This window comes from Meiothermus ruber DSM 1279, assembly GCF_000024425.1.
Lineage (GTDB): Bacteria > Deinococcota > Deinococci > Deinococcales > Thermaceae > Meiothermus > Meiothermus ruber.
On record NC_013946.1, the window covers coordinates 990636 to 1046990 of the forward strand.

At 64.0% G+C, this 56355-nt stretch carries 50 protein-coding genes, 1 tRNA gene and 1 pseudogene (2 of these 52 running past the window's edge); 30 read left to right on the forward strand and 22 right to left on the reverse strand.

The features are described from left to right. The 3 genes from mtnA to glgP form a co-directional block, all read right to left on the reverse strand. Positions 1–881, reverse strand: partial view of an S-methyl-5-thioribose-1-phosphate isomerase gene (gene mtnA, locus MRUB_RS05060; RefSeq protein ID WP_013013283.1) — the 5' portion only. It extends 103 nt beyond the left edge of the window; the window shows 881 of its 984 coding nt (coding positions 1–881); its start codon is at positions 879–881; its stop codon lies off the left edge, out of view. A 9-nt stretch (positions 882–890) separates the two neighbouring features. Beyond that, positions 891–2063, reverse strand: a complete 1173-nt coding sequence (locus MRUB_RS05065; RefSeq protein WP_013013284.1) for a serine hydrolase — start codon at positions 2061–2063, stop codon at positions 891–893. A 134-nt stretch (positions 2064–2197) separates the two neighbouring features. After that, positions 2198–4714, reverse strand: coding sequence for an alpha-glucan family phosphorylase (glgP, locus tag MRUB_RS05070; protein WP_013013285.1), 2517 nt, complete (start codon positions 4712–4714; stop codon positions 2198–2200). Positions 4715–4817: 103 nt separating this feature from the next. Between glgP and MRUB_RS05075 the strand changes: the two genes are divergently transcribed. Further along, a complete protein-coding gene (locus tag MRUB_RS05075; RefSeq protein WP_013013286.1) occupies positions 4818–5522 on the forward strand; it encodes a YkgJ family cysteine cluster protein in 705 nt (234 codons plus the stop codon). A 6-nt stretch (positions 5523–5528) separates the two neighbouring features. Here MRUB_RS05075 and MRUB_RS05080 read toward each other — a convergent pair whose 3' ends face one another. From MRUB_RS05080 to tilS, 3 genes are all read right to left on the reverse strand, one after another. After that, complete coding sequence (locus MRUB_RS05080) at positions 5529–5936, reverse strand: YbjN domain-containing protein (RefSeq protein WP_013013287.1); 408 nt, start codon at positions 5934–5936, stop codon at positions 5529–5531. A gap of 89 nt (positions 5937–6025) precedes the next feature. Beyond that, positions 6026–6117, reverse strand: a tRNA-Ser gene (locus tag MRUB_RS05085). Positions 6118–6188: 71 nt separating this feature from the next. Next, positions 6189–7697: a tRNA lysidine(34) synthetase TilS gene (gene tilS / locus MRUB_RS05090; RefSeq protein ID WP_043956621.1), complete on the reverse strand. Its 1509-nt coding sequence runs from the start codon at positions 7695–7697 to the stop codon at positions 6189–6191. 75 nt (positions 7698–7772) lie between these two features. Here tilS and truD point away from each other — a divergent pair, with 75 nt between their 5' ends. From truD to rplS, 7 genes are all read left to right on the forward strand, one after another. Continuing rightward, positions 7773–8852: a tRNA pseudouridine(13) synthase TruD gene (truD, locus tag MRUB_RS05095; RefSeq protein WP_013013289.1), complete on the forward strand. Its 1080-nt coding sequence runs from the start codon at positions 7773–7775 to the stop codon at positions 8850–8852. A 125-nt stretch (positions 8853–8977) separates the two neighbouring features. Next, the gene (ffh, locus tag MRUB_RS05100) at positions 8978–10282 is read left to right on the forward strand and encodes a signal recognition particle protein (protein ID WP_013013290.1); all 1305 of its coding nucleotides are present in this window, start codon (positions 8978–8980) and stop codon (positions 10280–10282) included. 84 nt (positions 10283–10366) lie between these two features. Further along, positions 10367–10612: a 30S ribosomal protein S16 gene (gene rpsP / locus MRUB_RS05105; protein ID WP_013013291.1), complete on the forward strand. Its 246-nt coding sequence runs from the start codon at positions 10367–10369 to the stop codon at positions 10610–10612. Positions 10613–10687: 75 nt separating this feature from the next. Further along, positions 10688–10906, forward strand: a complete 219-nt coding sequence (locus MRUB_RS05110) for a KH domain-containing protein (RefSeq protein ID WP_015586465.1) — start codon at positions 10688–10690, stop codon at positions 10904–10906. Between the two features lie 15 nt (positions 10907–10921). After that, positions 10922–11410: a ribosome maturation factor RimM gene (gene rimM / locus MRUB_RS05115; RefSeq protein ID WP_013013293.1), complete on the forward strand. Its 489-nt coding sequence runs from the start codon at positions 10922–10924 to the stop codon at positions 11408–11410. Between the two features lie 9 nt (positions 11411–11419). Further along, positions 11420–12139 (forward strand): tRNA (guanosine(37)-N1)-methyltransferase TrmD, encoded by a 720-nt coding sequence (gene trmD, locus MRUB_RS05120; protein ID WP_013013294.1) that lies wholly within the window; start codon positions 11420–11422, stop codon positions 12137–12139. Positions 12140–12287: 148 nt separating this feature from the next. Then, positions 12288–12731 (forward strand): 50S ribosomal protein L19, encoded by a 444-nt coding sequence (rplS, locus tag MRUB_RS05125; protein ID WP_013013295.1) that lies wholly within the window; start codon positions 12288–12290, stop codon positions 12729–12731. Positions 12732–12936: 205 nt separating this feature from the next. On the opposite strand, the gene MRUB_RS05130 is transcribed toward rplS, so the two are convergent. The 3 genes from MRUB_RS05130 to MRUB_RS05140 form a co-directional block, all read right to left on the reverse strand. Then, entirely contained in the window at positions 12937–13560 is a 624-nt protein-coding gene (locus tag MRUB_RS05130) for a hypothetical protein (protein WP_013013296.1), read from the reverse strand. A gap of 96 nt (positions 13561–13656) precedes the next feature. Beyond that, positions 13657–16185, reverse strand: coding sequence for a S8 family peptidase (locus MRUB_RS05135; RefSeq protein WP_013013297.1), 2529 nt, complete (start codon positions 16183–16185; stop codon positions 13657–13659). 208 nt (positions 16186–16393) lie between these two features. Continuing rightward, on the reverse strand, positions 16394–17728 hold the full coding sequence (locus tag MRUB_RS05140) for a Vgb family protein (protein WP_013013298.1): 1335 nt from the start codon (positions 17726–17728) through the stop codon (positions 16394–16396). Positions 17729–18138: 410 nt separating this feature from the next. Between MRUB_RS05140 and MRUB_RS05145 the strand changes: the two genes are divergently transcribed. Continuing rightward, complete coding sequence (locus MRUB_RS05145) at positions 18139–20436, forward strand: hypothetical protein (RefSeq protein WP_013013299.1); 2298 nt, start codon at positions 18139–18141, stop codon at positions 20434–20436. A gap of 157 nt (positions 20437–20593) precedes the next feature. On the opposite strand, the pseudogene MRUB_RS15540 reads toward MRUB_RS05145, so the two are convergent. Together MRUB_RS15540 and MRUB_RS05155 are read right to left on the reverse strand one after the other, a co-directional pair. Next, a pseudogene (locus MRUB_RS15540) lies at positions 20594–21361 on the reverse strand (transposase). A 146-nt stretch (positions 21362–21507) separates the two neighbouring features. Then, a complete protein-coding gene (locus MRUB_RS05155) occupies positions 21508–22617 on the reverse strand; it encodes a hypothetical protein (protein WP_015586471.1) in 1110 nt (369 codons plus the stop codon). Between the two features lie 91 nt (positions 22618–22708). Between MRUB_RS05155 and MRUB_RS05160 the strand changes: the two genes are divergently transcribed. Continuing rightward, positions 22709–23221 carry a winged helix-turn-helix domain-containing protein gene (locus MRUB_RS05160; RefSeq protein WP_013013301.1) on the forward strand — a complete coding sequence of 171 codons (513 nt, stop codon included), beginning with the start codon at positions 22709–22711 and terminating at the stop codon, positions 23219–23221. After that, the gene (locus MRUB_RS05165; protein WP_013013302.1) at positions 23221–23781 is read left to right on the forward strand and encodes an IS630 family transposase; all 561 of its coding nucleotides are present in this window, start codon (positions 23221–23223) and stop codon (positions 23779–23781) included. The genes MRUB_RS05160 and MRUB_RS05165 overlap by 1 nt, the downstream gene beginning before the upstream one ends. A gap of 113 nt (positions 23782–23894) precedes the next feature. Here MRUB_RS05165 and MRUB_RS05170 read toward each other — a convergent pair whose 3' ends face one another. The 8 genes from MRUB_RS05170 to MRUB_RS05205 all read right to left on the reverse strand — a co-directional run bounded on the left by MRUB_RS05170 (position 23895) and on the right by MRUB_RS05205 (position 33454). Continuing rightward, positions 23895–25208: an ABC transporter ATP-binding protein gene (locus MRUB_RS05170; protein WP_013013303.1), complete on the reverse strand. Its 1314-nt coding sequence runs from the start codon at positions 25206–25208 to the stop codon at positions 23895–23897. A gap of 14 nt (positions 25209–25222) precedes the next feature. Then, positions 25223–27238, reverse strand: coding sequence for an ABC transporter permease (locus MRUB_RS05175; protein ID WP_013013304.1), 2016 nt, complete (start codon positions 27236–27238; stop codon positions 25223–25225). Next, positions 27235–27906, reverse strand: coding sequence for an AAA family ATPase (locus tag MRUB_RS05180; protein ID WP_013013305.1), 672 nt, complete (start codon positions 27904–27906; stop codon positions 27235–27237). Before MRUB_RS05180 ends, MRUB_RS05175 begins: the two co-directional genes overlap by 4 nt. Positions 27907–28140: 234 nt before the next feature. Further along, a complete protein-coding gene (locus tag MRUB_RS05185) occupies positions 28141–31455 on the reverse strand; it encodes a diguanylate cyclase domain-containing protein (protein WP_013013306.1) in 3315 nt (1104 codons plus the stop codon). A gap of 209 nt (positions 31456–31664) precedes the next feature. After that, the gene (gene tatA / locus MRUB_RS05190) at positions 31665–31850 is read right to left on the reverse strand and encodes a twin-arginine translocase TatA/TatE family subunit (protein WP_013013307.1); all 186 of its coding nucleotides are present in this window, start codon (positions 31848–31850) and stop codon (positions 31665–31667) included. Between the two features lie 45 nt (positions 31851–31895). Continuing rightward, positions 31896–32207, reverse strand: coding sequence for a ComEA family DNA-binding protein (locus MRUB_RS05195; protein WP_013013308.1), 312 nt, complete (start codon positions 32205–32207; stop codon positions 31896–31898). Between the two features lie 105 nt (positions 32208–32312). Next, the gene (locus MRUB_RS05200) at positions 32313–32831 is read right to left on the reverse strand and encodes a DUF421 domain-containing protein (RefSeq protein ID WP_013013309.1); all 519 of its coding nucleotides are present in this window, start codon (positions 32829–32831) and stop codon (positions 32313–32315) included. Then, positions 32828–33454, reverse strand: coding sequence for a GNAT family N-acetyltransferase (locus tag MRUB_RS05205; RefSeq protein WP_013013310.1), 627 nt, complete (start codon positions 33452–33454; stop codon positions 32828–32830). The genes MRUB_RS05200 and MRUB_RS05205 overlap by 4 nt, the downstream gene beginning before the upstream one ends. A 10-nt stretch (positions 33455–33464) precedes the next feature. Here MRUB_RS05205 and MRUB_RS05210 point away from each other — a divergent pair, with 10 nt between their 5' ends. Next, a complete protein-coding gene (locus MRUB_RS05210; RefSeq protein ID WP_015586473.1) occupies positions 33465–34394 on the forward strand; it encodes a PIG-L deacetylase family protein in 930 nt (309 codons plus the stop codon). 11 nt (positions 34395–34405) lie between these two features. On the opposite strand, the gene MRUB_RS05215 is transcribed toward MRUB_RS05210, so the two are convergent. Together MRUB_RS05215 and MRUB_RS05220 are read right to left on the reverse strand one after the other, a co-directional pair. Continuing rightward, entirely contained in the window at positions 34406–35410 is a 1005-nt protein-coding gene (locus MRUB_RS05215) for a tetratricopeptide repeat protein (protein WP_013013312.1), read from the reverse strand. Between the two features lie 5 nt (positions 35411–35415). Next, entirely contained in the window at positions 35416–36663 is a 1248-nt protein-coding gene (locus MRUB_RS05220; RefSeq protein WP_013013313.1) for a sensor histidine kinase, read from the reverse strand. Between the two features lie 201 nt (positions 36664–36864). Between MRUB_RS05220 and MRUB_RS05225 the strand changes: the two genes are divergently transcribed. Beyond that, entirely contained in the window at positions 36865–38091 is a 1227-nt protein-coding gene (locus tag MRUB_RS05225) for a polysaccharide deacetylase family protein (RefSeq protein WP_036199017.1), read from the forward strand. Positions 38092–38148: 57 nt separating this feature from the next. Further along, complete coding sequence (locus MRUB_RS05230; protein ID WP_241476914.1) at positions 38149–39345, forward strand: acyltransferase family protein; 1197 nt, start codon at positions 38149–38151, stop codon at positions 39343–39345. A 28-nt stretch (positions 39346–39373) separates the two neighbouring features. Here MRUB_RS05230 and MRUB_RS05235 read toward each other — a convergent pair whose 3' ends face one another. Beyond that, entirely contained in the window at positions 39374–39733 is a 360-nt protein-coding gene (locus MRUB_RS05235) for a TSUP family transporter (protein ID WP_013013316.1), read from the reverse strand. Between the two features lie 240 nt (positions 39734–39973). Between MRUB_RS05235 and MRUB_RS05240 the strand changes: the two genes are divergently transcribed. The 16 genes from MRUB_RS05240 to MRUB_RS05315 all read left to right on the forward strand — a co-directional run. Further along, positions 39974–40678 (forward strand): response regulator transcription factor, encoded by a 705-nt coding sequence (locus MRUB_RS05240; RefSeq protein ID WP_015586477.1) that lies wholly within the window; start codon positions 39974–39976, stop codon positions 40676–40678. Between the two features lie 136 nt (positions 40679–40814). Next, positions 40815–42968, forward strand: a complete 2154-nt coding sequence (locus MRUB_RS05245) for an APC family permease (RefSeq protein WP_013013318.1) — start codon at positions 40815–40817, stop codon at positions 42966–42968. Positions 42969–43149: 181 nt separating this feature from the next. Beyond that, positions 43150–43545 carry a type II secretion system protein gene (locus MRUB_RS05250; RefSeq protein WP_013013319.1) on the forward strand — a complete coding sequence of 132 codons (396 nt, stop codon included), beginning with the start codon at positions 43150–43152 and terminating at the stop codon, positions 43543–43545. Positions 43546–44001: 456 nt separating this feature from the next. Then, a complete protein-coding gene (locus MRUB_RS05255; RefSeq protein WP_157413573.1) occupies positions 44002–44331 on the forward strand; it encodes a prepilin-type N-terminal cleavage/methylation domain-containing protein in 330 nt (109 codons plus the stop codon). An 11-nt stretch (positions 44332–44342) separates the two neighbouring features. Next, positions 44343–44831, forward strand: coding sequence for a hypothetical protein (locus MRUB_RS05260; RefSeq protein ID WP_013013322.1), 489 nt, complete (start codon positions 44343–44345; stop codon positions 44829–44831). 2 nt (positions 44832–44833) lie between these two features. Next, positions 44834–46009 (forward strand): hypothetical protein, encoded by a 1176-nt coding sequence (locus MRUB_RS05265; RefSeq protein ID WP_013013323.1) that lies wholly within the window; start codon positions 44834–44836, stop codon positions 46007–46009. Next, positions 45987–47630 carry a GspE/PulE family protein gene (locus MRUB_RS05270; RefSeq protein ID WP_013013324.1) on the forward strand — a complete coding sequence of 548 codons (1644 nt, stop codon included), beginning with the start codon at positions 45987–45989 and terminating at the stop codon, positions 47628–47630. Before MRUB_RS05265 ends, MRUB_RS05270 begins: the two co-directional genes overlap by 23 nt. After that, positions 47631–48830 (forward strand): type II secretion system F family protein, encoded by a 1200-nt coding sequence (locus tag MRUB_RS05275; protein ID WP_013013325.1) that lies wholly within the window; start codon positions 47631–47633, stop codon positions 48828–48830. Further along, the gene (locus MRUB_RS05280; protein ID WP_013013326.1) at positions 48827–49258 is read left to right on the forward strand and encodes a hypothetical protein; all 432 of its coding nucleotides are present in this window, start codon (positions 48827–48829) and stop codon (positions 49256–49258) included. Before MRUB_RS05275 ends, MRUB_RS05280 begins: the two co-directional genes overlap by 4 nt. 275 nt (positions 49259–49533) lie before the next feature. Beyond that, positions 49534–50277 carry a basic amino acid ABC transporter substrate-binding protein gene (locus MRUB_RS05285; RefSeq protein ID WP_013013327.1) on the forward strand — a complete coding sequence of 248 codons (744 nt, stop codon included), beginning with the start codon at positions 49534–49536 and terminating at the stop codon, positions 50275–50277. A 22-nt stretch (positions 50278–50299) separates the two neighbouring features. Continuing rightward, positions 50300–50950, forward strand: coding sequence for an amino acid ABC transporter permease (locus MRUB_RS05290; protein ID WP_013013328.1), 651 nt, complete (start codon positions 50300–50302; stop codon positions 50948–50950). Position 50951: 1 nt separating this feature from the next. After that, a complete protein-coding gene (locus tag MRUB_RS05295) occupies positions 50952–51512 on the forward strand; it encodes a helix-turn-helix domain-containing protein (RefSeq protein WP_013013329.1) in 561 nt (186 codons plus the stop codon). An 11-nt stretch (positions 51513–51523) separates the two neighbouring features. After that, entirely contained in the window at positions 51524–52471 is a 948-nt protein-coding gene (gene speB / locus MRUB_RS05300; RefSeq protein ID WP_013013330.1) for an agmatinase, read from the forward strand. Further along, entirely contained in the window at positions 52468–53205 is a 738-nt protein-coding gene (locus tag MRUB_RS05305) for an amino acid ABC transporter ATP-binding protein (protein WP_013013331.1), read from the forward strand. The genes speB and MRUB_RS05305 overlap by 4 nt, the downstream gene beginning before the upstream one ends. Positions 53206–53212: 7 nt before the next feature. Next, complete coding sequence (locus MRUB_RS05310) at positions 53213–54382, forward strand: aminotransferase-like domain-containing protein (RefSeq protein WP_013013332.1); 1170 nt, start codon at positions 53213–53215, stop codon at positions 54380–54382. A gap of 172 nt (positions 54383–54554) precedes the next feature. Next, positions 54555–56355, forward strand: partial view of a GAF domain-containing protein gene (locus tag MRUB_RS05315; protein ID WP_013013333.1) — the 5' end (the start) only. It continues 2141 nt past the right edge of the window; the window shows 1801 of its 3942 coding nt (coding positions 1–1801); its start codon is at positions 54555–54557; its stop codon lies beyond the right edge, outside the window.

Sequence of the window (56355 nt, forward strand, 5' to 3'; positions counted from 1 at the left end):
AAGCCGGGGTGGGCTGCCGGAAAGCCCTCGGGTGCGATGGGCTGGCCCCGAATCACCGTTACTTCCCTCGCCGAACGTTGCTCGATGGGGATGCTGTTGCCGTTTTCCAGCCGGGGGTCTACCGAGGAGAGCGGCAGGGCCGGGTAGAACGGAATGCCGTGGTACCGGGCCAGAATAGCCAGGCCGTAGGTGCCGATCTTGTTGGCAAAGTCGCCGTTCAGGGCCATGCGGTCGGTGCCCAGAATGACCGCGTCCACCTGGCCCTGGCCCATCAGGTAGGCGGCCATGTTATCGGTGATGAGGGTGGCGGGCACCCCGGCTTTTTGCAGCTCGTAGGCGGTCAGGCGGGCCCCCTGCAGGTAGGGGCGGGTCTCGTCTACCCAGACGTGGGTCACCCGGCCCTGCCGATGCGCCTCGACAATGGCTCCCAGGGCAGTGCCGTAGCCCCCGGTAGCCAGCGGGCCGGTATTGCAGTGGGTGAGCACCTGGCCCCTCAGCACCTTTGCCCCATGCCGGCTGATGGCTAGCTCGGTCTCCTGCACCTCGTCCCAGATGGCCTGGGCTTCCCTGAGCGAGGCCTCGAGGCTGCCCCAGTGCGGTTTCATGCGATCCAGGGCGTAAAACAGGTTGACCGCGGTGGGGCGGCTCTGGCGCAGCAGGGCGTCGGCTTCGGCCAGGTCTTCGCCCGAGAGGTGGGCCAGCACCATTCCATAGGCCGCGGTCACCCCAATGGCCGGGGCCCCGCGCACCACCATCTCGCGGATGCCGGCGGCAATATCCCGGGCGGTTTGGCAGGGCACCCAGACCTCCTCGAAGGGCAGCCTGCGCTGATCCAGGAGCCAGAAGGTGTTGTTCTCAAAGCGAAAGGGCACTGCGCGCATGGGGTCAGTCTACTTCAAGCTGTTTAGCAGGCTGGTGTAGAGCAAGAAGAACTGGTTTTCGTCGAGCCGGGCCTGGGGGTTGTTCCAGGTGGCCGAGACGCAGTACTGCCTGCCATCCTTGGCGGTAAGCCAGGTGGTCAGGTTCAGGACGCCCGGCTCGGAGCCCCCTTTGTAGGCCACGCGCTGCCAGTCGGCGGGGTTGGCAAGGCCGGGGTTGAGCGACATCAGGGGTAGGGCCTGTACCCGGCCCATCAGCGCGCACAGCTCGCGGGTGCTGAAAAACCACTCCACGTCAAGGGCCACCGGCCCCCCGGCAAACACGCTCACGTCGGGCAGGGGCAGGCGGGCCAGTTGGGGGAGCAGGGCGGCCCGCTCCGCGGGGTTGGCCCGGTAGCGCTCGAGCCACTCCCGGTTTTGCGGGTTCTTGAGCACAAAAGCCTCGCGGGTCGTCAGGAAGGGCCGGTTGCGGGGGGCGAGCTTTTCCACCTCGGCCCGCCCGACAATGCTTATTAGTGCGTCGGTGGCGGTGTTGTCGGAGATGGAGATCATCTGGGTGGCGTACTGCTCGAGGCTCAGGGGGGTTCCGTCGGGCAGGTTTTGCAGGGTGCCGCTGGGCAGGCTTTTCCACTCCGGGCGCAGCGGCACGGTATCGCTCCAGCGGCGCTGCCCGGCTTCGATCTGCTGGCGCAGGGCTTCCAGCACGGCTAGTTTGAAGCTCGAGCCCACCGCCAGCGCGCGGTCGGCGTTCAGGCTCAGGCGCTCCTGGGGGCCTTCCAGCACCAGCACGCTGACCTCTCCCGGTAGCTTGCGGTACTCGGCCAGGAGCTGCTCGGGGGTCAGGGCGGCCTTGGGCTGGGGCGGCCTAAAGAACAGCCCCTGGATGCGCCCCTCGCTGTCCAGCGCGATCTGTGCGGGCACCACGCCGCGCTCGAAGTTCACCCGAAAGTTGGGGCCGTCCGGCTCCACGCCCTCGTAGCGCCCCAGCCCGCCCAGCAGTTGCTGGAGAATGGCTTCCACCTGGGCCAGCGGCACCTGCTGCAAGAAGGCCGGGGCAAACCACTCGGCCCTGGCCGGGCGCTCGGTGAAGAGGCGCTCGAGAGCCGCTTTGGGGCTGAGGGGGGCCTGCGCTACCGCGAGTAGCAAACCAAACAGCAGCAGGGCCATAAAGCGAACCGGTTTCATGCCCTTACCATAGCAGGTCGGGAAGATAAAAGCCCATGAACGAAGGGCTCCCGCTCGGCTGTACCTCGCCTGGCCAGCTCCCACAGCTTAAAGGCTGACCGATGGTTTGCTGCGCTCAAGTGCTCAAAGCCGTGCTATACCTTCACCGGCTCTTCCACTACAGCTCCGGCCCACTTTACGAAAGTGACCTCGCGGGGGCTCGAGAGTTCCGGGTGCGTCGCCACCACCCGCACCCCGTACTCGTAGCTGCCGGGGCGGGCCGGGTGGTAGCTGCCGGTGTAGAGCAGGGCGTCGTTCTCCTGGCCGGCGTGCTGGAGGGCCACCACTTCCAGATCGCCGCTGTTGCGCCGCACCACCAGTTCGACCCGTAGGGTCTTGGTAGGGACGCCGTAGGCCTGCACAAAGGCCCGCAGTTGCAGGGGCTGGTTGATGGTGGTGGAGGGGGCCTCCACCCAGACTTTTACGTTGTCCCAGGCGCTTTGCACCTGTTTTTTCCAGTCTGCTACTTCTTTGAGTGCTGCGGCGTTTTTCTCCAGAAGGTGCGCCGAGCGCTGGGCCAGCGGGGTATAGAACTTGCGGTGATACTCGTCCACCATGCGCTGGGCCGAGTAGGTGGGGCCACAGGTGCGGATGCTGTCGCGCACCATAGCCAGCCAGCCGCTGGGGGTGCCCACCGCGCCCCGGGCGTAGAACAGCGGGATGATCTTGTACTGCAGGGTATCGTAGAAGCTCTGGGCGTCGGCGTAATCCTGGGCTTCTTCGGTGGCGTAGGTGCGACCGTCGCCAATGGCCCAGCCGTTGGTGGTGTTGAAAGCCTCGGCCCACCAGCCGTCCAGAACCGAGAAGTTCAAAGCGCCGTTCAGGGCCGCCTTCATGCCCGAGGTGCCCGAGGCCTCCATGGGGCGGCGGGGGGTGTTGAGCCAGACGTCCACCCCCTGCACCAGGGTGCGGGCCAGGCCTATGTCGTAATCCTCGAGCAGAATCATCTTGTCCTCGAGGCCCAGTCCCTTGATTTTCTCGGCCAGCTTCTTGATGAACTCCTTGCCGGGCTCGTCCTTGGGGTGGGCTTTACCGGCGAACACAAACTGCACCGGCAGGGGGCCATTCAAAATGGAGACCAGCCGATCGGGGTCGGTGAACATCAGGATGGCCCGCTTGTAGGTGGCAAAGCGGCGGGCAAAACCGATGGTCAGCACGGTTGGGTCGAGCACCTTTTCTGCCGCCCGCAGGCTGGCCGGGAGGTCGCCGTTGCGGCGGCGCTGCTCGAAGAGCCGGGCCCGCACCTCCTCGACCAGGTGTGCCCGCAGCTTGTTCCGAATATGCCAAAGCTCGCTCTCCTCGAGCCGTTCCACCGTCCACTGGCTGGGGTCGTGGAGCTGCTCGGCCCAGGTTTTGGGGAAGCTGCGCTCGTAGAGGGCGTGCATCTCGGGGTGCAGGAAGCTAAAGGTGTGAATGCCGTTGGTGATGTGCCCGATGGGAACTTCCTCGGGCTCGAGGCCCTTCCACAGGTGCTTGAACATCTCGCGCGAGACCTCGCCGTGCAGGGCCGAGACCCCCCCGGCGGCGCGGGAGGTGTGGAGGGCCAGGTTGGACATGCTGAAGACCGGGCCGTAGCTTTTTTCCTCGCGGCCCAGGGCGATAAACTCCTCCTTGCTGATGCCCAGCTTGTTCCACCAGCCGTCCAGGTAGCGCTCCACCAGATCCAGCGGGAAGCTGTCGTGGCCGGCGGGTACGGGGGTGTGGGTGGTGAAGAGCGCCCCTGCCGAGGTGGCCTCGAGGGCCTCGCCAAAGGAGCTTCCGGCAGCCACCATCTCGCGCATGCGCTCGAGGCCCAAAAAGGCCGCGTGGCCCTCGTTCATGTGCCAGACCTCGGGGGCCAGGCCCAGGGCCCGCAACAGCCGCACCCCGCCAATACCCAGAATCATCTCCTGCTCAATGCGGATTTCCTGCCCGGGGGCGTAGAGCCTTGCGGTGAGGGCGCGGTCTTCGGGCCGGTTTTCGGGCAGGTTGGTGCTCATCAGGTAGACCGGAATGGTGCCTACCTGCGCCTTGTAAGCCATCACATATACGGTGCGTCCGGGAAACTCCACCCCCACCTTGAGGGGCTTGCCGTCCTTGCTGACCACCACCAGCGGTAGCTCTTCGGGCCGCAGGTCTTCGTAGATCTCGTGCTGCTGGCCCTCGGGGGTGAGCTGCTGGCGAAAGTAGCCCTCGTGGTAGAACATCCCGACAGCGGTCAGGTCGAGCCCCAGGTCGGAGGCGGCCTTGATGTGGTCGCCGGCCAGGATGCCCAGGCCGCCCGAGTAGATGGGCAGCGACTCGTGGAAGCCGTACTCCATCGAGAAATAAGCGATTCGTGGGGGCTTTTGGGGGCGGCTTTGCAGGTAGCGGTGGAAGCGGGCCAAGGTGGCCTCGACCGCGCCCACGTAGCCGGCGTTCTCGGCCAGGGCGGTCAGGCGCTCGGGCTCGGCTTCCAGCAAGGCCCGTACCGGATTAGCACGGAAGCGCTTCCACTGCGAAGGATTAATCTGCTCGAAGAGGTGCTGGGCTTCGGGGCTCCAGCTCCACCACAGGTTGTAGGCCAGCTCGCCGAGGCCCTTGAGGGCTTCGGGTAGGCTGGGCATGCTGACGATTCGGCCAATTACGTTCATAATCCGAGATTTTACCACCATACCCCAGGGGTAGCGGTCAGGGAATTGGATGACTTTGTTTTGGGGCGGATTTTTGGGACGGTATAGGGCTATCATTAAACCCATGAGCCCTGAGTTGCGCCGGGCGGTGAGCAAAGCCCACGAACAACTCGAGCGCCGCACCGCGGCTTATCTGGCGGAGCGCGGGGTGCGGGTGAGCTGCGGCCCGGGCTGCAAGGCCTGCTGCTCGGCCTGGGTGGTGGTCGGACTGGCCGAGGCGGAGTACCTGCGGGAGGCGCTCGAGGCCCACCAGCCCGAGGCGCTGGCCCGCATCGAGGCCGAGGGCCGCAAACGACTGGCGCGCATTGCTCGACAAAAGCACCTGTCCGACTTCCCCACCCGCTACTTCCTGGAAAACCGCCCATGCCCGCTGCTAACCCCGGAAGGGTTCTGCTCAACACACCCACACCGTCCTTTGGCCTGCCGCGGGCTGCTGACCAACCTCTCGGCCCGTTACTGCGTGCCAGGGGTGGTGCCGGCCCTTCGAGGCCGCGAAAAAACCGCATACAGAGCACAGCTAAGACCCTGGCATGGCCCCGAGCATTATCTGAAAGTGCCCTGGCTGCTCTCCGAGCGCACCGCCCAGAAACTCTGGGCCGCGGAGCAGCATAAGCGCGGTTTTGTGGTGATTGGAGAGCTGATCGGTTTGGTTTTTCTGCTGGGACAACACGATTTCCAGGAAGCCCTGCGAGGGGGGCTGGAAACGGTTCGGCAAACCCTGGAAAAACGCCGGCTGCTGGGAGGGGCCTATGGTTTTTGGGTGGGTTGACGGGGGCTACTCCACCAAGCCGGCATCAATCATGCGTAGATAGGAAAAAAATAGGGTGACCTGGTCGCCAAAGTCGTGCACGAAGGCGTGGATGGCCTCTGGGGTAACCCCTTCCAGGCGCAGATCGCTTTCCAAAACGGGGTCGTTGTCGGCGTCGAAGTAGGCCTTGCTGAAGCGGTAGCGCCGGTTCCAGTTGAGCAGATGGCGCGGCTCTACCCGGTCGAAGCCCGAGAATCCGGCCCGCAATTGTAGGCTGCTCACATGCGAACCCCCATAGGTGATCAGGTGGCCTCGCAGGCCGTTGGGCAGTTCTAGGTTAAACAGGTCTTCTTTGACCTGCTCGGCATTGAGGCCGAACTGATCCAGAAGAATTCGCACCTCTTCGGTGGTAACTTCGCGCAGAACCGTATCCATGGCTTATTTTAAACTCAGAAACCCCGGTGTGCGGTGACGATTGCAACAAAAAAAACCTGCGGGCCGGGTAGCCCGCTTGCAGCGTGTGTTGGCGGAGGAGGAGGGATTCGAACCCTCGATAGGGGGCAACCCCTATACCGGTTTTCGAGACCGGCCCGTTCAACCACTCCGGCACCCCTCCATAGCCGCCAAACCGAACGGTTTGGTAGTGCCGAATAGAGACTTTAGCACAACTTGCTGGCAAAGTCACCCTCAGGGCTGCACGCGCTTCTGGGAGAAGAAGTCCCGCAGCAGTTTAGCCGATTCGCGCTCGAGCCAGCCCCCTTCCCACTCAAAGGGGGGTTTCATGCGATGCACCGTCACCGCCCCGGCCTTCAGGTTCTCCACCGCATACACCACCCGCCGCACCTGGGCTTCCATCAGCGCGCCGAAGCACATAGGGCAGGGCTCGAGGGTTACATACACGGTAGCGCCGGGCAGCACCTTGCTGTGCCGTTTGTGGAGGGCCTGCTGGAGGGCCAGCAGCTCGGCGTGGGCGGTGGCATCGCACTGCTGCTCGACCTGGTTGTGGGCCTCGGCCAGCACCTCACCATCCCAGACCACCACGGCCCCGATGGGCACTTCGCCTGCTTGCTGGGCCAGCCGGGCCTGCTCGAGGGCGCTGCGCATGTGCTCCAGATCCTCCGACTCGGGCCAGAGGTTCCAGACCTCACGCACCACGTTGCCCACTGCGCGCACCGGCCAGTTCTGCTTAAGCTCGGGTGGGAGGCTGTGTTCGGTAAAGAAGTCCACCAGCCGCACCAGACCCTTGGGCAGGTCGATCAGATCGCCGGGCAGGGGGAGCCTCGAGCCCCGCCAGGGGGGGAAGGTGTCGATCACCGGGGGAATCAGAAACAGGGTGCCATCGCGCCGGCGCACCTGCCAGCCTTCGGGCAGGGTAAAGGCCTCGCCGTGCAGGGCCCGCTCGAGCTGCACCACCCAGCCCATCTCGGGGCGTAGCCTGAGGTGCTCGAGGATCTGCCGCAAAGCCCGCCGGCGCAGGCCGGTGGGGGCCTGTAGCAGTGGTGCGACGCGGTAGGCCGGGCAGGGCCAGCGCCGGTCGCGCAGCAGGAGCTGTTCGGCCAGGGGGTCGAGGGCTTCGTCGTCGAGCTGGGAGATGGCGGCGAAGCGGGCCAGAGCGGTCTGGGTCTGGGGAAAACGCGCTTTGAGCCGGGGGAAAATTTCGTGGCGAAGGAAGTTCCGATCCAGCGAGGTGTCGGCGTTGGAGATGTCCTCGAGCCAGTCCTGCTGCTTGCACCTCAGATAAGCCCGTAAGGTGCTGCGGCTGAGCTCGAGCAAGGGCCGCACCACCTTCCCCCGCTTGGGGCGCATGCCCAGACCCCTTCCGGTGCCCTGTAAAAGCTGCAGCAGCACCGTTTCGGCCTGATCGTCCTCGGTGTGGGCGGTCAGAATGGCCTGGGCCTGGTGCTTTTTGGCTACCTTAGCCAGAAAGCCGTAGCGCAGCTCGCGGGCGGTGGCCTCGAGGTTGCCCCCGCGCTCCGCAGCGATTTTGGCTACGTCCAGTTTTTCCGATTCAAAAGGATAGCCCAGGCGCTCGGCCAGGGCTTTGACCCACAGCGCGTCCTGGCCTGACTCAGGCCGCAATGAGTGATCGAGGTGGGCCACCACCACCTTGCGGGGGGTGGAGGTGAGCAAAAGCAAAAGCGCTACCGAGTCGCCCCCGCCCGATACGGCAGCAACCAGGCTGCCTTCGGGCACCATGCGGGTCAGGTGCGTAGCAAACTGGGCTTCAAGCTGGCTGGCCTCCTCCAACTCCACGCCTATATGCTATAGGCTATGCCGGTATTGCCCAAGCTGCGTTTCGACTTCGATGCCTATCCGTACCTGACCCCAGACCTGCCGGGGGTGGACGGGGTGATTCGCCACCGGCCCCAGGATTTTCAGGTGGACGAGGTACCGGCCTACAGCCCGCTGGGCAGTGGGGAGCACCTTTTCGTGCGGATCGAGAAGGTGGGCCTGACCACCCGGGCCGTTGTGGAGTTCCTGCGCGACCGCCTGCAGATTAGCGAGGCCCAGATCGGGGTGGCCGGTCTCAAGGACAAGCACGCCCTGACCCGGCAGTGGTTCAGCATCCCGGCCCGTTACGAGGCGCGCCTGGAGGGGCTGGCCGGGCTGGAGGGGGTGCGGGTGCTGGAACAGGCCCGGCACCCGCACAAGCTCAAAGTGGGGCATCTGCGGGGCAACCGCTTCCGTATTCTGATCCGCAGCGGGGATGGGGCCGGCTTATCCCGGTTTCGAGCCGAGGCTATTTTGCGGGTGCTCGAGCACCAGGGGGTGCCCAACTACTACGGCCCCCAGCGCTTTGGCATCGGAGGATTGAACCCGCTCAAGGGCTATGAGCTGGTCAAGCAGGGTAAGGTGCACGCCCCCTCCTGGCTAAAGAAATTTCTGGTCTCGAGCCTGCAAAGCCTGCTCTTCAACGACTGGCTGGCCCTGCGCCTGCAGATGGGACTTTTTGGGCAGGTGATCGAAGGGGATGTAGCCAAAAAACACGACACCGGCGGAGAGTTTGTGGTGCAGGACGCAGAAGCCGAGAACCCTCGAGCCCTGCGCTTTGAAATCAGCGCCACCGGGCCCCTCTACGGCAAAAAATACCGCGAGGCCCAGGGGCCGGCCCGCGCCCTGGAAGACCAGGTACTGCAGAAATACGAGCTCGAGCGCGGCCACTTCGCCTCGCGCCGGGGGGATCGCCGCCTGATCCGCTTTCCCCTTACCGAGTGGGGTGTGGAAGAAACCGCGGAAGGGCTCTGGGTGAGCTTCTTTCTGCCCAAGGGGGCCTACGCTACCGCCGTTTTGCGCGAGGTGATGAAGCGAAACCCCGAGGAGGGGGAGCTGGAAGCCGAAATGGAGGAGTAGGGGCCTCGGCCTCGAGCCGCCTTGATATTGACACACTCAACCTTTTGCTGCTACCCTAGCGAGCGGCCTGCAAAACGTAGGCCAAAAATCGCAAAAACGCCTTTAGTGGTTTCTTGGGCATACTTATGTTTGAAAGCCTCTCCCAACGCATCCGAGCCGCAGTTGACAAGCTGCGTGGGCGGGGGCGTATCACTGAAGCCGACCTCAAGGCCACCCTGCGCGAGATCCGCATGTCGCTGCTGGAGGCCGATGTCAACTTCGAGGTGGCTAAAAACTTCGTAAACAAGGTGCAGGAGAAGACCCTGGGCCAGGCTGTGCTGGAGAGCCTGACCCCGGCGGAACAGATCCTGAGCGTGGTTTACGAAGAGCTGGTCGAGATGCTGGGTGGGGAGGCCAAACAGCCCCTGCTCAAGAACGAGGGCAACCTGTGGTTCATGGTGGGCTTGCAGGGCTCGGGAAAGACCACCACCTCGGGTAAGCTGGCCCACTTCTACAAGTCCAAAGGGCGGCGTCCGCTGCTGGTCGCGGCCGATACCCAGCGGCCCGCGGCCCGCGAGCAGCTCCGCATCCTGGGCGAAAAGATCGGGGTGCCGGTGCTGGAAGTGGCCGACGGTGAGCGCCCCGAGACCACCCGCGCGCGCTTGCAGCAGCACCTGACCTTCGACTACCGCGACCTGGTAATCGTCGATACGGCGGGCCGCCTCCAGATTGACCAGGCCCTGATGGACGAGCTGGCCCAGCTCAAGCAGGTGATGGGCCCCTCCGAGACCCTGCTGGTGGTGGACAGCATGACCGGCCAGGAGGCTCTGAACGTCTCCAAAGCCTTTGACGAGCGCATCGGGGTAACCGGCCTGATTCTAACCAAACTGGATGGCGATGCCCGGGGCGGCGCGGCGCTTTCGGCCCGGTATGTGACCGGCAAACCCATCTACTTTGCGGGGGTTTCGGAAAAGGTCGAAGGCCTGGAGCCCTTCTACCCCGACCGGCTGGCCCAGCGCATCCTGGGCATGGGCGACCTGCAGACCCTTCTGGAAAAAGCCAGACAGGCCGAGCTCGAGGCCCCGCAAAAAGACCTCAAGGAGATCACCCTCGAGGACCTCATCACCCAGATGCGCCAGATGCGCAAGATGGGCAGCTTCACCGAGATCCTGGGCATGATACCGGGTATATCCAGAATGCTACCCCCCGGCTTCTCGGTGGACGAAAAGCAGGTTAATCGCATGGAGGCCATCGTGCTCTCCATGACCCCTAAAGAACGCCGCGACCCCCGCATTCTGAATGCCTCGCGCCGCAAGCGCATTGCGGCGGGTTCTGGCACGACGGTGCAGGAGGTTAACCGCCTCATCAAAACCTTCGAGGACACCAAGCAGATGCTGAAAACCCTGGCCAAGCAGCAGGCTCGAGGGGGGCGGGGTTTGTTCAGGAGATAGGTCTTGGGTTGCAGGCAGAAATACCAAAGCCTGTAACTGACAGTGCGTCCAGAGGGCGCTTCAGACAACACAAAGGAGTAGAACATGACCAAGATTCGTTTGTCCCGTTTCGGTTCCAAAGGCAACCCCCATTACCGCATTGTGGTGATGGACAGCCGTACCAAGCGCGATGGTGGCTACATCGAGCGCATCGGCTACTACGACCCGCGCAAGACCACCAAAGACTGGCTGAAGATCGACCAGGAGCGCCTTCAGTACTGGCTGGGGGTGGGTGCCCAGCCCACCGATACCGTAAAAAAACTCATCAAGCAGGCCAACCCAGGGGCCTAATAGCAACCCAGCAAAAGCCGAAGGCCCAAAACCCTGGGCTTTCGGCTTTCGACTTAAGGCTTTAGGCTAATGTTTATGAAAGACCTCGTGGAGTACCTGGCAAAAGCAGTGGTCGACCACCCGGCCTCGATTCGCGTGGATGAGCGCCGGGGCCGCGAAGGGTTGGTGTACTACATCGAGACCCACCCCGAGGACAAAGGCCGGATTATCGGCCGGCAGGGCCGCGTAATCGAGAGCATCCGCACGGTGGTGCGCTCGTTTGCCAAGGGCCGGGTTTCGGTGGAAGTACGCTGAGCGCTTCCGTACGGTATGCGGCGCATCGAAATTGGACGCATCGGAAAAGCCTACGGCATGGCGGGGGGCCTCAAGTTTCGGGGAGAGCCGGTGATTTTTGACCTCGAGCGCATCTACCTCGAGGGCCTGGGCTACCGCGCCATCGAAGAAATTGAAGAGCACAGCGGGGAAATCGTGCTGTTTCTAACGGGCGTGGAGGGCCGCCAGGAAGCCGAGCAACTGGTGGGTTTGCGGGTCTATGCCGATCAGGCCGACCTACCCCCGCTGGAAGAGGGCGAGTACTACTACTTCGAGCTGATAGGCCGGCCGGTTTTTGTAGACGGACAGCCCTTCGGTGAAGTGGTGGATGTCGAAGATGGTGCGCAGGAACGGCTTATCATCAAAGCCAGGGGCGCTTCTTTACGAGCCCAGAGCAAAACCTATATGGTGCCCTTTCAGGCCCCATACGTGAAGGTGGAGGCCGATGGTATTTATATCGAATCCATCCCCGGGCTGCTCGATTAGCTGCGCGCTATGAAATACACCATCCTGACCCTGTTCCCCGATCTGGTGCGTCCCTGGACAGAAGAGTCTATCGTCCAGAAAGCCATCCAGAAGGGCCTGATTGAAGTAGATATCCGCGATATTAGGGCCTACACCGAGGACAAACACAAAACCGTGGACGATACCCCCTACGGGGGCGGTGCGGGTATGGTGATGCGGGTGGATGTGGTGGTGCGGGCCATCGAGGCTGCCGGCTCCGCCGACGAGGTCATACTGCTCACCCCCGCCGGCCAGCCCCTCACCCAGCGGCTGGTTGAAGAACTGGCCGGTAAGTCGCACCTGGTGCTGGTGTGCGGCCGCTACGAGGGCATTGACGCGCGCGTAGAGCACTTTGTGACTCGTGAGATCTCAATCGGCGACTACGTTTTGATGGGGGGTGAGCTGGGCGCGCTGGTGATCCTGGAAGCCACGGCCCGCCTGCTGCCGGGGGTCATCAAAGAGGCCGAGAGCCACCGGCAGGACTCCTTCTCTACGGGCTTGCTGGACTACCCCCACTACACCCGCCCACCGGTGTTCCGGGGCCTGGCGGTGCCGGAAATCCTCACCTCGGGGCACCATGCCAAAATTGCCGAGTGGCGGCGCAAACAGGCCCTCAAACGCACCAAAGCCCGCCGCCCCGACCTGCTCGAGCGGGCCGAGCTAACCCCCAAGGATCTGGTCTGGCTCGAGGAAAGCGACTTTGACAACTAGTACCCTGGCTGCTAGAATCACAACTTGCTGACCTGTCCCGAGTATCTGCTGGGCGGATACGTTTGAGGGCAACCATCCATGAACCCGCAGTCTGGCCGCAATGGCAAAGGGCGCACAAGTAGGTTCCGCTGGAGCAAGGAGTCAGACCATGAACCGTGGCGCATTGCTGAAAGTAGTCGAGAAGAAGTACACCCGTACCGATATCCCCCAGTTCAAGCCGGGTGACACCGTGCGGGTTAACTACAAGGTGGTCGAAGGCAACCGCACCCGTGTGCAGGCCTACGAAGGCGTGGTGATCAAGATTAAGCGCAACGGCTTCAACAGCGCTTTTACGGTGCGCAAAATCTCCTTTAACGAGGGCGTGGAACGCATTTTCCCTTTCAACTCGCCCCTAATCGAAAGCGTGCAGGTGGTGAGCCGCGGTAAGGTGCGCCGGGCCAAGCTGTACTACCTGCGCGAGCTGCGCGGCAAGGCTGCCCGCATTAAGGGCGACCGCAAGCGCCTCACCGAGGATGTTGAGGCCCGGGCGGCGGCTGCCAGGGAGGCCGCGGAAGCCAAAGCAGCCGCTGCGGCTGAGGAAAACAAGGAATAATCGGCCGGGATGCGCAAAAGCCGGGGAGGGGCGGCCTCCCCGGTTTGTGCTGTGGCTGTTTATCGGGTCATACGCATTTCGGTAGTATCGTTCACTTCGGCAAGCCTAAACGATACTACCGAAATGCTTTTCTACTCCCCTCGGTCGGCTTGAATCCTTCACCTCTGACTTCGTTCAACGGTGAAGGATTCAAGCGGAAACGGTATCACTCTGCCAGGAATACCCGGAAACCCTTCAGGGCGGGCCTGCCGCCGCTGGGGCGGAAGTTGACCAGCAGCTTATCGGGGGCCCCGATGGCCTCGAGCTTGGGGTTGGGCCCAAAGCGCAGGTTTATAACCACCCCGTCGGCCTGGGGGATGTCGGTGTACTGCTCGCCAAAGCTGGCCGCGACCAGCTTGTTGTCCTGGCTGTCCAGAAGCTGGAAGCTATCGAAGCCAGCGAGGTTTTGCCGCTGGTCAGGTTGCGCACCTCCACCCGCACCACATACCCCGGCCCCGAGCCGAAGAAGGGGTTGGTGCCGGGCGCTACATCCAGCACCCGCAGCCGCCAGGTGCCGTTGGAGAGCCACTCGCCCTTTTTGCCCTCGAGCAGCAGGGCCTGCTGCTGCCCCCACCGGGATAAACTGCACCCGCAGCTCGTCTCCCTGCAGGCTGGCCTGGGCCCCGGCTTTTTGCAGGGCCTCGAGGGGTACGTAGGTTTTGCCGTTCACCACAATGGCCGGGGTGGCCTGGGCCTGCCCGTTGACGACGAGCCGATAGGTTCGCTGGGCGGCCTGGGCCAGCACCAGGGTCGAAAGGAAGATTCCCATGCCAACCAGTAGTTTGTTCATGTTGCCTCCTTGCGGGGTTGAAAATTGTTGTAAGGCCCGGGGGGGATGTATGGGTCTGGAGGGCCCCGAAAGGCCCTCCAAAACATGCGTGAACTCCTAGATTACGATGCAGCGGTATATCCGAATGGCGGCGAAACTCCGGGTGCTCTCGTGGCCCAGGGAATCGCGGGCGACCAGCTCGAGGCGCACCAGTTGGCCGTTATAGCAGGCGTTACCAAAGGTGGATTCATCACCTAGCAGATTGCTGGGGTTGTTGGTGCTCGGCGTCCAGCTCAGGTTGCCGCTGGTGGTGGAGGTGCTCAGCACCACGTTGCTGCGCCAGACCACGCTATCGTTATCGGGGCGGTAGGAGGTGGCCCGCCAGATGTAGGTGATGGGGTTGTTGCCTTCGGGGTCGGTGGCACTGGCGGGGGCGGTAAAGGTGGTGTTCCAGGAGAATCCGCCAGAGTAGTTGGGTTCTGAAGGGGACAGCGGGCCGAAGGTGTTAATGTTGGGGGGCAGGTTGGCCGGCGGGAGCGTGATGTTGATGGTTACACTGGCAGTGCTGCTCAGGCCCTGCGGGTCGGTGGCCCGAAGCGTAAGGGTGCGCGAGCCGGTCGTGCTAAAGGTAACCGAGAGGTTGCAGCCGGTGCGGGGGAAACCGTCGGCGGCGCTGCCCTCCCAGCGGCACGCAATGGGGCCAGGGCCGGGGTCGGGGCCTTCGTTGAGGTCGGTGGCAGTGCCGACCAGGTTGACGGTCTGGCCCTGGTAGAACGAGTCGCCATTGGAGGGTGCGTCAATGCGAACCACCGGCGCGGTGTTGATGACGGTGACCTCGCGCGTGGCGCTGCCCTCGCGGCCCAGCAGATCGCGGGTGGTCACCCGTATGGTGCGGCTCGCGGCAGTATTGAAGCGATAATAGGCGGTGTTGCCAACGGTTCGGGTTGGGGCTGGGTCAAAGGTTAGCGGGCAGAAGACAGGGAGGCAGTTGTTCCCGGCAAAGTCGGTAACGTTGGCGGTGATGCTCCACTCGCGGTTGAGGTCGGCAGTGCTGGCAGCGCTCAGGGCCACGCTAGGGCCGCTGCTGCCTACTTCCAGCGCCCTGGAGACCGCTGCAAAAGCGTTTACCCGGCGCTCAAAGCCTCCGACCCCCACCCCCCCCACATGGGCGGTGTCGCGCAGAATAGCCCAGACCTGGCTGGCGCTCAAAGAGGGGTTGGCAGCCCAGACCAGCGCGGCTACGCCGGCCACGAAGGGAGAGGAGTAGCTGGTACCTGCTCGAAGCCGGGCCTCATTGGCAGGGCTCTCAGGATCCGGGCCGGCCCATACCCAGAAAGGCCCATAGATGTCTACGCTGTTGTCATCTCGCTTGGTTCCGAAGTTGGAGCCAAGGTCGCGGGCGGTGCTGTCGTGGGCCATCCCGCCTACGCAGATTACCGAGCGTAGTTCACAAGGGATATGGGTTGAACCCTCGATGCCACCACCGTTGTCTACGTCCTTACCCTCGTTGCCAGCAGCAGCAAAAAGGAGTTTGCCGGTTGCTGAAACTGCTACCGCAAAGCCATCCATCACCTCGCTGGGAGAGGGGCACAACCCTAAGCAAGCCACCTTAACTGCGATGTCCCAGCCCAGGTCAAGCTCAAAACCAAAGCTCATATTGATGATCTTGGGGTTCCCGAACAGGGTAGCGGTAATGATGCGCTCGAGGGTGGAGATGATACCAATAAAGTCTCCTTGAAAAGGAACTGCCAAAAGCTCTCCAACCGGGCCTGCTGGGCCAGCAACCCCGAAGCCATTGTCTGGACGACCCATGGCTGCGGTGGTGACGTGCGTACCGTGCCAAGGGCAGGAGTTGCCCCCGGAGCACTGGAGTAGGCTGGACTCGTTCCAGCTCCCCACCACCTGACGGGTGGCGGGGAAGTCGTTGTTGAGTGCGAAGCCACCATCCAAAATCATGATGCGAACCCGGTTGCTCAAGCGTCCAGCCCGCTCTAACAGCCGCCAGGCCTCGCCCACCCCGATGTCCTGGGCGCTGCCCCGGTTCATGTAAGTCCAGTTGAAGGCGTTGGGGGTGTAGGGAATATCGGCGGGGGAAAGGCTCGAGCGGGTGGGGGCCTCGGCGGTGCTGCCGTCTGCAATGGCAGCAGGTAGCACCACAAAGTTAGGTGTGACGGTCATCTTTTCCTGGTTGGCTTCGCTCAGGGCTACTGCCAAAAGCTGGGCTGCTTCTGGGCTCGAGGTGCTAAACCTTCCCTTCAAATCTGGTAGCGACTGGTTGAGCCGCTGGAGTATGGCCTCCACCTGGGCACCGGAAGGGTTGAGGCGCACTTGATATGTTTTGGGTGCGTCACCCACCTTTTCGGTCTCGCTCAGCACCTGCCCACCCCAGCGGCTAAGGAAGGCGTTGAGCTTGGCAGGGTCGTCGGTGCTGATTATCAGCTCTCCAAGAACAAAATCCATTGCGATACCACTCTCACCCACCATGCGGGCCACCGGGCGTGGGCCGTCCGGGCCGGGTATCGTAGCCTGGGTAGGTGTAAGGGTATTGTCTACGACAATCTGAGCGGTTCCGTTTGGCCTTTGCCCGTTGCAGGCTGCTATCAGCACAAGCACGCTTACCAGAGCCAACTTCCAAAGATGTTTCATGGTCTTCCTCCTCAGGGGGCTTCGGGCTTCCCGAAGTTGCCCGAAGTGTAGAAGAGCCAGGTTGAACACCCCATGAACGGTTGTTGCCTAGCTCGGCTGTAGCAAAACAATGCCATGCGAGTGTTGCTAAATAACCAGCAACCCCCGCAAAGCGGGGGCCTTTGTGCTGGCTTGTGCTGAGCATGGCCGGATTTTCTCGTGACCGCTCCTAGGGCAACCTGTGGTAGAGCGGCAGATTCGCCGGGGCCGGGTAGAGGGCCAGGCCTCCGGCGCTACCGATGCTGCTGCTGGTGATGATGCGTTCGGGGTTGGTGGGGCTGCCCGAGGTGCTGCTGGTGCCTAGCTGGGCAGGGGAGAGCCGGGCAAACGTGCCTGCCGAGTAGCTAATCCACAGCCCGCCGCCCTCGTCAAAGGCCATGCCCTCCAGTACAGCTGAAACCGGAACGCTCACCTGGATGGCTGGGGTAAGGGTCTTGCTGCCGCTGCCGCTTTGGTCGGTGGGCGTGAGCCGGTATAAGACGTTGGCCCCAAAAGCCATCACCCACAGGTTGCCGCTGGCGTCGAAGGCCAGCAGGTTGGCGTCCAGGGTGTTGATGACGGGTGAAGGCGTTTTAGACTCGATGGTCAGGTCGGGGCCGCTGGTGGAGGCACTCAGCCGGCTGGCGTTGAACCTGACCACCCGCTGGGCGCCTGCATTGGCAATCCACAGGTTGCTGCTGGCGTCGAAGGCCAGACCTTCCGGCGCGTTCAGGCCGGTGATCTCCACCCCCGGCGTAACCATGCCCGAGGCGTCGAGCTGGCCGGCCGCTACCCGCACCACCTTGTTGGCGCAGGGGATGCTCACCCACAGGTTGCCGCTGGCGTCGAAGGCCAGCCGGGTGGGCCCAGGTGAGCAACTAAACCCACCAATGTTGATGCTGCGGTCGCGGGTCTTGCTGCCCGAACTGCCCAGGCTGCTGGCCGGGTAGCGCACCAGGTTGGGGTCTGCGGTGGTGCCCCCGATGCCCCAGAGGTTGCCGTCTTTGTCAAAGGTGAGGTCGCGCAGATTGACGGTGCCGGCGCTCACGCTGGGGCTTTGGGTGGCGGTGCTGCTCAGGAGCGAGGCCGTGAAGCCCAGCAAGGGCGAGCTTCCGCTGGGCGGGTTGCCGTTGACCATCCAGAGCTTGTTGCTGCTGGGAATCTGGGCATAGCTCACGTTCACGGGGGTGGACTGGCCGTTGCGCACACAGGCCGGGCTGCTGCTGACGCTGGCGCTGTAGGCGGTGCGGATCAGGGGGTCGGTATTGGCTACTTTATCGGCTGTGACGGTGTAGGTGCCAGCAGCGATGGCGGTGAAGGTCTGGCTGCCGGTGAGGTTCTGATTGAAGCCCGAAGGGCCGGTTACGCTGACCTTGGCGTTCACCCCGCCCGGCAGTCCGCTCACGTTAACCACCAGGCCACCCGTGCCGTTGGGGTCGCACCCGGTTACGCTCCCGCCGCCCGGCCCGCACGCACTCATGAGCAAAGCCGCCGCACCTAGCAGTCCCATCCAGGTTCTTTTCATATTTTCCTCCCCTTTTCAGTTAGTGTGCCATAACCGAGCACGCCCGGAGATTAACGAAACACCCCTTAACGCTCCATGAACGGTGTGAATACCTCATCCAGAAAGGTTGCCCTTGCACTTTCCAGGCAGCGCAACACGTACTGACAGGCCCAAGAAAGGTGCGTCTTTATGGGCCGAAACCACAGGCTCCCAGCGCCTAAAGTTCGGGGTTGCACCCAGCCCTTGTCAGCGCGGGTAAGTTTTTTGAACCGGGTATGTGTTATGCGCCGCCTGGGTTGGGTGCAACAGGGGAAGATGTAATGCGCGTTTATTGTGGTCGTACCACAGCCTGGCGCTGGGTTTTTTGCGGTACGTGATGAGGTTCTGCATACTTTCCGCCCTTACCTCCATCACGCAAGAGGGGAGGGGGTATGCGAACGTTAATCGCTTTGTTTCTGGCAGGAATTCTTGCAGCTTGCGGGAGGGGGCCTCAGGAGCCGACATTCATCGAGCCCAAAATTTCCCCGCAGACCCGGGTGCTGAGCCTCGAGACCCGCGAGAGCCTCGAGGGCCTGGTTATCAACAACCTGAACGAGTGCCTCGAGTACACCAACCAAAGCCGTCCGCGGTGCCAGGCCACCCTGACCTTTAAAGCGGGTAGCACACAGTTGGGGGAGCTCGAGGTCGGCCAGATTCTGGCCAGCGAGCCGGGCCCCAATGCGCCCTATGGCTTTTTGTTCAAGGTTAAGCAAATCACTGCGGGCAGCGAGCAGGTGGTGGTGGAGGCCGAGGAGGCCGGTCTGGCCGAGGCCATCACCGAGGGCGAGGCCAGCTTCCAGAAGAACCTGGGGGCCAGCGATCTGGTGCAGGCTGAGGGCCTTTCTCCGGGGGTTCGGTTCGCCAACGGCCAGACCCGCTACCAGGCCCAGCCCGGCGTACAGCCCATGAATGTCCTCGACTTTGCCTTCAACGAAATCATCTACGACGAAGACGGCAACCTTTCCACCACCCTGGATCAGGTGCGGGCCGAGGGCAAGGTATTTTTTGACTTACAAAACGGCTTTTCGGCCAGTGTTACCTGGAAAAAGGCGCTGGGTATTCCGGTTTATCCAAACGGGGTCTACTTCAAGGCGGCTTTTGGCATCAAGCACAACACCAGCGTAAAGATCTTCTCCACCCTGGGCAAAACCATCAAGAAGGAGTACGAGCTTGCCAAGTACACCTTCAAGCCCATCACTGTGATGGTGGGGCCGGTGCCGGTGGTGTTTGTCCCCAACCTCTACATCACCATCAGCGCCGAGGGTACGGTCTCGGCCAACCTGGTGCTGGGGGCCAGCGAGGAACTCAATGCGCAGGCCTGCTTTGAGTACAAGGGGGGCTTTAGGAACTGCTCGAGCCTGAGTAAAAAGTTCGAGGCCGGCATCGCCCAGGCCAACAGCACCCTGAAGGTCACGGGCTCCATGAACGGCAAGGTGGATGTGTTGCTGTACGGCCTGGTGGGGCCCTATGCCAAACTGGGGGCGTACCTCGAGCTGAGCGCCACCGTGCCCGGCAACCCGGTCTGGAAGCTGGACGCCGGGGTCAAGGGCAGCATCGGCATTCACGCCGACCTCTGGCTCTTCCGCCTGGATACCGACCTCGAGATCTTCAACGAAAAACTGGGCACCATCGCCCAGGCCCAGCCGGGCCCGCCCTCGGTGGTTTTTGGGGGTGGGAGTTTGGTTAATTTCGAGGGCGGCCCCTTTATCAACCGGCCCTATTACATCTGTGCCACGGCTTTCGATCCGCAGGATGGTCCACTGCCGGTGCAGATAAGCTCGAGTTCGGATGGCTCCCTGGGCACCGCCCCCACCAGCAGTAAGTGCGTGTCCTACACCTTCTCTACCCTGGGCCCCCGCACCCTCACGGCCAGGGCCACCAACTCCCTGAACCTGAGCACCACCGCCACCACCACCCTGACGGTGCAGGACATCCCCCCGCTGGCCCAGATCATCCAGCCGCTGCCCAGCCTCAACCCCACGCTTCCACAGGCCAAGGCCATACCCGCGGGCCGCTACCTGTTCTTGCAGGCCGTCTGGGAAGATAAATCGCTGAGCGTGCCCGACTGTACCCGCGGCGAGTGGCGAAGCCGCAACCGCGACACCAACGCCGATATGGGCGACGAAGTGCCCAGCCTCGGCTGCGCCACGCGCATGCGCCTGAGCAACCAGCCCGGCTGGCGGCGCATTACCTTCAAATACACCAACCCCCAGGGCGTGGCGGTGGAAAAGTTTGTGCTGGTGAATGTGGGAGATCCCGATCCGCGCGGCACCAACGAGCCGCCGCTGGCTAAAATCACCCGCCCGCTGCCGACTTTTTCCAAAGACAAAGCGGTCAACCCCACCGTTGGTAGTACCAACCTCGTGCTGGAGGGCACGGTTTTCGACGCCGATAACACGACCCTGAACTACGCCTGGTACCTTGCCGAGGTGGTGGGGGGGTATCCCGGCCCCAAGAAAGCAGTGCCTGGCGGTTCGGGTAGCGTGAACGTTCCTGGCGATCTCAACGTGACCCTGCCCGGTGTTACCATCCCCAGCCTGGCCGCACTCTTCCCCTCGGTTAGCACCTGCCCTGGTTACAAGCAGCAGTTCGTGGCCTACCTCGAGGTCTCGGATGGGGTTGCTTCCAGCGCTCGGCCGCGGCCAGTCATCATGGCTCAGCGCTTCGAGCTTCCGGTGTGCATAAACTGATACCGCTTTTGCTTGAATCCTTCACCGCCCTGCGTAGTCAAAGGTGAAGGATTCAAGCCGACCGAAGGGAGTAGAAAAGCCTTTCGGTAGTATCGTTTAGGCTTGCCACAGTGAACGATACTACCGAAATGCGTATGAGAGACTGTCTTAATACTTTCTAGGAGGCCAATCTTCTGACCATAAGCCGGATCATTGCCGTGTAGATGAAGGTCTCTGAGCTCTCGGGTAGAAGCTCATAGTCCCGGTTCAGCCGGCGGCTGAAACTGAGCCAGGCAGGGCCAAGCAGACGTGCCTCCGTGTGCGGAGGCACGCTTGTCTGCGTAAGGTGCGCTCCACCACCCATCTGCGGGGAATCACCACAAACCCCCGATGCCCCCGCGTCCTCTTCCGAGGCTGGTCTTGAAGTTGGCATCCGGCCTGCGCACCACCTCCACCGTCCAGCTCAAGGTGCGCCGAACCCATTCCTCGAACCTGCGCTTGTAGCCCCCATCCACAAACAGACGCGATAACCGCTTCGACAGCCCCTGGGTATCCACCAGCAGATGCCGTTTGCGCCCCTTTACCTTCTTGCCCGCGTCATACCCCTGACCCCCCTTTTCCCAAGGTCTTCACGCGCTGGCTGTCCAGAATCCCCGCACTGGGTTCAGGCAGGCGTCCTGCTTTGCGGCGGGTTTTCTCGCGCAGGGTGGTGTGTATCTGTTGCAGGAAACCAGATTTGCGCCACCAACGGAAGGGGCAGGTCGCAGGGCATCATGCGCCAGGCGCAACCGGCGCGGGTGATGTAGAAGAGGCCGTTCAGGATTTCCCGCCAGGGATGCTCCCTGGGGCGATGGGGGGAGGCGGAGGGCTGAGGCATCAGGGGCGCCAGGATGGCCCATTCCTGGTCGGTCAGATCGCTGGGGTAGCGGCTTTCTCTGAGTTCCATGCGTGACTGTAGCATGAGGGAGGGTATTAAGACAGTCTCTAAGAAGCCCCCTGGCGCGCAGCGAAAGGAGGGGGCGCCTAGAACACAGGGGGGCAAGAACCGCCCCGGCAAAAGCCCGGGCCGCGCCCGGGCTCAGAACCCCCCTCCTACCACCCCGCCGGCCAGAGCCAGGCCCGTTGCTGCGGGGTCATGGGGCCGTCGGGGGGCTGCTCGCGCCTGCTGGTGCGGAAGGCATCAAACCAGGCGATGGCCGCCGGGTCGGTGATCTCGTCCAGCCGCCACTCCCCGAACTCGCAGCGCACGCTCCCGTCGGGGTTCAGGAAGGCCCCCGCCCCCCGCCCGGCCAGGCGGAAGTAGCGCTTCTCCCAGGACTTGGGGTAGGGCCCCACCCCGTCGGCGTAGGAGAGCAGGATCACCTCGTGGGTGCGGTTGGAGAGGGAGGGGAAGCGGGGGTTGTACTGGATGCCGTTGGTGATGTATATCGGATTGGAGTTGCTGGTGGCCACGTAGGCCTCGTACTCCCCGTCAATCCAGTACCAGTTGCGGGTATAGCTCCACGGCGGATTCCCCGGCCCCGGCCAGGTCACGTCCACATCCTCGTCCCGCCACTGGATCACCCCCCGGTGCCAGGAAGCGATGTAGATGCCCTTCTTAGCGTTGAAGATGCCGGGTACGTCCTCCTGCAAGCAGCCGATGAAGGGGGGCGCGCCGATGGGGGAGGTGGCGATCGCGTTGTGAAGAAAAAGGTTTCTGGTATCAATGATAGCGGCCTGCACCCCCGGCTCCCACGGAAACCGCTCCAGCACCTCGAACTCCACCGGCCCGATGGGGGCCTCGAAGCGCCAGGGGTTCTCCTGGGTGTGCAGCTTGAAGCGGTACTTCCAGCGGAACTTGCGCCCGCCGTAGATCTTGTTGAGCGTCTGGTCCAGCCCGTAGTGCACCAGGTAGCCCTCGGTGGTGACCAGGCCCTGCACGCGGTAGAAGGCGGGGGCGACCTTGTTATCGTAAGGCAGGGTGGGCAGGGTCATGACCCGCCAGCTGCCATCCAGGCCCTCCACGTAGGTATGGAGCCCAATGCCGAACGCATTGTCCTTATACCAGTAGTCCAGATACCCCTCCGCCGCGTCGTACTTGAAGACCAGCGGCCCGTCCGTGGGCGGATCGATCACCGGCGGGGGCGGCGGGGCAGCGGGGCGGTTGTTGCAGCTGGTACCGAGCAGTAAAGCGGCCATGGTGAGAAGCAGCAATCGTTTCATCAGCTTTATTGTAGCCTCCCGCATACCGCCCGTTCCTCATCAATGAGAACTCATAAGAAATCTCCAAGACTCTTTCTACTAAAATGGAGCCATGCAACTGGCCCAACATCAGCGCCGCCCCCGGTTGGAACTCCAACTGCGACACCATCCGGATCACCTCCACGCCCTCTACCGGGAGTCCCAAGACCAGACCGAACGCGCCCGCTGGCACGCTCTCTGGCTGCTGGCCAGGGGTCAGAGCATCCCCGAGGTAGCCAGGAATCTGGGCTATACCGATCGCTGGGTGCGTCAGGTGATCCACCGCTACAATCAGGGCCTGCCTATGAAGAATCTGCGGCACGAGAACAAAGGCCGGGCCCCCCTCGTACCGCCCGAACTCCAGGAACCCTTCCGCCAGGCCCTCCTCCAGCCCCATCCCAGGGACGGGCTTTGGAGCATACGCCACGCGGCGGAGTGGCTGGCTGAAAGGCTGGGACGTCCGGTGGATGGGCGGCGGGCCTGGTACTGGATGCGTCGCCTGGGCCTGGCCCCGCTGCGCCCCCGGCCGCGCCACCGGGAGGCGGATGCGAAGCGGCAGGAGGCTTTCAAAAAAAGCTCTTTCTGATGGTTTTCCTGTTCAGGCTGCTCTTTCCTGAACTGGAGTTGGAGGTGTGGGGCTTTGATGAGCACCGAATAGGGCTGAAGCCCATCCGCCGACGGGTATGGGCCTTGCGAGGGAGGACGCCGCTAGCGCAGGAGCGGCCCCGCTATCGCTGGCTGTATGTGTACGCCTTCATAAGGCCGGGTACGGGGGAAAGCGAGTACTGGCTGCTGCCCTCGGTCTCGGTGGAGGGGTTCCAGTTGGTGTTGGAGGCCTTTGCCCGGCTACGGGGGGCGGGGGCGGGCAAGCTGGTACTGGTGGTGCTGGATCAGGCTGGCTGGCACACCTCGGGGCGGGTGGAGCCAGCCAGGGGCTTGGGGCTGTGTTATCTGCCATCCTACTCGCCCGAGTTGCAGCCGGTAGAACGAGTCTGGGGGCTCATCGACGCGGTCGTGGCCAATGGGCAGGTGCAGGATGAAGAGGAGCTGTGGGCCAAGGTGGAAGCCCGGTGCGCTTACCTACAAACCCAGCCCGCGCTTATCCAGAGCTACACCCTATTTCACTGGTGGCCGGGGGGATGTTAGGGGAATGAATCAAAAGGATTTCATATGATACCGGTTTGTTGAACCCAGGCTGGGTTCGGCAAATGCGAACCGCAGGCCGGGGTGGGTGTTCCCCTATCCACCCCGGCCTGGCATCAACTAGCCGCTGGGCTGGCGACCTCCTCGCTTCTGGAGAGCAGGCCGGTGTTGTAGTCGTACTCGAACAGCTCGGCGTAGCGCCCCCAGTCGATGGCCGTGGCCAGCACCTTTTCGGCGTCCTCGGTGGACATGTAGTCTTCCAGCTCGCGCAGGAAGCGCTCCTCGGGGGCCCGCCCGGTGGGGCGCGTGTTTAGCACCCGGTGGATGTGCCCGACCAGAGGAACCTGCTGGAGCAGGCGCTCGGCGAAGATGCGCTTGCGCCCCTCCAGGCCGGCCTTTACAAAGCGCTGGCCTTCGGCGGTGAGCTGGATATCGCCGGCCTGCAGCACGGCCAGGCCCAGCAGCTCGGCGGCGTCCAGCAAGGGGAAGAGGTCGTCTACTTCCAGGTGCATCTCCTCGGCCAGGCGGGGCAGGTCTTCCTTGCCGTAATCGGGGCCTTCGGCCACCCGTTCTAAGAGCCCGGCGAGGGCCCCCACCGGGGCCTGGGGCAAGCGGTGGCCCAGCGTGAGGGGCTCGGGCGTGGCCCGCTCGGGGGCCGGGCGGGTGGTCAGGATGCGGTAGATCTCCTCGACCAGCTCCTGGAAGGCGGGGTCTTCGCGCTCCCGCGGATGCCCCAGGGTGACCGCTATCTCGGCCCGGATGCGGCCGGGGTTGCTCGAGAGCACCAGGATGCGGTCGGCCAGCAGCACCGCCTCCTCGATGTTGTGGGTGACCAGCAGGATGCCCTTGAGGGGGAGGCGCCCGCTCTGCCAGAGGTTCAAAAGCTCGAGGCGCAAAGTCTCGGCGGTGAGCACATCCAGGGCGCTCATGGGCTCGTCCATAAAGAGCACCTCGGGCTGTGTGACCAGGGCCCGGGCAAAGCCCACCCGCTGGCGCATGCCGCCGGAGAGCTCCTTGGGGAAGGCTTTCTCGAAGCCGTCCAGCCCCACCAGGTCAATGGCCTCCAGGGCTTTCTGGCGGCGCTGGGGGGCGGGGATGCCCATTGCCTCCAGGCCCAGCTCCACGTTTTGCTGCACGGTGAGCCAGGGGAAGAGGGCAAAGCTCTGGAAGACCATGGCCATGCCCGGCATGGGCCCCTGCACCGGCTGGCCCCGGTAGCGCACCTCGCCTGCCGAGGGCCGCAACAGCCCGCTCAGGCAGCGCAAAAGAGTGCTCTTGCCCGAGCCGCTGCGGCCCAAGAGGGCTACGATCTCGCCCTCCTGGAGCTCGAGGTGGATGCCCTCGAGCACGGTGAAGGGTTTGCCCTCGGGGGTGGTGAAGGTTTTGGTCAGGTTTCTGGCCTCTAGCAAGGTTTTGCGGTTGGATTGCATGGATACCTCCGGGATTAGTCCAGCCGGTAGCGTTCCTCGGCCAACTGGTAGAGCCGCTGCCAGATCAGCCGGTTGTAGGCCAGCACCCACAGGCCCATCACCAGCATCCCTAGCCCCACGTGGGGGTTGAACTCGCCGGTGCTCCAGCGGGCGATGTAGGCCCCCAGGCCGGTGGCGACCAGGGTGGTATCGCCCCACTGCACCACCTCGGCCACGATGCTGGCGTTCCAGCTACCCCCGGTCGCGGTGATGCCCCCGGTTACGAAAGCGGGGAAAATGGCCGGCAGGATCAGCCGCCGCCAGCGGTTCCACCCCCGCAGGCCATAGAGGCGGGCGGCCTCTTTGAGGTCGTTGGGGATGGCCGCGCTGCCCGCGATGGCGTTGAACAGGATGTACCACTGCCCCCCCAGCACCATCAGGGGTGAGACCCAGATCTCAGGGTTGAGCCGGAAGTGCGCGATGGCCACCACAAAGAGGGGGAAGAGCAGGTTGGCCGGGAAGGCCGCGCCAAACTGGGCCAGGGGCTGCACCCACTGGGTGAGGCGGGGCCGCAGGCCCACGTAGACCCCGATGGGCAGCCAGATCAGCGTGACCAGCAGCACGAAGAAGGTCACCCGCAGGGCGGTGAAGAAGCCCAGCTTGAACACCTCGAGCACCTCCGGCCAGGCCACCTTGCCCGCCGGGGCCAGCGGGGCCTGGCAGGCCGCCGCCAGGTTGGCCGGGGCCCAGACCCCTGGCGTCTCCAGAAGGGCCTTGAGGCCGCTGCTCAGCGCCTGTCCGTCCCTGCTGGCCGCGCACAACTGGGAGAGCCAGACGCTCCCGTCGGCGCCGGGGGCGATGCCCAGGGCCGCGAAGCGCTGGGCGATCTCGGGCGATAGCTGGGTGTTGAGGTTGGGGTTGGGCCGTAGCATCTGCCCATTCCCAAAGCCCAGGCCGGGGCCCAGCAGGTAGCCCAGGAGCCCGCCCACCAGCGCCAGCGAGCCCAGGGCAATGAGCAGGTTGAACCCCAGGTCGGCCAGGTGGGAACGCAACCGTGGCTTTGGGGGCGGCTCGAGGGCCACCCCAGGCCGGTGGCCGCGGGCGCTTTTGAGCCACAGCCACTCCCAGAGGGGTTGGGGCAGCCGGGCGATGCGCTGGGAGAAGCGGGCCCGCTGCAGGAGGGTCAGCACCCAGGACTGGGCGGTGTCGCTGGACTCGGACTGCTCGAACTTGAACTTCTCGGCCCAGGCCACCACCGGGCGGAAGAGGAGCTGGTCGTAGAGCAGCACCAACAAGAACAGCGTGAGCCCGGCCCAGAGCATGGCCTGGGCGTCGGCCTGCTGGATGGCCAGGGCGATGTAGGCCCCCACCCCTGGCAGGTACTGATCCTGGTCGCGCCCCACCACGCTGATCACCTCCGAGGCCACCACGAAAAACCAGCCCCCCGAGACCGACATCATGGCGTTCCAGACCAGGTTGGGCAGGCCGAAGGGCACCTCCAGCTTCCAGAAGCGCTGCCAGGGGGAGAGCCGGAGCATGGCCGCGGCCTCCTGCAGCTCCCTGGGCACCGTGCGCAGCGAGGCATAAAAGCTGAAGGTCATGTTCCAGACCTGGGAAGTAAAGATGGCGAAGATGCTGGCGGCCTCGAGGCCGAACAGGTTCCCCCGGAACAGCCCCAAAAAGATGGCGGTGGTGGCGGTAAGGAAGCCCAGGATGGGCAGCGACTGCAAAAAGTCCAGAAGGGGGATGAGCACCCGCTCGGTGCGCGGCACCTTGGCGGCGATGGTGGCGTAGACCAGGGTAAAGGCCAGCGAGAGCAGGAGGGCGGCCAGCATCCGCAGCAGGGTGCGCAGGCCGTAGTAGGGCAGGTGGGCCGGGTTCAGGCTCACCGTGAGGTCGGGGGTGTTGGGGCCATAGGGGGCGGTGGCCCCCCGCAGGGCCAGGGTGAGCAGGAGCAGGAGCACCAAGACCCCCGGAATCACCACCAGATCCCAGCGCGAGAAGGGTGCGCGGGGCCGCAAGACCTCGGGGGAGGGGAAGACCCGCCTCATGGGCGCCCTCCCTGGCTCTGGTGTTTGAGCAGGGCCAGCACGGCCTCCTCGGCACCTGGTTCATCGGCGGCGATGATGGGGATGCGGTGGAGGCGTGCCCGGCGCTCGAGGGCCTCCTGCAAAGCCCTTACCTGGCTGAAGTGAGCCAGCGCCTCGCCGGCATCGCGCCGGGTCGTCTGTGCGCGCTGCTTCAGGCGGCGCAGGTGCTCCTGGGGTGAGCGCACCACCAACAAAACCGTAACGTTGAGGGGGTATCCGGCCCGGATGGGGTGGCCGGGCAGCAGGTGAACACCCTCGAGCACGAGCGAGCGGCCCTCCCGGGCCACCCGGCTGGCTACGGCCTGCACGCCTTTTTCCAGCAGACGGGCCTGGGTTTGTAGCCCCTGGAAGACCTTCGGGGTTTTGAGCCCATTTTGCGGTAGCAGCCGCCAGGCAGTGTAGGAGTGCGCGTGTAGCTCCGGGTAGAACTCCGCCGGGTAGGCGGTGCGCAGGGCCTCGCGCAGGTGGTCGGTGGTCTCGAGGTGGGCGCCGAGCCTTTGGGCTAGTTGTCCGGCCAGCGCGGATTTCCCCACCCCACTCACCCCGCCCACCATCAGGCAAAACGGTGGGAGTGGGAAGGAGGTACCAATGGGGTTGGCTAGAAGGTGCTGCTTCAGGATGCTGAGCATGAAAAAACCTCCTTGGGTTCGGCGGTGTCCCCAAGGAGGCTGGCCGGGCGGGCCTATGGCAGGAGCACGGCACCCCCAGGGGGACTTGGCTTGGGACTGTAACTACCAGCGTCTTCCATCTGGGGTGCGTCGGCTCCTTTCTTTAGGGGTTTCGAGGCTTTGAGCCCTGGGCGATTATGGGCGGCGCTGGGCCGGTTGTCAAGGGCTGCTGGTAGAACTCACCAGGGGGCTGTGTCAGGCAAGCTGGACATCCATTGCGAGCTGGTAGGCCTGCTCGAGGCTCGAGGCCGGGATCTGCTCGTCGGTGCCCAGGGCCTCCCGGGCCTGCTGGATGTACGCCTCGAGGTTCCGCCGGGTTTGTGGGGGTAGCTTGGTTGGGGCCTGCTGATCCCAGCGCTGCACCGAGGCTGCAATTTGCAGGGCCAGGGCCGGCTGCTGCAGGGCCAGCAGGGCCTGCGCGCAGCTTGCGAGCGCCAGGGCCAGCGAGGCCACCTGGCCCATCTGCCGGAAGAGAAAAAGGCTTTCCATCAGCAGCGGCCAGGCCTCAAGGGGGCGCCCGCCTTGCAGCAAGCGGCCGGCGATGTTGGTGTAGGCGTTGGCGATGCCCTGCTGATCCCCGAGCCGCCGCTTGATTGCGAGGCTTTCGTACAGCCAGCGCAGGGCTTCCTCAGAGCTTTCACTGACCACCGCCAGGTTGCCCAGGGCGTAGGCGACGCCTTTTTCATCGCCGATTTGCCGCTTGACCTCGAGGCTACGCAGAAAGTAGGCCCTGGCTGCGCGGTCCTGTCCTTGCAGCCCGTGGACGATACCGATGTCGTTAAGGGTGGTGGACTCGCCATAGCGGTCGCCAATTTCCTGCCTGAGGGCCAGGGCTTCCTCGAAGGCTGCCAGCGCCTGCGCGAACTCGCCCGATTCGCGCAGCAGCAGCCCTTTCATGTGCAGGGCCTCGGCCAGCAGCCAGGGGTCGTGCAGGGCCCGGCTGGTCTGGAGGCTTTGCTCCAGCAGGGCCATGCTCTGGGCCCAAAGCCCCAGGTTCTTGAGCTGCAAGGCCAGCGACTGCTGGGTTCGGGCCTGTACCGCCGGGGGAACCGGCCCAGGCATCTCCAGAAAAACCTGGTGCCAGTGGGCGGTTTCGCGGTAGAAGCCGTGCCAGGCGTAGAAATGGCTGAGCCAAGTAGCCATCTGTTGGCCCTGGGTAGCCCGGCCCAGGTTGCGCAGGGTGGAAAAAGCCAGCCGCAGGTTATCGAACTCGAGCTTCATGCGCCGCACCCAGCGGCTCTGCTCAGGGCCCTGCAGGGCGGGCTCGGCCCGCTGGGCCAGGCCCCAGAAGTACTCGGCGTGTGCGGCCAGGCTGTGCTCGAGCGCTTCTGGAGACAGCCTCTCGAGAGCGAATTGCCGCAGCAGCTCGTGCATCAGGTAGCGCCCCTCGTGGTGGGGGTCGCGCTGCACGAGCGAGAGGTTGACCAGCCCCAGCAGGCCCGAGACCGAAGCCCCGGCCACCGGCGCCGCCCCCTCGCGGTCGAAGCCGCCGCGGAAGACCGAGAGCCGGGCTAGGATGTGCTGTTCCTCGGGGTGCAGTAGCTTCCACGACGACTCGAACACCGCTTGCAGCGAGCGGTGGCGCTCGGGACGGGCCTCGTCGCCCTCGGGCGAGGCCAGGAAGCCCAGGTTCGTCTCGATCTCCTGGGCGATCTCGCCCAGGCTAAGCACCTTGGCCCAGGCCGCGGCCAGCTCCAGCCCCAGCGGCAGGCCCTCCACCACCCGGCAGATCCGACGCGCGGCCTCGAGCTCGCTTTGGCTCAGGTGCAGGCCGGGGTTGACCCGTCGGATGGCCTGTAGCAGCAGCCGCAGGGCTGCCGAATGACCCCCTTCCCCCTCCAGCGCCAGCCCCTCCAGCGGCAAGACCCATTCTTCTGAAAGCCCCAGGCGCTCGCGCGAGGTCACCAGCAGGGTAAGGCCGGGCAGGGCCTGTAAGAGGGCGCGCAGGAACTCGCCCGCCTCGAGCAGGTGCTCGAAGTTGTCCAGCACCCACAGCACCTGGCGGCCTGTGAAGTGCTGTACCAGGCTTTCCTGGGGGTCGCCCGTGGCCTTGAGTCCGAACTCCTGCACCAGCCGGCTCGGCAAGTCCTGGGCCCGATCCAGGCCGGCCAGGGCCACGAAGTAGGCGCCGTCGCGGTAGAGGTGGGCCACCTCGAGCGCGGCCTGCATGGCCAGGTGGGTCTTGCCCATGCCCCCCGGGGCCACCAGCGTGACCAGGCGGCGCTCGCCCAGCAGTTGCTTGAGCTCCAGCAACTCACGGTCGCGTCCGATCAGGCTGTGCTTGGGGGTGGGCAGGGCCGGTGCGGGCAAGGGCAGCGGCTCGGCCTCCTCGAGCCTTCGGGCAAAGTCGGGGCTGAGGCTGTAGCCTTTGCTGCCCATGCGCAAGACCCCGCTGCGCTCAGCCTGCTCCAGCCGCGCCAGCAAGGGCCCGGGCCAGCCGCCCGAAGCCTGCCAGAGCCACTGCACGAAGGCCTCGGGGCCCTCCCAGCGCAGGCGGCTGCGTAACAGGATGCGGGCCGACTCGAGCGAGAGGGCCGGTAGCGGTAGCTCCTCGACCAGCGGGGGCACCGGCCACTCGATCCCGCTCTCAACCACAGCCACACCCATCACCGGCCCCTGCGGGTCGGCCAGCAGCTCGGCGATCACCTTGCGGCTGGCCGCGTCAAGCTCCGCTGGCCGATCTACCAGCCACAGCACCGCCCCCTCCAGCGCCCGCAGGGCCGCGCTGCCCCGCTGGATCACCGCCTCGGTGAGCTCGAGGCCTGCTCCATCCAGCAGCGCGCCGTAAGGGTGGGTGGCGTAGGCCCGCCGGCCCGTGAGCCAGAAGGTGCGGTAGCCCAGCAGCTGGGCCTGGCGCTGGACTTCCTCGAGGAAGCGGGTATGCCCGGCCCCGCTGGGGCCCAGCGATCGCAACAAACCGCGGTGGTGTTTGGGTAGGGTGCGCAGGAAGTGTTGTAAACCGAGCTGCACGGCCTCGCGCTCGAGCCAGCGGGTGGAGGGGGCCTCCTCCGCGCCCTGGGCCTCGGCCAGCCGGGCGCGCCCCTGCCGCTTGGCAGCCAGCAGGTTCTGGTCGGCCCGCGCAAAAAGCGTCTCGGGGCTGTCGGCTCCAGCCGGGCTGGTCGCCAGCCCAATGCTCAGGGTTAGGGAAAGGGGTGGGTCGCCCGCGAAAGGCCGTGACTGAACCACGCTCAGAAGCCGCTCGGCCAGCAGAGCGGCCTGGGTGTGTTCGGTGCCGGGCAGCAGCAGCACGAACTCGTCGCCACCGTAGCGAAAAAGGAGGTCGCCCGTACGGATTGCGCCCTGGATGCGCTCAACCAGCTCCCGCAGGATGGCGTCGCCGCGCGGGTGGCCGAAGGCGTCGTTGATACTCTTGAAGTGGTCGAGATCCAGCACCAGCAGGGCGGTCTCCTCGCCGGTCAGCTGGGCTGCGTGGAGGGTGGCCTCGAGGGTGGGGAACAGCGCGGCCCGGCTCAGCGCCCCGGTCAAAGGGTCGAACTGCGGCGAGATCATGGGCGGCCCTCGATCATGAAGCCATTCTACCGACGAAAGAGCCGGTTTCTTGTGATGCGCTTTGCTCGAGCCGCTTATTGTGTTTTCGCCTGGGCTTTGGATCCGGCCCAGCACCAAAGGGACTGCCTCGAGCGAGGCAGTCCATGATTGGTTTTTGGCGCTCAACAGGACGGCTTGATCGGAGTGCTGTGCTTGAAGGCCATCTCTACCTATCGGGGATTTTGCTGTGCGCCCAGGTCAAGCGGCTTTGCTTCCTCGTGAATGGCGCTGGCTCCTTTCTTGAACTCTCTAATCGCTTCCCCCAAGCCCCGGGCCAGCTCAGGTAGTTTGCGCGGGCCGAAGAGCAGCAGGGCCACCAGCAGGATAACAGCCATCTCGGGAAATCCGAGGTTCACGCGTTTCCTCCTCGCACGCCGTGGAAGGGGCGCTGACCGACGGGCTTAGTTGAACAGCACGTGGGGAGCGATCTTCTTCCAGAGTGAGGGACTGATGCCCTTGACCTTGCTCTGAAGGTCGTGGGCATTCTTGTAGGGCCGGTGCTTGATGATCTCCTGGGCCAGCTTGGGCCCGATGCCGGGCAGGGTCTCGAGCTGCGCCAGGGTGGCGGTGTTGATGTGCACAGGGGCGATCTTTGCGGCCACCGTGGTCTTGCTAGCCGCCGTTGCGCTTCCCGAGGAAGCGAAGGCCATCAGCGAGCCGCCCACCACGGTTAGTGCAGCCAAAAGCAAACCCAGAGACTTTTTCAGACGCATAATCCTCTCCTTCTGTGACCCAGGCACGACATGTGGTAAAGATAGGTCACGGTCGATACTGTGAGGCCAGGGCGTGAAGGCAGAATGAATTGCCTGCGCTGAAACTTAGCGGTTGCGGCTCGACTTGATGTGGCGCACCTTGTGTACGGTGGGCTCCTGGGAGGGCACCACCGAGATGGTGCCGTCGATCTCCAGCACGGCCGAGGCCACCTGCTCGGTTCGGCTGACCCCGTGCTCGCGCAAAGCCGCCTCGAGCTCCTCGAGCTTGATCCCCTCGCGCCGCAGGGCCTCGTGGAGGATCTGGCCGTTCTGGATAAGCAGGGTGGGGCGGCCCTCGAGGTGCTGGCGCAGGGGGCTGCTGGCCACCGCGCGGTTGAGCAGGAGCAGGATGGCCGCGGCCAGCAAGCCGCCGGTGAGGCTGTTGTCGGGGCCGATCATGGCGTTCTGTACCGCGTTGGACAGCAGCAGCAGGGTGAGCAGGTCGAAGGGGGTCATCTGGCCCAGGGTGCGCTTGCCGGCCAGCCGCAACAGCAGCAGCAACCCCACATAGACCACCGCCACCCGCAAGGCGGTGAACAGCAGCGTCACGCCGTCGCCCAGGGTTTGTATCAGTGCTTCGTTCATGCCAGCTCCTTGACCATTACCAGATGCACCGCGTCGCGCCCCAGCCAGGGGCGCCACAGGGGGCTGCGGGCCTCGCGCCAGATGCAAAAGCCCATGCGCTCGTAGAGCCGCAGCGCCGCCGCATTCTCGCGCGTGGTGGAAAGCTGCACCCCGGGCAGGCCCTGCTGGCGCAGGGCCTCGAGGTGGGCGTGCAAAAGCGCCTGGCCCAGCCCCCGGCCCCGCCCCTCGGGCAGCAGGTTGATGTGCAACTGAACGGGATAGGCAGCGGTGGGGGCGTGGGGTAGGGCATAGCGGAGCAGGCGCCCCAGGTAGGCCAGCGAAGGCCACAACTGCGGATAATCGCCCCGCAGCGCCCGCCTGCAAAGCCAGGGCAGGGCGTGCAGCAAGTGACGGCGGTAGGCGCTGAGGCGGGCACCCAGGATATAGCCCACCGGTGCCTCCTCGGCAAAGGCTATAAAGCTCCCCAGGCCCGCCGGGCCCAGGTAGGGCCGCACCCAGAGGTCGGTGAAGAGGGTGGCATCGGGGAAGAAGCGTCGGGCGCTCTCGCCGAAAAAGCCTGTTGCGTAGGCGATATGGCCGAGGGCCTCGAGGTCTTCCATGCGGACTTCACGGATTTTATCCATAATAGCTCACGTGCGCCGGTGGATCAGAAAGCGGTATGTGCTGTTGACAGTTTTGCTGGTGGCAGCGGTGGTGATCAATGCGCCGTCCATGGTGGCCCGGGGCTATGGTTTTTATTATCGCCTTACCGTGAACCGCCTGCCCCAGATGACCCTGGCGGGGGAGCGGCTGCTGGTGCTTTCGCCCCACCCCGACGACGAGAGCCTGTGCTGTGCGGGGGCCATCCAGCAGGTGCTGAAGCGCGGGGGGGAGGTCTGGGTGCTGTGGTTTACCAGCGGGGACGGCTTCGAGTGGGACGCCGCGCTGCTGCAGGATACCCTCAGGCCGCAAGGCCGGGCCTCCCTCGAGCTGGGGCAGCGTCGCATGGGCGAGGCCCGCCTGGCTGCCCGCCGTCTGGGGGTGCCCCCGGATCACCTGATCTTTCTGGGCTACCCCGACCGGGGCCTGCGGGCTCTGCTCGAGCGCCATCCCCAGGGCACGCCCTATCGCTCCCGCCTGACCCTGGTTAGCCATGTGCCCTACGCCGATGCGCTCTCGCCCGGCGCCCCCTACACCGGCGAGTCGCTGCGGCGCGACTTCCGACGGGTGCTCGAGCGGGTGCAGCCCACTCTGGTGCTGGCCCCTTCCCCCAGGGATGCCCACGCCGATCACCGCGCTGTGGGTCTGCTGGCCCAGCAGGAGGTCGCTGCCGGGCGGCTGCGCTTCTGGATTGTGCACGGCGGGCTGGAATGGCCCCTGCCCAAGGGCTTGCACCCGCAGTTGCCCCTCGAGCCCGCCCCGCGGGGCAAGGGCCTGCCCTGGCAGCGCCTGCCCCTGAGCCCCGAGGAGCGTACGGCTAAGCTCGAGGCGCTGCAGGCCCACGCCAGCCAGATGCGGCTGCTGGCCCGCTTTATGCAGGCTTTTGTGCGCCAAAACGAGCTCTTTAGCCCTCGAGGTGAGTAGCGCTCACCTCCTTACTCACCGGCCCAGGTATAGGCGGCCTTGGGGCCATCGGGGATGAAGCCATAGCGCGCATAAAGCTGGTAACCGGCGCGGATTTGCTGGCGGGCGGCCTCGAGCTGCCCCTGCTTGCGGTAGACCAGCCCCAGCACGTACACCGCCAGGGGGTTGCCCGGCTCTAAGCGCACCGCCTGCTGCAAAAAGCCGGCCGAGGCCGCCAGGCCTTGAGGCGTAGAAGGGCCGATGAAGCCGTTGGGCGCACGTTCGCCCCGGTAGTAGTAGAACTGCGATTGCAGGTAGCGCAGGCCGAGCGGCGCGATCTCGCCCACCGGGGCTTCGTGCCCGTTGCCGACCAGGCGATAGGCCTGAATTTCGTGGTCGGGCGCAAAGCGGGGCTCGAGGAAGCGGTAATCGCCCACAGCGGCGTCCCAGGTGAAGAGGCCCTGGTGCTCGGGGAAGGGCTCGGGCTCCGAGGCGTCGACCAACAGGTCGTGGCCGTCGGAAAGGCGCAGCAAAGTGCTCACGTGTCCGAGGTTGCTAACCTGCCCGTGCAGGTTCTTCCAGACCATCACCGCGCCTGCCCTCAGCCCGATGCGCTGGAGCATCCCGGCGATGAGCACCGACTGCAACAGGCACTGCCGCTCCCCGTTGCGCACCGCGTAGGCGAACTCGTAACCGCGCTCGAGGCTGAAATGGGGGATCAGGGCTTTGACCGTGCGGTAGGCCCAGATCGCGCTCTGTCGCTCGAAGGCGGCTTTCTGGGAGGGCCGTAGCCGGCTGTAGGTTCGTCGGCGGGCCTCGAGGCTCTGCCGCAGACCCTCCCCCGCGTAACGCGCGTAGGCTGCCTCGAACCAAGGATAAAAAGGTTCCAGCCCTTTAGCCCCGGTCAGCCGGTAGGACTCCTCCACCAGATGGCTGAAAGCCGTGGAGCCATAGGCGTAGGCGTCCTCAGGCGGACGGGCATGGGCTGGGAGTGCAAGGCTGAGGAGTAGCAGGACTGGCAAAACTTGGCGCCACATTTTTGTTACCCTCCCGTGTGCGGCCGGTACTGGGGTAGGCGCAGCCGCACCTGGCTCCCCTGGTGCTGCTTGATCTGCAGCTCCCCATCCAGGGCCTGGGCCACCGCCCGCGCCACCCGCAGGCCCAGCCCCTCGTGGGCGTCCTTGTGGAAGCCGGGGCCGGTGTCGGCCACCTCGAGCCAGGCCCAGCCCTCCTCCAGGCCGCTTTTTAGCAGCACGCTGCCTTTGCTGGTGTAGCGCAGGGCGTTGTGCACCAGGTTGTTGAGGGCCTGCTCGAGCAGGCGGGGATCGGCATGGACGGGGGCGGGTTGGGCCTCGAGGCCCAGCTCCAGACCCCGCTCCAGGGCCAGCGGTTGGAAGCGGTCGAAGGCCTCGGAGACCAGGTCGGCCAGATCCAGGGGCTGCCCCCGCACCTCCCCGCTCTCGGCCCGCGAGAGGGCCAGCAGGTTCTGGGCCAGGGTCTCCAGCCGCAAGGCCTCGCGGTGCAGGCGGCTGAGCTGCTCTGGCCCCATCTGGCCCTGAAGTCCGGCGGCCTCGAGGCTGGCCCGGAAGGCCGAAAGCGGCGTGCGCAGCTCGTGCGCCGCGTAGGCCAGAAACTGCTGCTCCCGCTCGCGCTGATCCTTGAGCCGGTCGAGCAGGCTGGCAAAGGAGCGGGCCAGGCTGGCCACCTCGTCCTGGCCGGAGATCTGCGGTACCGGCTCCCCCTGCTCAAAGCGAGCCGCCGCTCGGGTGAGGCGCTCGAGGGGCCGCACCGCCAGCCCGGCCGCCCCGTAGGCCAGCCCTGCCGAGAGCAGGGCCAGCAGCAAAGCGATGGGAACAGCGACCTCTACAAAGCGCTCCAGGGTCTCGCGCAACAGCCACAGCGATTCGCTGAGCTGCACGCTCAAATCCCCCTGGCTCAGGGTGTATACTCGCAGCCCCCGCACCTCGCTGGGGCCCTGCCGACCCAGCATGCCTGCGTCGAAAGGTAGATCGGAGGTGAAGGTGCCGCCTTCCCAAATCTTTTGTAGCCCACGGTAAACCTGCGCTGACTGTACGCGGTTGTCCTGCGAAAGCGCGTCGGCCAGGCTGTCGGGTATGGGCTGGCCGCTAAGCGCTGCTTGCAATACTATGCTGGCCTGTAGCTTGAGCTCCCGGTCGAGGTCGGCCAGGCGGCTGCGCTCCAGGATCTGATAGGTCAGGAGCAGGCCCAGGCCCAGGCCCAGAAGGGTCAGGCTGAAGGTGATGAGCGCCAGACGCAGCCGAAGGTTCATAGGGTTGGAGGGTTTCTCGAGGTCGTGGTTGTTTGCATAAATCGCCGGATGGAGGTGCACAGGGGGCTGGAGGCCCGAACTATAGGTTCCATAGTACCCCTGACCAGAAGGCTAGGTCGGAGGGGTGAATCTGGGATGAAGAGCTGGAAGGGGCCTCAATTGTTTCAGACCCCCTTCATCTGCTGGGCGATGCTAGAGGGTATGAGGCCTTGGGTATGCTTACTGCCGTGGGCGTTGGGGCTGGTGCTGGCCCAGCCGAGCAGCCCGACGCCGCTTCCCCCGGTGCAGGCCATTCCGCCCGGCGAGATGCAGCCGCTGGCACCCGGTCAGCGGCCAGCGCCCACACTACCCCAGATCGTTCTCAACCCGCCCATCCGCTTCGTGGAGCGGATCGCCTGGGCCTCCAACGGTTTTGTGGAAGCGGCCGAGGCCCTGGTGCTGATTCCGGAGGCCTCCACCACCCCTAGCTTTATGCTCACCAAGGCCCAGCGGGTGGTGGCCGAGACCTTTGCGGCCCGGCCCTCCCTGAGCTATGTGGATGTCTCGATTTATAGCCGGAGGGAGTACGCGGGCTTTGGAGGCCCCTTGCCCCGTTTTACCGCTTCGGTCTCGCGGGCCAGGCTCAACGAGTTTTTGCGCCTGAACCTGAGCAACTTTTTGCAGTTTGACCACCTCTGGATCAAGCCGCAGGACGCTTTTTATGGCCCACCCGCGCCCGTAACCGACGAGCTCGAGCTCACCCCCCAGTTCCAGGGCACCCGGGCCCAGCTCCGCGCCCAGCAGCTCGAGCAGACCGTGGCCAGCCAGCAGGGCGGGGTGGTGGGCAACCGCCTTTTTCACGGCGACCCCAGGCAGCGCGTGGTGGCCCTGACCTTCGACGATGCGCCCCACCCCCTGTTCGAGCCGCTGCTCCTCGACACCCTGCGCCGGGCGGGTGTGCGGGCCACCTTCTTCTGCATTGGCCGCAACGCCGAGGCCTACCCCTACTTCGTACGGGATATGGTGCAGCAAGGGCACGAGGTCGCCAACCACACCTACCACCATGTCCGCCTCAACGGCCTCGACGAGGCCAGTGTGACCGCCGAGATCGTCCAGGCCAACCAGGTGCTTCAGGCCATCACCGGCAAGCCCATCGTCTACTTTCGCCCGCCCGGGGGTCGCTTCTCACCCACGGTGCTCGAGGTGATGCGACGGCTAAACATGACGGTGGTCTTCTGGACGGACGATCCAGGCGACTTCGACAACATCGGGCAGGGCCCCCTCGAGGCCCGGTTGCTGCGGCGGCTGCGCCCCGGTGGTATCGTGCTGTTGCACGACAACGTGCTCCAGACCATCGCGGTGCTGCCGCGCTTTCTGGCTTTGGCAGGACAGCAGGGCTACCGGCTGGGCACGGTGGGTGGGCTGGTGCAGGGGGTGGATCGGAGGTAGGGTAGGGGTATTCCGGTGGGTGAGCAAGGGCAGGCAGAGCGTGGGAAAGGGGCGATGATGATAGCCCAACCGAGCACCGCCATAGCGGTGGAATCCAAAAATAAAGCAACGCCAGCTGGGGCCCGGCTGCTGGCTTTGGACGGGCTGCGGGGCTTGACGGTTTTCTTGATGCTTTTGGTCAACAACCTCGCGCTTCAGGAGGCCACGCCCGACCAGCTCGTGCACGCCCCGTTTGGCGGGGTGACACTGGCCGATCTGGTGTTCCCGTGGTTCCTGTTCTGCATGGGGGCGGCCATCCCGTATGCGGCCTCGAGCTTCGATAAACAAAAGCTTCCGTTGTGGCGCAGGCTGCTTCGCATCCTCAGGCGCACGAGCCTGATTTTTTTGCTGGGCCTCTTCCTGACCAGCGCCCTGGCCCGCACCCCGGTCTTCGCGCTGGGGGTCTTGCAGCTCATCGCGCTGGCCTACTGCCTGGCCGCGCTTTTTTACCTGATCTCCCCCCGGCCTGCCTTCCTGTTTGCGGTCGCAGCAGGGCTTTTGGTGGGCTACTGGGCGGCCATCCGCTTTGTTCCCATCCCCGGCGCGGGGCCGGGCATCTTCGAGGAAGACCGCAACCTGTTGCTGCACCTGAACAGGACCTACCTCGAGCCCCTTGGTCTGCGCGGGCTGCTTTCGACCATACCCACAGCGGCGCTGGCCCTGCTGGGGGCGATGGTGGCGCAGGTGCTAAGAAACGGGGGAAAGGACCCAGTGGAAGTTAAGCGGCCAGGCCCCCGGTCTGCTGGCTTTCGGGAAGCCCTGGCTGCCTACCGTCCGCTGCTCCAGCTCCTCTTGCTGGGCAGCGCAATGACCGGGCTGGGGTATGGCTGGAGCCTCGAGCTGCCCTTCTCCAAAGCCTTCTGGACACCACCCTACATCCTTTTTAGCGCCGGGCTGGCGACGCTTTTGATCGGGGCGTTTTACCTGCTGTTCGACCTCAGGAGATGGACATGGCTGGCCTTCCCGTTCTTGGTATTCGGGTCGAACGCGCTGCTGGCCTATATCCTGCCGATTTTGTTCAAGGTCTGGGTGTTGCAGGGCTGGACGGTCTCGCTGAACGGAGCGCGGGTCAGCCTGCAGGAGGCCTGGCTCAACTGGCACGTGGCCCACAGCGGGGTGGTGGTGGGGGGGTGGACGTACACGCTGCTCTTCATCCTGGCCTGGTGGCTGGTGTTCTGGTGGTTTTACGCCCGCAAAATTTTCTTTAAAGTCTAGCCCCCTGGGCGTTCACTCCATCGCCCCTTCAGCGGCGCAGCAAAAGCTGGAGTGCGACCAGGATCAGCAGGATGGCAAAGCCCCGGCGCAGCACGGCCTCCGGCAGCGTCAGGGCCACGCGAGAACCAAAATAAGTGCCCACCAGCAACCCCAGTGCCAGCAGGCCCGCCACCGGCAGGTTGACCGCCCCCACCCGGTAGTAGTTGAGCACGCCCAGAATCCCCACCGGCAGTAGCAGCGCTGCCAGCGAGGTGGCGGTGGCCTGGAGCTGGCTCAGGCCCAGCAGCAAAACCAGGGCAGGCACCACCACGACCCCGCCCCCAATGCCAAAAAAGCCCGATAGGACACCTGCTGCTGTGCCGATCAAGAGTGCTAACAAAAAGTCCACGGTAACACCTCAAGGGGCTGGACACGCCCGCTACAGTCTACGGCCATTGGCCGCACGGATATGCGATTTCATACTGGCTTCACCTAAGGGAAACAACATAAACCCGCACAGACCATTGCTGTGCCTTACCTCCCCCCAAGCTGCGGCCTCACCCACCGCAGCTTAATTTTTGGCGCGGCCGGCTAAGGCCAGGCCATCCGCTTCACCCTGCCTTCAGGGGATGGTATTAGCATCGCAAGAATGTGCCCGCTAGCCGATTATCCAGGGGCCGAGATAAGCTTAGGTGTGCGTTTGTTAATCGTCGAAGACGAGCCCAGCCTGGCCTCCACCCTGAAGGAAAGCCTCTCGGCCCAGGGCTTCCAGGTTACCCTGGCGGCTTCCAGGTCTGAAGCCGAGGCCCTGGTGTGGGAGCAGCCCTTTGACCTGCTTTTATTCGACGTGATGCTGCCCGAGGGGCCGGAGGCCGGCTTTGAGCTGGCCCAGGCCTTGCGCGAGTCGGGCTTTCATCAGCCCATTCTCTTCCTCACCGCCCGCGAGGCCCTGCCCGACCGGGTGCGGGGCCTCGAGTGGGGCGACGATTACCTGCCCAAGCCCTTTGCCCTGGCCGAGTTGGTGGCCCGCCTTAAGGCCCTGGGGCGGCGTGGGGAGATCAAGCCGCAGGTTTTGCAAATTTCACCCCAGGTCGAACTGGCCCTGGAGCACCGCCAGGTGCGGCGACAGGGTGAGCTGGTGCGCCTTACCGCAAAGGAATACCTGGTCTTGGAGCTGCTGGCCCTCAACAAGGGCCGGGTCTTTACCCGTGAGGAGATCCTCGAGCGCATTTGGGGGCCGGGCTTCGAGGCCGACTCCAACCTTATAGATGTGTACGTCAAGAACCTTCGCAAACGCCTTGGTGAGGATGTCATCGAGACGGTGCGAGGAGTAGGATATCGACTGGGAGAGTGAGTGCTGTTGAGAGCCCTGGGGCAGGATGAGTGGTTTGAAAGGCATTTTGCCACCGAGAACCAAGCGGGCAGCCCCTCATCACCTGCACAGCCTTTAGCTGGCCTGCACTCAGTACAAACCGGATTGGTAGCGATTTATGTCAGTTAAGCAGCACCCGGCCCGCCCTATTTCCAGCCGCTTACAACACTGGCTGCTCGAGGGAGCTCCCAAACCCTCTGAGGGCTACTACAAGCAACCGACCGCCGCCCACTCGAGCCACCCCTGGTGGCGGGTGATGTGCCTGACCGGGGTGGACTACTTCTCCACCCTGGGCTACCAGCCCGGCATTGCAGCGCTGGCCGCGGGGGCGCTCTCGCCCATTGCCACCCTGGTGCTGGTGTCGCTCACCCTGTTTGGAGCCCTTCCCATGTACCGCCGGGTTGCCGGGGAAAGCCCGCACGGCGACGGCTCAATCTCGATGCTCGAGCGCCTGCTCAAGGGCTGGACGGGCAAGTTTGTGGTGCTGACCCTGATTGGTTTTGTGGCAACCGGCTTTGTCATCACCATTACCCTCTCGGCGGCGGACGCGGCCAAGCACATTGTTGAGAACCCCCTCGCGCCGGACTGGCTGAACAGCCAGATTGGTCTGACGCTCCTGTTGGTGGGCCTCCTGGGTGCGGTCTTCCTGCGCGGCTTTAAGGAGGCCATCGGCATCGCGGTGGTGCTGGTGGTCGTCTACATCGGCCTAAACCTGGTGGTGATTGGTCAAGGGATCAGCCTAATCGCACAGAACCCTGGCCTTCTGGCCGAGTGGACGGGGCGCATCGCCCTCGACTACGCCACCCCCGCTGCTGTGGTGGTGGCCGCCCTGGTGGTTTTTCCCAAGCTGGCCCTGGGCCTCTCCGGCTTCGAGACCGGAGTGGTGGTAATGCCGCTGGTGCGGGGCTGGCCCGGCGATTCGCCCCAGCACCCCGTGGGACGGATTGCCAATTCACGTAAACTGCTCACCACGGCGGCCCTAATTATGAGCGTGATGCTGCTCAGCAGCTCGCTGGTGACCACCCTGCTCATTCCACCCAGCGAATTCTGGCCCGAGACCACCGCCCAACGCGAGCTGCGCGGCCAGGCCCGTACCATCGATGTGCCGCTGGGCAACGGCGACGTGTACACCTACCATGTGCCCGAGCGCACGGGAAGCTTTACCGAGCGGATTCAGCTCGAGGGGAAGCAGGGCACCATACACCTCGAGGTGACGGTTACCCCCACCCCGGGCGGTCGGCTGGTGCAGGTGACCAAGGAGGGCGGCGCGGCCAACGGGCGGGCCCTGGCTTTCCTGGCCCACCAGAACCTGGGTGAGTGGTTTGGCAGCCTTTACGACCTCTCCACCATTCTGATCCTGTGGTTCGCGGGTGCGAGCGCCATGGCCGGGCTGCTCAACATTACCCCGCGGTATCTGCCCCGGTATGGTATGGCGCCCGACTGGGCCCGGGCGGTGCGTCCGTTGGTGCTTATCTTCACCGGGGTCTGCGTGCTGGTTACCCTGATCTTTCGGGCCGACGTCAATGCCCAGGCCGGGGCCTATGCCACCGGGGTGCTGGCCCTGATGACCTCAGCGGCCTTTGCAGTCATGCTCTCCGCCCTCGCCAAGCGCCAGCTTTGGGCCGCGCTGGGTTTTGGGCTGGTTACGGCCATCTTTATTTACACCGCTACCGTGACGGTGCTGGCCGACCTCGATGGCCTGGTGATAGCCGCCTTCTTCATCGCTGCGATTGTGGTGGTCTCGCTGATCTCACGCGTCTTCCGCTCGACCGAGCTGCGCGCCGAGCGGGTTCAGGCCGACCTCGAGGCCCAGGCCATCATCCGAAGGCTGGCCCTGGGTGAGATTCGCCTAGTTGCCAACCACCGCGACTCCGGCAGTCCTTTCGAGTACACGCAAAAGCAGGAACGGATGCACCGGCGCACCCACCTGCCCAACCGCGATCCAGTGGCCTTCCTCGAGGTCTCCGTCCCCGACGCCTCCGACTTCTCCGATACCCTCTACGTGCATGGGGTGGAGGTGGGGGAACACCAGGTGCTGCGGGTGCAGGGCACCTCCATTCCCAACGCCATTGCCGCCTTGCTCTTGTATATACGCGACACCACCGGCAAGCTCCCGCATGTCTATTTCGAGTGGAGCGAGCGCCCCCTTCTGCGCTCAGCCCTCGACTTCATCCTCTACGGCGAGGGTGATGTCCCCAGCCTCACCCACGAGGTGCTGCGCAAGGCCGAGCCCGACCCAAAGCGCAGGCCGGTGGTGCATGTGGGGGGCTGAGCTTGGATTTGCGATTTTACGAGTTTACTGTGGGGTTGTATTGATCAAACTCAGGCCAGGACACGTTTTTTGCAAAGATGTGAATTTACCGTTATGGTCAAATATCACAACCGATTTTCAGAGGTGTTCCATTATGTATTAAAGTCTTTCTGCCTTCGGGAGCGGGAAAGTGAGGTGAGCTATGCGTACAAATGGTTTTACCCTGATTGAGTTGGCCATCGTTATTGTGATCATTGGTGTTCTGGCAGCCGTGGCGGTGCCCCGTTACATCGACATGACCACCCAGGCCCGCCAGGCCCAACGCGAGGCGACCCTATCCAGTATTCGTTCAGCTTACGCGATTTATCTAGCGCGGAACGGTGGCAATCCGCCCAACTGGACGCAGCTGGTGGCCAATCTGGATGCCAACACCCAGTTAAAGTTTAATGGCGGTAGCGCTTACATGGACTACGATAACAACAACGCTGTGGCCACCACTGGCGAACGGGTAGCCCTGCTTTATAGCAACGACACCTGCACGACGCTGGTTACCAACGCTACGACTCCCATCCGTTGCGTACGCAATGGTATCAACTAAGCCTAGCAAAGGCTATATCCTGATCAGCCTTGCAGTAGCCCTGGTTTTGCTAGGGCTACTTCTTGTCCCATTGGGTTTGCTCACTTGGCAGAACGCCACACGTAAGACCTCAGAAACCCAGGCACTACAAGCCCTGTATCTGGCAGAGGGGGGTGCGGAACAGGCTGTTGCCCACATCCGGCTTAGCCCGCTTGTGCCCCTTTTTGCCGCTCAGCCTATTCTGATCTGCCGCACTTCCAGCTCCTGTACCCCTAGCAGCCCGGATTACGTGGGTCGGTATTGTTTTAGCAGCGGCAGCTTAGGAGGTTTGGCTTGCAGCGCCACGCGCAGCCTGGCTGGTGGTAAGGTGCGCTGGACGATTTATGCCGTGGGTGAGGAGCGGGGTGGGGTAACCCGGCGGCTGCGCTGGGTGTACAACGCCACAGATGGGGTGGTCGAACAGAGGGTAGTGGATCCGTGAACTCTCGAGGATTCAATCTGTTGGAGGTGGTGGTGGCCCTGCTGCTGATGGGCGTGGCTGCTACGGGGGTGCTGGCTGTGTCGCAGGTTTTGCAGAGCAGCCAGGAGCCGGATCTGCAAACCGGGGCCGCATTAGAGACCCTTCTGGAGGCCTCCCCGGCAACCATTGCGGCCTGTCCCAACCATACCTCCATTCTTCTAGGTAACCATACGTTTTCCGTCTGCCGCGAAAGTATTGTGCAGAACGGATTGGGGTACACTCGTATGGTAACCACCCTGCGGTCGGGGCCGTACCATCTGACCCGGATTCGTGTGACCAACCCCTAGAATGAGGCTATATGCGCCTGATTGAACTGGCAGTGGTACTGGCTCTAGCCGGATTTTTGGCTCTGGCAGCTAGTGCTCTGCTGTTTTATGGCAGCGAGGCTTCTAGAGAGGCCCGTTTGCGCTTGGGCGCCGAGATAGCCTACGATGAACTCCGGGCTCGGCTGGGACGCGATATGCGTGAGGCGTTGCAGATTAGTAGCCTTGTGGCCAGTGAATTACGTCTTGTCGTGGCTGGAGGATGTGTTGTGTACCGGCTCCAGAGCGGCCAGCTTTTTCGTCAGGCCTGGGTGGGTGGCTGTGCGGTTGTATCGGGGGTGCCGGTGCGCCTTCTGGAAGATACCAGCCTCCCTTTGGCGCGTTTCTGTAGTGACCCTGCATTGCGCCGGATGGGTCTGTTTGATGTTTGCCCCTCGAACTGGAACTCTGTTGGGGGAGGGCTGACCCTGCGCCAGAATAATCAAGATCAGGTTTTTGCGCCTCCGGTGGTCTCGCTTCGTTGATTATGCGCCTGGCTTTCCTTACCCGCGAGCACCTGTTGGTATGGGATAAGCGTCGGCTATCTCGCTTCATCCTGGATGGCCTCCTGGATGGCGAGGGACGTTTCCAATTGCACAAGCTTCCGTTGCTGCTGAAAGCCGCACGCAATCTGGATTACTTAGCCGTGGGGCCAGAGTTGGCTTTGTTGCGCACTGGATTGTTTCCCAATCTACCAGGTTTCCCCCTGGACGAGGCGGTGCTGGCGGAGGCTGAGCGCAGCCCTCTGTTGGAGGGACAGTCGTTAACGGTTGCACACCTACCACTGGGTTTTGAAGAGCGTAAAACCCGGCTGCTGTATGCAGCCATGCCCGAGAAGGTTACCGAGCTGTTGAGTCGCAGTCTACGACTAAAGGCTCTGGAACCTCTTCCACTTTTTTTCTGGCGGCATATACGCAGCCTGAGTAAAGCGCGCCGCTTCCTCGTTTTAGAGAACCTGAGCCATACCATTGCTTATTTCGAAGATGGTGGGTTGGTAGGTTTTCGTTATTTAAGCTTGCCTGCTGATCAAGCCTCCCCGGCCCTTGCCGATGAGGTGGTGCGGTCTATAGGGCTGTTTGGAGGTGTTGGAGCGATAGAAGAAGCCTGGCTGGTGGGTCTGCCGGAGGCCTTCGATCCCCCGCCGGGCCTACCGGTGGAGCAGGTATATCGCCTGGATAAGATCATGCCGGAGTACGCTCTGACTGGAGAACCCTATCTGAACCTGAGGCATAGGCCGCAGCGCATTGGGGAGGGTTTGTCACGGCAGGTACAGGTTATTTTGCTGGCAAGCGCGGTTGTTGCCACCATGGGTTTGCTGGCCCATACCTATTTACAAACCAATGTGCAACGACTAGAACGGCTGTATAACCAGCTTAAGTCTGAGCAGGCAGTGGTGGCTGTGCCGAAAACCGAAACGCCCCAGGGGGTGGGCCTGGAGGGTCTGCTCAGTAGCATATCGGCGCGCCCGGATCGCCTTTGGTTTACACGTTTTGAGGCCAGCCGCGAACAGATGCGCTTGCAAGGAGAGGCCATGAACCCCTATGCCCCCCTCGAGCTGGCCCAGGCCCTGGGTGCCCGGCTGGTGCTCCTAGAGGAAAAGGGGGGGGCTCGAGCTGGTCTTTACACCTGGGAGGTGCAACTTGGAGAAACTCAAGCTCGGTGAGCTGCTGGTTAGGCTGGGAAAGCTCACGCCAGAGCAGCTTTCCATGGCCCTGGAGGAGCAGCAAAGGCGGCAGGAACCATTGGGGCAGGTGTTGCTCCAGAAGGGCTGGATACGCGAATCCGAGCTGTACCAGGTTTTGGCTGATCAACAGCGAGCGCCGTTGATTAGCCTTGAGGCGGTCGAAATACAGCCGGAAGCCCTAAACCTTCTGGATCGGCGTTTTGCTCGTGAGAAGCAGGTGCTGCCTCTGCGCCTGGATGGGGCTCGCCTACACGTGGCGATGGCCCACCCTGCCGACCTGGCTTTGCTGGATGAGCTGCGCTTTCGTACCGGTAAGGAGATCGTGCCTTACCTAGCCTCTGACCGGGAAATTTTGCAGACACTGGACGATTTGTTGCAACCCCAGCAGTCCCTCGGTGCCGTGCAAATGGAGGCTCGACCAGGCCCCGATCTGACCATCGAGCAAGCGCCCGCGATCGAGCTGGCCGATGAGCTGGTGCGCAAGGCCCTGGGTGCGCGGGCCAGTGATTTGCACTTAGAGCCCCAGGAAAGCTATGTCCGGGTGCGTATCCGGGTGGACGGGGTTTTGCAGGAGATTCACAGGCTGGATAAGGGGTTGGAGGCCCCCCTGGTGGCCCGCTTCAAGGTGCTGGCTGGTATGGATATTGCAGAAAAGCGGCGGCCGCAGGATGGGCACTTTACCTACACCTTCGGCAATCGCCGCCATGAACTGCGCATAGCCAGCGTGGGCACACTTTTTGGCGAACGTCTGACGGTGCGCATTATCTACCCCGATGCGGTGCGGCGGGGGTTGGCCGATCTGGGGATGCTACCGGAGGATCTGAAGCGCTTTGAAGGGCTGCTGCGTTCCACCAGCGGTATTCTGCTGGTGACCGGCCCCACCGGCAGCGGCAAGACCACCACCCTCTACGCCGCTATGCAGCACCTGTACACTTCGGAGAAGTGTTTTCTGACCATTGAAGATCCGGTCGAGGTGCCCCTCGAGGGAATCAGCCAGATTCCTGTACAACCCAAGATCGATCTGGATTTTGGTGAAGCACTGCGTTCGGTGCTGCGGCAGGATCCGGATGTTATCTTGGTGGGAGAAATTCGCGACCGCACAACCATTGACACGGCACTGCGAGCGGCCCTTACCGGGCACCTGGTGCTGGCTACCTTGCACGCCAACGATGCCCTGTCCACCCCCATCCGGCTGCTCGAGATGGGGGCTGAGCCTTATTTGGTGGGTGCAACCTTACTGGGAGTGGTGGCACAGCGATTGGTTCGCCAGGTCTGTCCCCAGTGTGCTGAGGCCTGCCCGACTCCTACTGAGGCCCGCTTGCTTTGGGGCGAGGCTGCGCCGGTGCATGAATATCGAGGCCAAGGTTGTGCCTATTGTCGCGGCACTGGGTTTTCTGGTCGGATGGGACTTTACGAGATCTATAGCCTGGATCAGGAAGCACGCCACCTGATTGCCTCGGGGGGATCGCTGGCCGAGCTACAGGCGCGGGCAGCCAGCAGCCAGCATAAAGACCTTTGGGCCAAGGCGCTGGTGGCGGTGCGCGATGGGCGCACCACCACCTCCGAGGTTTTGCGAGCCCTGGGCTGGCGGGAGGTGTGAATGGGTCTGCGCTTCACCTACGAGGCCACCGATGCCGAGGGTAGAGAGATCTACCGGGGGGTTGTGGAAGCCGCTTCTTTGCGGGAGGCCCGCACGCGGATACGGGCTATGGGGCTTTTTCCACTGCGCCTTACACAGGCTCCCCAACGACCTTTGCGCAAGGTGCCGTTGCCAGAGCTGGTTATTCTGACCGAACAGCTCGCCACAATGGTGCGGGCCGGGGTGCCGCTTGTGCAGGCCTTGCACACCCTGAGCCTGCAAGCGGGTAGCCCTTCCTTGCGCGAGGCTCTGCGAGGGCTGCGGGAACGGATTGAGGCCGGGCAGGGATTGGCCCGTGCCATGGAGGACTATCCTCAGGTGTTTCCACCCTTGATGCGCCACCTGGTGGCGGCGGGGGAGTTGGGCGGTAGCCTGGAGGTAGTGCTGCAACGCCTGGCGGAGTATCTCGACAAAAGCTATGAACTGCAAGAGAAAACCCGCACCGCTTTGTTTTATCCCTGTTTTGTGCTGGGGGTGCTGGGGGTGGTGGTGGCGGTGCTGCTGGTGTTTGTGATCCCAGTTTTTGCTCAGCTATACCGCGAAACAGGGGTGGCGCTGCCTGGGCCTACCCAGTTTCTACTCAGCAGTTCAGCCTTTTTTCGCCAGAACGGCTGGTGGTTGTTATTGATTAGCCTGCTGCTAGGATACGGGCTGAGGTTGTACTGGCGCACCCCGGGGGGGGCGGTGCAGATGGATGGCTGGTTGTTGCGCATACCCCTAATGGGTTCAATTCTGCTCAAGGCTGGACTGGCCCGCTTTGCCCGTACCCTGGCTACCCTATACGCTGGAGGGATTCGGATTACCGAGGCCCTCGAGGCAAGCCGTAAAGTGGTGGGCAACGCCGCCCTGGCGGAGTCTATTCTCCGGGTAGAGCAATCCGTGCAGCGCGGGGAAGCCTTGGCTACCGGACTGGCCCGTGAGCCCCTTTTCCTCCCTCTTTTTGTCAGAATGGTTTTGGTGGGGGAGGAGGCAGGGCGGCTCGAGGGGATGCTCAACGAAATTGCTTTTCACCTCGAGCGAGAGGTGGACTATAGCCTCAAGCGGCTTTCCAGCAGCATTGAGCCGGTGCTAACCCTCATCCTTGGGGGGGTGGTCTTGGTGGTAGCTTTAGCCCTGTACCTTCCACTATTTGATCTATCTCGTGTAATCAGAATGCGATGAGAACGAGCTTGCTCTGGCTATTTCCTGGCCTGCTTTTGGGGCTAATCTTGCTGTGGTTGCAAGGCAGCTATGAGCGGATGCGCGTCTTGCAGATGCAGGTAAGCCAGCTTCAACGTGAGCTGGACACCTTTACACCACCCCAGGCTGCAAGCAGGCCGCCTGTTAAGCCAGAGGCCTTACCCCAGGTTTACACCTGGTTGGTGCGCCAGGCAGAGCAGCAAGGCCTACGGTTGGTGCGTCTGGAGCCCCAGGATGCTATGGCTCGACTGGTGCTGGAAGGGGGCTTTGCCTCCGTGTTCCAATTTTTGAAAAGCATGGAGCGCCCCCCGTTTGCCCTGTGGGTAGAGCGGTATAGCCTTATTCCTACGGTGCAATCGGCGCAGGAGTTGCAGCTGGAAATTCTGGTTGGGGTGGAGATACAGAGGTAACGCTAAAGTTCAGAGTAGGTCGATTTGCTCTGGGAAAATAACTTGCTGGTAAACGCAAACCCCTGGTGGGCCCGGCCTGTATGAATGGCCTAGCACATTCGATGGTATCGTTGAGGCTTGATATTACCGGAATGTGCATTATGCGCTGATACTGTCGAAACAGCTTACCCGGCGAGTTGTTGCACATGAAGCAATAAATATTGCTCATAGGTCAAATGAATGTTAAACTGCTCCCACCGTCATTGCCGTGATGCGGTGTGAGTTAGGAGGAAACTATGCGCAAAGGGATCGTTGTGATGGTCTTGGTGGGGCTGTTGGGGGTTTCGGGTGCCCTGGCCCAGAGCTGTCTGGCTAATGTGAGGGCCAACGGTTTGACCGTGGGTACCAGCCCCGACTACCCGCCGTTTGAATCGCTCGATAAGAACAATAAAATCATCGGCTTTGATGTGGATCTGCTAAACCTCATCGGGGCTGAGCTGGGCGTTAAGGTCAACTTCATTGGGCAGAGCTTTGATGGTCTAATCCCTGCGCTGCTCACCAAAAAAATCGACCTGATTGCCGCCGGGCTGACCATTACCGAGGAGCGCAAGAAGTCGGTGGATTTCACCCGGCCCTATATCTCCGGCCCCAACGTGATCATCACCCGCAAGGAGACCACCGGGATCAGCAAGCTCGAGGATCTCGCCGGTAAGAAAGTGGCGGTACAGATCGGTAGCGCCCAGGAGAAAATCGCCAGCGGCGTGAAGGGGGCCGAGGTCAAGTCCTACAACCTCTACACCGACGCGGCCCTGGCCGTGAACACCCGCCAGGCCGACGCGCTCATCGTGCACCGCTTTGTCGGCCGGGCCTTTCTCAAGCAGTACCCCGACCTCAAGATCGTGGCTGAGCTCAACCAGGTGGACACCGGGCTGGCCCTGCGCAAAGAGTGCAGCGATCTGCGTCGGGCCATTGACGCGGCCATCGAGAAGCTGGAGAAGAACGGCAAGATGGACGAGCTGGCGGCCAAGTGGTTCAAGTAAACCCTAGTTTGCGCCCTGCCTTATGGATTTTGGTCTGATCCGCGAAAGCCTGCCGTTCTTGCTCCAGGGGGCCTGGGTGACGCTGCGCATCACCGCCCTCTCGCTGGTGTTTGGCATTCTCCTGGGCACCCTGGTGGCGCTGGCCCGCATGTCCCCGCTGCGCTGGCTTTCGGGGCTGACCCTGGGCTACATCGAGCTGCTGCGCGGCACCCCGTTGCTGGTGCAAATTTTCCTGATTTTCTTCGGGATTCCCCAGCTTACCCAGCAGCAGATCAACGAGTTTGCGGCCGGGGTGATTGCCTTCAGCATCAACTCCAGTGCCTACGTGGCCGAAATCCTGCGCGCGGGGATCCAGAGCATCCCCAAGGGGCAGCGGGAGGCGGCGCTTTCCCTGGGCTTCAGCCCCACCCAAACCCTGCGCTACATCATCCTGCCCCAGGCCTTTACCCGGGTGATTCCCCCGCTGGTCAACGAGGGCATCACCCTGCTCAAAAACTCCTCGCTGCTCTCGGCGATTGCGGTGGTGGAGCTGACCCGTGCCGGCCAGCTCATCTCGGCCCGTACCTTCAAACCCTTTGAGATGTACCTGGCGGTCTCGCTGATCTACCTGACTATGACCCTGGTGCTGAGCTTTGTGGCGCGGCGGCTCGAGCGCCGCTGGCAGGTTCGTTAAGATGCCCCGCACCGACCCTTCGCCTTCTGTGCCCATCGGCCCGCGGCTGCGAGCGGCCCGCCTGGCTAAGGGCCTCACCCTGGAGCAGGTGGCCCAGCGCAGCGGGCTGGACAAATCCTTTATCAGCCGCCTCGAGCGCAACGCCACCGCCGCCTCGGTGGCCTCGCTCCTGAAGGTCTGCGCGGCGCTGGACATCCAGCCGGGGTCGCTTTTCGACCCCCCCAGCACCAACCTGGTGCGCTCTGGAGAGGCCCCCAGCGCCCACTTTGGTGGCTGGGGGGTGCGCGACTTCATCCTCTCGCGGGGCCTCCGTGGGGAGCTGATGCTTCTGCGCACCGAGATCGAGCCGGGGGGGCATGGCGGCAAGGAGCCCTACAGCTTTCCCAGCGACACCGACGTGGTCACGGTGCTGGAGGGCAGCCTGGAGTTCACCATTGGCGAGACCCGCTACACCTTATACCCGGGCGATAGCCTGACCTTTTCCGGGAAGGAGCCCCACACCTGGCGCAACCCGGGCAAAAGCCGGGCGGTGGTGCTGTGGGTGCTGAGCCCGGCCCCTTAGCGGAGGAAAACGTGAGATACCAACCCGCCGACTCCCTCGAGTCCCCCCGCTTTGCTGGGGTGCGCACCTTCATGCGCCTGCCCCATGTCCGTACCCTGGAGAACGTTGACTTTGTGGTGCTGGGCATCCCCTGGGACGATGCCACCACCCACCGGCCCGGGGCCCGCTTTGGCCCCGAGGGCATCCGCCGGGTCTCGATCATGCTCAGGCCCTGGAACCCCTACTGGGATGTGAAGATATTCGACTACCTTTCCGGGGTGGACTACGGCGACGTGCCGGTGGTACCGGGCTACATCGAGGACACCTACGCCCGCATCGAGGCGGAGTTCGAGAGGATTGCCCGGGCCGGGGTCACGCCCATCGCCATGGGGGGGGATCACTCCGTCACCCTGGGTGAGCTGCGTGGCCTGGCCAAGGTGCACGGCCCGCTGGCCCTGGTGCACATCGACGCGCACCTGGACACCCTGGACCAGTACTTTGGGCGCAAGTACAACCACGGTACCCCCTTCCGCCGCGCGGTGGAGGAGGGCCTGGTGGATCCGCACCGTTCCATTCAGGTGGGCATCCGCGGCTCCAATTACGGCCCCGAGGATTACCAGGGCACCCGCGACCTGGGCTACGAACTCATCACCATGTACGAGCTGCAGGAGATCGGCCTTGAGGCCACCCTCGAGCGCATCCACCGCCGGGTGGGCCCGGCCCCCTGCTTTATCAGCATCGACATCGACGCGGTGGATCCGGCCTACGCCCCCGGCACCGGCACCCCCGAGGTGGACGGCTTCACCAGCCGGGAGATCCTGAGATTGGTGCGGGGCCTTAAGGGTCTGAACTTCAAGGCCGCCGATGTGGTCGAGGTGCTACCCGCCCTCGACCCCGGGGAGATCACCGCCTACCTGGGGGGCAACCTAATCTACGAACTCATCTCGCTGCTGGCCTTGCGCAAGAAGGAGGGCCGATGAGCGAGGTTATTATCCGGATCCGGGGCCTCAACAAATGGTTCGGTAAGCTGCAGGTGCTGCGGGAGGTGAACCTCGAGGTCGCCGCAGGCGAAAAGGTGGTGATCGTAGGGCCCTCGGGTTCGGGCAAGTCCACCCTGATTCGCTGCATCAACCGGCTGGAGGACTTCCAGCAGGGCGAGGTGATTGTGGACGGCATCTCCCTGAGCTCGGCCCGGAACCTCGAGGCGGTGCGGCGCGAGGTGGGGATGGTCTTCCAGCAGTTCAACCTCTTTCCCCACATGACCGTACTAGAGAACGTGGCCCTGGCCCCGCAAAAGGTGCGCGGCTGGCCCCGGGCCAAAGCCGAGCAGAAGGCGGTGGAGCTGCTGGAGCGGGTGGGCATCGCCGACCAGGCCCACAAACACCCCGGGCAGCTCTCCGGTGGGCAGCAGCAGCGGGTGGCCATCGCCCGGGCCCTGGCCATGGAGCCCAAGATCATGCTCTTCGACGAGCCCACCAGCGCGCTGGATCCCGAGATGGTGGGGGAGGTGCTGGACGTGATGCGCGACCTGGCCCGGGGCGGCATGACCATGCTGGTGGTCACCCACGAGATGGGCTTCGCCAAGGAGGTGGCCGATCGGGTGGTGGTGATGGACCAGGGACAGATCCTTGAGCAGGCCCCGCCCGAGGTGATCTTCCAGAACCCCACCCACGAGCGCACCCGCAGCTTTTTGCAGCGGGTTCTGCACCACTAAAAAACTTATGCCAGAAGCACCCAAGCCTACGCTCGACGTGACCCAGACCCGCATCCCGGAAGGGGTGATCGACCTGGGGGTGGGGCATCCCAGCCTGGAACTCCTCCCGCTCGAGGAACTCCGCCAGGCAGCGCAGCACCGCCTATCCCAGGGTGACCCCTCGTTTTTACAGTACGGCGCGGAGCTGGGGGACGCGCGCTTTCGGGCCGAGCTGGCCCGCTTTCTGGGTGCGCACTACGGTTTTGCCGTCGCGCCCGAGACCCTTTTCGTCACTGCCGGGGTATCGCAGGCCCTGGATTTAATCTGCACCACCTTCACCCGGCCCGGCCAGGTGGTTCTGGTTGAGGAGCCCACCTACTTTCTGTCGCTGGGCATCTTCCAGGGTCATCACCTGCAGGTGGTTCCCATCCCCACCGACGAACAGGGCTTGGACGTGGAGGCGCTGGAGGCCGCCCTGCGCCAGCAGCGGGCGGCGCTGCTCTACACCATCCCCACCTTCCAGAACCCCACCGGAACGACCCTGAGCCAAAAGCGGCGGGAGCGGCTGGTGGAGCTGAGCCAGCAACACGGCTTCCTGATCGTGGCTGACGAGGTCTACCAACTCCTGGGCTACCAGGCGGCCCCGCCCCCCTCCATGGCCCGCTACCTGGACACCGGGTTGGTGCTCAGCCTGGGCTCATTCTCCAAAATCCTGGCCCCGGGTTTACGCCTGGGCTGGATTCAGGCCGCGCCCCGGCTGCTGCAAAAGCTCACCCAGAACGGCATGGTAGTAAGCGGGGGCGGGCTCAACCCCTTTACCTCGAGCATCGTGCGCAGCGCCCTGGAGCTGGGCTGGCAGGAACGGTACCTGCAAAAGCTTCGCCACACCTACCGGGGTCGCCTGGAGGTGCTGCTGGAGGCCCTGTCCCAAAACGGCCTCCGGCCCCGCTACCGGCCGGAGGGGGGCTATTTTGTCTGGCTCGAGCTAGACCCCGCTATCAACAGCCAGGCCTTGCTGGAACGGGCCCTGCAGACCGGGGTGCGCTTTCAGCCCGGCCACCGGTTCTCCAGCCAGGGCCGCCTGGCCCATGCGCTCAGGCTCTGTTTTGCTTACTACGAACCCCCCGAGCTGGTCGAGGGGGTGCACCGATTGGCGCGGGCCCTGCAAGGGTACCCAGGGGAAGCGGCCGGCGCATAGCTTTCCAGGCCCAGGTGTGGTTTGCGCCAGTCGCCTGGATGATTTTGTGCTGAATCCACCATTAAGGTAAGGCTGGTGCAAATCACCATCGGCTCAACATTCAGCCAGCTATAGTTTTTCATGAGGTAGCAGCAACTCGAATCGGTTCCGGTATTTCGTGGAGCAAACTACAGTGAGTTCGGGCATACTCGAAAGACTGCTAGGGGCGCTGGGCCAGGCCCTGAGGCCGGGGGGAGACCCCCAGTCCCTGGCCCGGCGGGGCCTCAGCGCCCTGGTTCAGACCCTGGATGCCTGCGGGGCCTGGTTGCGGCTGCGTGAAAACGGGCTGAGCCTGCTGGCTGCGGTGGGGGTCGAGCCGCCGGAGGAGGCCCATCTAACCCCACAAGAAGCCGAGGCCCTGGCCGCTGGCCATGTGCTGGTCTACCGCCTGCCCGAGGAGGCCACCGGCCCAGCCAGCGCAGGCTGGGGGGCGCTGGGGTACCAGGGGTTGATACTGGCTCCGCTGCATGGCGGTGGGGAGTTGCTTGGGACGCTGGCCCTGCTCTTTGCCGAGAGGCCACCCCCGGTGGCCCGGGCCCTCGAGGAGGTACTGCCCCTGTTTGGACTGCTGCTCGAGCGGGCCCGCGCAGAGGAGGAACTCGTCCGCCGGCAGCGGCTGCTTGAGGCCCTGCACCAACTGGATCGGGCTATGCTGGAGGAAAAAAGCCTGCTCGAGGTGGCCCGGATTGGGGCCGAGGCGGCCCAGGGGCTCCTCAAGGCGCAGGCGGTAGCGGTTTCTCTGGTGGAAAAGGAAGGACACCGCCTGGTGGCGGCGGTGGGGGGGGCGCTCGAGCCCCTGGTGGGCCAGCTTGCGCCCCTGGGGGAGGGGTTCTACCACCAGGCCTGGCGCAGCGGAGAGCCAGCCCTGCTGCCTGAAATTCCCGGTCAGGGGATGTCCGGCTGGCTTTTGGCGCTGGCTCCGTTCAAGAATGCCCTCATACTGCCTCTGAAGCCCGATGGCACCACACTGGGGTTTGTGGGGCTGTACGGCCTGGGCGATCCCGATGCGGCCAGGCCCCTGGCGCAGTCCTTTGCGGCGCAGCTATCGCTGGCCTTGCTGCACGAGCAAAACCGCGAGGCCCTGTTCCAGCGGGCTCGAGAGCAGGAGGTGCTGCTGCGGGCGCTCGAGGCCCTGGGTGAGGCCGCCAACCCCGAAGAGGCCGCCCGGCGCCTGGGGGCGCTTGCCCTGGAGCTGCTGCCTTCGGAGTGGGCCGCGGTGCTGCTCCTGGAACAGGGTGTGCTGCGGGTGGCGGCCGCCAGCGGGGCCATGGCTGGGTCGCTTGGCCTGCGAATCCCGCCCGATCAGGGGCTCTCCTGGGCGGCTCTTCGCCAGGGCACCCAGGTGGTAGCGGACACAACGAAAGATCCCCGGGTCTACACCCCCCCGGAGTTTCCGACCCCTCTTGTCGGCAGCGAGGTCGTCACCCCCCTGCCGGGATCCCATGGGGAGGCCCTGGGCGTGCTGATAGTTTTCCGCTCAACCCTTCCCTACACCCCGCAGGAGGCCCGGCTGGTGGAGGCGCTGGCCCAGGCCGGCGCCACCGCGTTGCAGCGCGCACAGCACAACCTGGAAGCCCGCCTGATGCTGGAAGGGGCCTTGCTGGTTGCACAAGAACCGGCCCCTGAGAGCCTAATCCAGGGCTTCGCCCAGCTTATGGCACAGGTGGTGGGGGGTGGCCGGGCGGCCATCTGGGCCCACCCGGAGGGGCGGCGGCCCTGGCGGTTGCTGGGGGTGGCCGGGGTGGGCGCCGAAGCGGCCTCCTTTTTTGAAGCCCGCCTTGACCCGGAGGCTGGGGGCTGGACAGGCTGGATCTACCGGCAACAGAGGCCCCTGGTGATAGAGGATGTGGCCTCGCCGCCAGTGGAGCCCGCCCCGGTGGAGGCTTCGGGCCTCAGGCTATATGGCGTGCAGAGCGTTCTGGGTGTAGCGGTGG

Coding starts and splice junctions, on each gene's coding strand:
- MRUB_RS05160 (WP_013013301.1), top strand. CDS start 22,709: ATGCAACTGGCCCAACATCAGCGCCGCCCCCGGTTGGAACTCCAACTG.
- MRUB_RS05185 (WP_013013306.1), bottom strand. CDS start 31,455: ATGATCTCGCCGCAGTTCGACCCTTTGACCGGGGCGCTGAGCCGGGCC.
- MRUB_RS05265 (WP_013013323.1), top strand. CDS start 44,834: ATGCGCCTGGCTTTCCTTACCCGCGAGCACCTGTTGGTATGGGATAAG.
- MRUB_RS05215 (WP_013013312.1), bottom strand. CDS start 35,410: ATGTGGCGCCAAGTTTTGCCAGTCCTGCTACTCCTCAGCCTTGCACTC.
- ffh (WP_013013290.1), top strand. CDS start 8,978: ATGTTTGAAAGCCTCTCCCAACGCATCCGAGCCGCAGTTGACAAGCTG.
- MRUB_RS05240 (WP_015586477.1), top strand. CDS start 39,974: ATGTGCCCGCTAGCCGATTATCCAGGGGCCGAGATAAGCTTAGGTGTG.
- tilS (WP_043956621.1), bottom strand. CDS start 7,697: ATGGTGCCCGAAGGCAGCCTGGTTGCTGCCGTATCGGGCGGGGGCGAC.
- MRUB_RS05225 (WP_036199017.1), top strand. CDS start 36,865: ATGAGGCCTTGGGTATGCTTACTGCCGTGGGCGTTGGGGCTGGTGCTG.
- MRUB_RS05260 (WP_013013322.1), top strand. CDS start 44,343: ATGCGCCTGATTGAACTGGCAGTGGTACTGGCTCTAGCCGGATTTTTG.
- MRUB_RS05275 (WP_013013325.1), top strand. CDS start 47,631: ATGGGTCTGCGCTTCACCTACGAGGCCACCGATGCCGAGGGTAGAGAG.
- MRUB_RS05145 (WP_013013299.1), top strand. CDS start 18,139: ATGCGAACGTTAATCGCTTTGTTTCTGGCAGGAATTCTTGCAGCTTGC.
- MRUB_RS05290 (WP_013013328.1), top strand. CDS start 50,300: ATGGATTTTGGTCTGATCCGCGAAAGCCTGCCGTTCTTGCTCCAGGGG.
- MRUB_RS05220 (WP_013013313.1), bottom strand. CDS start 36,663: ATGAACCTTCGGCTGCGTCTGGCGCTCATCACCTTCAGCCTGACCCTT.
- MRUB_RS05165 (WP_013013302.1), top strand. CDS start 23,221: ATGGTTTTCCTGTTCAGGCTGCTCTTTCCTGAACTGGAGTTGGAGGTG.
- rimM (WP_013013293.1), top strand. CDS start 10,922: ATGCGGCGCATCGAAATTGGACGCATCGGAAAAGCCTACGGCATGGCG.
- MRUB_RS05135 (WP_013013297.1), bottom strand. CDS start 16,185: ATGAAACATCTTTGGAAGTTGGCTCTGGTAAGCGTGCTTGTGCTGATA.
- trmD (WP_013013294.1), top strand. CDS start 11,420: ATGAAATACACCATCCTGACCCTGTTCCCCGATCTGGTGCGTCCCTGG.
- MRUB_RS05245 (WP_013013318.1), top strand. CDS start 40,815: ATGTCAGTTAAGCAGCACCCGGCCCGCCCTATTTCCAGCCGCTTACAA.
- MRUB_RS05200 (WP_013013309.1), bottom strand. CDS start 32,831: ATGAACGAAGCACTGATACAAACCCTGGGCGACGGCGTGACGCTGCTG.
- MRUB_RS05180 (WP_013013305.1), bottom strand. CDS start 27,906: ATGCTCAGCATCCTGAAGCAGCACCTTCTAGCCAACCCCATTGGTACC.
- MRUB_RS05170 (WP_013013303.1), bottom strand. CDS start 25,208: ATGCAATCCAACCGCAAAACCTTGCTAGAGGCCAGAAACCTGACCAAA.
- MRUB_RS05140 (WP_013013298.1), bottom strand. CDS start 17,728: ATGAAAAGAACCTGGATGGGACTGCTAGGTGCGGCGGCTTTGCTCATG.
- MRUB_RS05230 (WP_241476914.1), top strand. CDS start 38,149: ATGATAGCCCAACCGAGCACCGCCATAGCGGTGGAATCCAAAAATAAA.
- MRUB_RS05065 (WP_013013284.1), bottom strand. CDS start 2,063: ATGAAACCGGTTCGCTTTATGGCCCTGCTGCTGTTTGGTTTGCTACTC.
- glgP (WP_013013285.1), bottom strand. CDS start 4,714: ATGAACGTAATTGGCCGAATCGTCAGCATGCCCAGCCTACCCGAAGCC.
- MRUB_RS05285 (WP_013013327.1), top strand. CDS start 49,534: ATGCGCAAAGGGATCGTTGTGATGGTCTTGGTGGGGCTGTTGGGGGTT.
- MRUB_RS05295 (WP_013013329.1), top strand. CDS start 50,952: ATGCCCCGCACCGACCCTTCGCCTTCTGTGCCCATCGGCCCGCGGCTG.
- truD (WP_013013289.1), top strand. CDS start 7,773: ATGCCGGTATTGCCCAAGCTGCGTTTCGACTTCGATGCCTATCCGTAC.
- MRUB_RS05110 (WP_015586465.1), top strand. CDS start 10,688: ATGAAAGACCTCGTGGAGTACCTGGCAAAAGCAGTGGTCGACCACCCG.
- rplS (WP_013013295.1), top strand. CDS start 12,288: ATGAACCGTGGCGCATTGCTGAAAGTAGTCGAGAAGAAGTACACCCGT.
- MRUB_RS05130 (WP_013013296.1), bottom strand. CDS start 13,560: ATGAACAAACTACTGGTTGGCATGGGAATCTTCCTTTCGACCCTGGTG.
- MRUB_RS05075 (WP_013013286.1), top strand. CDS start 4,818: ATGAGCCCTGAGTTGCGCCGGGCGGTGAGCAAAGCCCACGAACAACTC.
- MRUB_RS05175 (WP_013013304.1), bottom strand. CDS start 27,238: ATGAGGCGGGTCTTCCCCTCCCCCGAGGTCTTGCGGCCCCGCGCACCC.
- rpsP (WP_013013291.1), top strand. CDS start 10,367: ATGACCAAGATTCGTTTGTCCCGTTTCGGTTCCAAAGGCAACCCCCAT.
- MRUB_RS05155 (WP_015586471.1), bottom strand. CDS start 22,617: ATGAAACGATTGCTGCTTCTCACCATGGCCGCTTTACTGCTCGGTACC.
- MRUB_RS05195 (WP_013013308.1), bottom strand. CDS start 32,207: ATGCGTCTGAAAAAGTCTCTGGGTTTGCTTTTGGCTGCACTAACCGTG.
- MRUB_RS05080 (WP_013013287.1), bottom strand. CDS start 5,936: ATGGATACGGTTCTGCGCGAAGTTACCACCGAAGAGGTGCGAATTCTT.
- MRUB_RS05250 (WP_013013319.1), top strand. CDS start 43,150: ATGCGTACAAATGGTTTTACCCTGATTGAGTTGGCCATCGTTATTGTG.
- MRUB_RS05305 (WP_013013331.1), top strand. CDS start 52,468: ATGAGCGAGGTTATTATCCGGATCCGGGGCCTCAACAAATGGTTCGGT.
- MRUB_RS05280 (WP_013013326.1), top strand. CDS start 48,827: ATGAGAACGAGCTTGCTCTGGCTATTTCCTGGCCTGCTTTTGGGGCTA.
- MRUB_RS05205 (WP_013013310.1), bottom strand. CDS start 33,454: ATGGATAAAATCCGTGAAGTCCGCATGGAAGACCTCGAGGCCCTCGGC.
- MRUB_RS05310 (WP_013013332.1), top strand. CDS start 53,213: ATGCCAGAAGCACCCAAGCCTACGCTCGACGTGACCCAGACCCGCATC.